This window comes from Phyllobacterium sp. 1468 (genome assembly GCF_031455525.1).
Classification (GTDB): domain Bacteria; phylum Pseudomonadota; class Alphaproteobacteria; order Rhizobiales; family Rhizobiaceae; genus Phyllobacterium.
Genome location: NZ_JAVDSX010000001.1, coordinates 457217 through 513706 on the forward strand (window position 1 = coordinate 457217; position 56490 = coordinate 513706).

At 57.5% G+C, this 56490-nt stretch carries 56 protein-coding genes and 1 pseudogene (2 of these 57 only partly in view); 19 read left to right on the forward strand and 38 right to left on the reverse strand.

Annotated elements, in window-relative coordinates:
• The 3 genes from J2X72_RS02245 to J2X72_RS02255 form a co-directional block, all read right to left on the reverse strand.
• On the reverse strand, positions 1–152 hold the 5' portion of the coding sequence (locus J2X72_RS02245; protein WP_405044645.1) for an outer membrane lipoprotein carrier protein LolA. 523 nt of this gene lie to the left of the window's left edge; 152 of the gene's 675 nt are visible here — the first part of the coding sequence; the start codon lies at positions 150–152; its stop codon lies off the left edge, out of view.
• 184 nt (positions 153–336) lie between these two features.
• Positions 337–2958, reverse strand: coding sequence for a DNA translocase FtsK (locus J2X72_RS02250; RefSeq protein WP_310068004.1), 2622 nt, complete (start codon positions 2956–2958; stop codon positions 337–339).
• Between the two features lie 150 nt (positions 2959–3108).
• Positions 3109–3675 (reverse strand): helix-turn-helix domain-containing protein, encoded by a 567-nt coding sequence (locus J2X72_RS02255; protein WP_310068006.1) that lies wholly within the window; start codon positions 3673–3675, stop codon positions 3109–3111.
• 104 nt (positions 3676–3779) lie between these two features.
• Here J2X72_RS02255 and J2X72_RS02260 point away from each other — a divergent pair, with 104 nt between their 5' ends.
• The gene (locus J2X72_RS02260) at positions 3780–4580 is read left to right on the forward strand and encodes an SDR family oxidoreductase (protein ID WP_310068008.1); all 801 of its coding nucleotides are present in this window, start codon (positions 3780–3782) and stop codon (positions 4578–4580) included.
• Positions 4581–4659: 79 nt separating this feature from the next.
• Here J2X72_RS02260 and J2X72_RS02265 read toward each other — a convergent pair whose 3' ends face one another.
• From J2X72_RS02265 to tesB, 3 genes are all read right to left on the reverse strand, one after another.
• Entirely contained in the window at positions 4660–6084 is a 1425-nt protein-coding gene (locus J2X72_RS02265) for an ammonium transporter (protein WP_209998960.1), read from the reverse strand.
• Between the two features lie 26 nt (positions 6085–6110).
• Positions 6111–6449, reverse strand: a complete 339-nt coding sequence (locus tag J2X72_RS02270) for a P-II family nitrogen regulator (protein ID WP_100000921.1) — start codon at positions 6447–6449, stop codon at positions 6111–6113.
• A 256-nt stretch (positions 6450–6705) separates the two neighbouring features.
• The gene (tesB, locus tag J2X72_RS02275) at positions 6706–7575 is read right to left on the reverse strand and encodes an acyl-CoA thioesterase II (protein ID WP_209998959.1); all 870 of its coding nucleotides are present in this window, start codon (positions 7573–7575) and stop codon (positions 6706–6708) included.
• 90 nt (positions 7576–7665) lie between these two features.
• Here tesB and J2X72_RS02280 point away from each other — a divergent pair, with 90 nt between their 5' ends.
• The gene (locus J2X72_RS02280; RefSeq protein ID WP_310068020.1) at positions 7666–8904 is read left to right on the forward strand and encodes a ubiquinone biosynthesis hydroxylase; all 1239 of its coding nucleotides are present in this window, start codon (positions 7666–7668) and stop codon (positions 8902–8904) included.
• Between the two features lie 18 nt (positions 8905–8922).
• On the opposite strand, the gene J2X72_RS02285 is transcribed toward J2X72_RS02280, so the two are convergent.
• The 3 genes from J2X72_RS02285 to J2X72_RS02295 all read right to left on the reverse strand — a co-directional run bounded on the left by J2X72_RS02285 (position 8923) and on the right by J2X72_RS02295 (position 11185).
• The gene (locus tag J2X72_RS02285) at positions 8923–9342 is read right to left on the reverse strand and encodes a hypothetical protein (RefSeq protein WP_310068021.1); all 420 of its coding nucleotides are present in this window, start codon (positions 9340–9342) and stop codon (positions 8923–8925) included.
• Positions 9339–10031: a hypothetical protein gene (locus J2X72_RS02290; protein ID WP_310068023.1), complete on the reverse strand. Its 693-nt coding sequence runs from the start codon at positions 10029–10031 to the stop codon at positions 9339–9341. The genes J2X72_RS02285 and J2X72_RS02290 overlap by 4 nt, the downstream gene beginning before the upstream one ends.
• A 119-nt stretch (positions 10032–10150) precedes the next feature.
• Entirely contained in the window at positions 10151–11185 is a 1035-nt protein-coding gene (locus tag J2X72_RS02295; protein WP_310069255.1) for an aldo/keto reductase, read from the reverse strand.
• Between the two features lie 247 nt (positions 11186–11432).
• On the opposite strand from J2X72_RS02295, the gene J2X72_RS02300 reads away from it, so the two are divergent.
• The gene (locus J2X72_RS02300) at positions 11433–11861 is read left to right on the forward strand and encodes an OsmC family protein (protein WP_209998957.1); all 429 of its coding nucleotides are present in this window, start codon (positions 11433–11435) and stop codon (positions 11859–11861) included.
• A 225-nt stretch (positions 11862–12086) separates the two neighbouring features.
• On the opposite strand, the gene J2X72_RS02305 is transcribed toward J2X72_RS02300, so the two are convergent.
• The 5 genes from J2X72_RS02305 to J2X72_RS02325 all read right to left on the reverse strand — a co-directional run bounded on the left by J2X72_RS02305 (position 12087) and on the right by J2X72_RS02325 (position 16397).
• Positions 12087–12866, reverse strand: coding sequence for a succinate dehydrogenase iron-sulfur subunit (locus tag J2X72_RS02305; RefSeq protein ID WP_310068027.1), 780 nt, complete (start codon positions 12864–12866; stop codon positions 12087–12089).
• 74 nt (positions 12867–12940) lie between these two features.
• The gene (gene sdhA / locus J2X72_RS02310; protein WP_310068029.1) at positions 12941–14761 is read right to left on the reverse strand and encodes a succinate dehydrogenase flavoprotein subunit; all 1821 of its coding nucleotides are present in this window, start codon (positions 14759–14761) and stop codon (positions 12941–12943) included.
• An 8-nt stretch (positions 14762–14769) separates the two neighbouring features.
• Entirely contained in the window at positions 14770–15153 is a 384-nt protein-coding gene (sdhD, locus tag J2X72_RS02315) for a succinate dehydrogenase, hydrophobic membrane anchor protein (protein WP_209998955.1), read from the reverse strand.
• A gap of 10 nt (positions 15154–15163) precedes the next feature.
• Entirely contained in the window at positions 15164–15562 is a 399-nt protein-coding gene (gene sdhC / locus J2X72_RS02320; RefSeq protein WP_209998954.1) for a succinate dehydrogenase, cytochrome b556 subunit, read from the reverse strand.
• 361 nt (positions 15563–15923) lie between these two features.
• Entirely contained in the window at positions 15924–16397 is a 474-nt protein-coding gene (locus J2X72_RS02325) for a GNAT family N-acetyltransferase (protein WP_114429624.1), read from the reverse strand.
• 182 nt (positions 16398–16579) lie between these two features.
• Between J2X72_RS02325 and J2X72_RS02330 the strand changes: the two genes are divergently transcribed.
• The 5 genes from J2X72_RS02330 to queF all read left to right on the forward strand — a co-directional run bounded on the left by J2X72_RS02330 (position 16580) and on the right by queF (position 19375).
• Positions 16580–16984 carry a hypothetical protein gene (locus tag J2X72_RS02330; protein WP_310068031.1) on the forward strand — a complete coding sequence of 135 codons (405 nt, stop codon included), beginning with the start codon at positions 16580–16582 and terminating at the stop codon, positions 16982–16984.
• An 82-nt stretch (positions 16985–17066) separates the two neighbouring features.
• Positions 17067–17777 carry a 7-cyano-7-deazaguanine synthase QueC gene (gene queC, locus J2X72_RS02335; protein ID WP_209998950.1) on the forward strand — a complete coding sequence of 237 codons (711 nt, stop codon included), beginning with the start codon at positions 17067–17069 and terminating at the stop codon, positions 17775–17777.
• Positions 17774–18427: a 7-carboxy-7-deazaguanine synthase gene (gene queE / locus J2X72_RS02340; protein WP_310068034.1), complete on the forward strand. Its 654-nt coding sequence runs from the start codon at positions 17774–17776 to the stop codon at positions 18425–18427. Before queC ends, queE begins: the two co-directional genes overlap by 4 nt.
• Before the next feature lie 106 nt (positions 18428–18533).
• Positions 18534–18920 carry a 6-carboxytetrahydropterin synthase gene (locus J2X72_RS02345; protein ID WP_310068037.1) on the forward strand — a complete coding sequence of 129 codons (387 nt, stop codon included), beginning with the start codon at positions 18534–18536 and terminating at the stop codon, positions 18918–18920.
• Positions 18921–18943: 23 nt separating this feature from the next.
• Entirely contained in the window at positions 18944–19375 is a 432-nt protein-coding gene (queF, locus tag J2X72_RS02350; RefSeq protein ID WP_405044646.1) for a preQ(1) synthase, read from the forward strand.
• A gap of 95 nt (positions 19376–19470) precedes the next feature.
• Here the strand turns inward: queF and leuC are convergent, their stop codons facing one another.
• The 6 genes from leuC to rimM all read right to left on the reverse strand — a co-directional run bounded on the left by leuC (position 19471) and on the right by rimM (position 24728).
• Positions 19471–20880: a 3-isopropylmalate dehydratase large subunit gene (gene leuC, locus J2X72_RS02355; RefSeq protein ID WP_209998945.1), complete on the reverse strand. Its 1410-nt coding sequence runs from the start codon at positions 20878–20880 to the stop codon at positions 19471–19473.
• Positions 20881–20997: 117 nt separating this feature from the next.
• On the reverse strand, positions 20998–21741 hold the full coding sequence (locus J2X72_RS02360) for an amino acid ABC transporter permease (protein ID WP_310069258.1): 744 nt from the start codon (positions 21739–21741) through the stop codon (positions 20998–21000).
• An 80-nt stretch (positions 21742–21821) separates the two neighbouring features.
• Complete coding sequence (locus J2X72_RS02365; protein ID WP_310068042.1) at positions 21822–22616, reverse strand: basic amino acid ABC transporter substrate-binding protein; 795 nt, start codon at positions 22614–22616, stop codon at positions 21822–21824.
• Positions 22617–22788: 172 nt separating this feature from the next.
• Positions 22789–23241, reverse strand: coding sequence for a 50S ribosomal protein L19 (gene rplS / locus J2X72_RS02370; RefSeq protein WP_112525226.1), 453 nt, complete (start codon positions 23239–23241; stop codon positions 22789–22791).
• Positions 23242–23439: 198 nt separating this feature from the next.
• The gene (gene trmD / locus J2X72_RS02375) at positions 23440–24150 is read right to left on the reverse strand and encodes a tRNA (guanosine(37)-N1)-methyltransferase TrmD (RefSeq protein ID WP_209998941.1); all 711 of its coding nucleotides are present in this window, start codon (positions 24148–24150) and stop codon (positions 23440–23442) included.
• The gene (rimM, locus tag J2X72_RS02380) at positions 24147–24728 is read right to left on the reverse strand and encodes a ribosome maturation factor RimM (RefSeq protein ID WP_209998939.1); all 582 of its coding nucleotides are present in this window, start codon (positions 24726–24728) and stop codon (positions 24147–24149) included. The genes trmD and rimM overlap by 4 nt, the downstream gene beginning before the upstream one ends.
• A gap of 137 nt (positions 24729–24865) precedes the next feature.
• On the opposite strand from rimM, the gene J2X72_RS02385 reads away from it, so the two are divergent.
• From J2X72_RS02385 to J2X72_RS02395, 3 genes are all read left to right on the forward strand, one after another.
• Complete coding sequence (locus J2X72_RS02385) at positions 24866–25822, forward strand: tyrosine recombinase XerC (RefSeq protein ID WP_310068048.1); 957 nt, start codon at positions 24866–24868, stop codon at positions 25820–25822.
• A 63-nt stretch (positions 25823–25885) separates the two neighbouring features.
• Positions 25886–26953, forward strand: a complete 1068-nt coding sequence (locus J2X72_RS02390) for a TraB/GumN family protein (protein WP_310068050.1) — start codon at positions 25886–25888, stop codon at positions 26951–26953.
• Between the two features lie 274 nt (positions 26954–27227).
• Positions 27228–27560 (forward strand): hypothetical protein, encoded by a 333-nt coding sequence (locus tag J2X72_RS02395; protein WP_310068052.1) that lies wholly within the window; start codon positions 27228–27230, stop codon positions 27558–27560.
• Positions 27561–27624: 64 nt separating this feature from the next.
• Here the strand turns inward: J2X72_RS02395 and lpdA are convergent, their stop codons facing one another.
• The 9 genes from lpdA to J2X72_RS02440 all read right to left on the reverse strand — a co-directional run bounded on the left by lpdA (position 27625) and on the right by J2X72_RS02440 (position 39342).
• Complete coding sequence (lpdA, locus tag J2X72_RS02400) at positions 27625–29067, reverse strand: dihydrolipoyl dehydrogenase (RefSeq protein WP_310069261.1); 1443 nt, start codon at positions 29065–29067, stop codon at positions 27625–27627.
• The gene (locus J2X72_RS02405) at positions 29067–29594 is read right to left on the reverse strand and encodes a hypothetical protein (protein WP_209998927.1); all 528 of its coding nucleotides are present in this window, start codon (positions 29592–29594) and stop codon (positions 29067–29069) included. Before J2X72_RS02405 ends, lpdA begins: the two co-directional genes overlap by 1 nt.
• Positions 29595–29677: 83 nt before the next feature.
• Positions 29678–30973: a 2-oxoglutarate dehydrogenase complex dihydrolipoyllysine-residue succinyltransferase gene (odhB, locus tag J2X72_RS02410; RefSeq protein WP_310068055.1), complete on the reverse strand. Its 1296-nt coding sequence runs from the start codon at positions 30971–30973 to the stop codon at positions 29678–29680.
• Positions 30974–31008: 35 nt separating this feature from the next.
• Positions 31009–34029 carry a 2-oxoglutarate dehydrogenase E1 component gene (locus J2X72_RS02415; RefSeq protein ID WP_310068058.1) on the reverse strand — a complete coding sequence of 1007 codons (3021 nt, stop codon included), beginning with the start codon at positions 34027–34029 and terminating at the stop codon, positions 31009–31011.
• An 89-nt stretch (positions 34030–34118) separates the two neighbouring features.
• Positions 34119–35033 (reverse strand): succinate--CoA ligase subunit alpha, encoded by a 915-nt coding sequence (gene sucD / locus J2X72_RS02420; RefSeq protein ID WP_310068060.1) that lies wholly within the window; start codon positions 35031–35033, stop codon positions 34119–34121.
• A 3-nt stretch (positions 35034–35036) separates the two neighbouring features.
• Positions 35037–36233 carry an ADP-forming succinate--CoA ligase subunit beta gene (gene sucC / locus J2X72_RS02425; protein ID WP_310068061.1) on the reverse strand — a complete coding sequence of 399 codons (1197 nt, stop codon included), beginning with the start codon at positions 36231–36233 and terminating at the stop codon, positions 35037–35039.
• Between the two features lie 69 nt (positions 36234–36302).
• The gene (mdh, locus tag J2X72_RS02430) at positions 36303–37265 is read right to left on the reverse strand and encodes a malate dehydrogenase (RefSeq protein ID WP_112525031.1); all 963 of its coding nucleotides are present in this window, start codon (positions 37263–37265) and stop codon (positions 36303–36305) included.
• A 288-nt stretch (positions 37266–37553) separates the two neighbouring features.
• Positions 37554–38753 (reverse strand): cell division protein ZapE, encoded by a 1200-nt coding sequence (gene zapE / locus J2X72_RS02435; protein WP_310068065.1) that lies wholly within the window; start codon positions 38751–38753, stop codon positions 37554–37556.
• Positions 38754–38805: 52 nt separating this feature from the next.
• On the reverse strand, positions 38806–39342 hold the full coding sequence (locus J2X72_RS02440; RefSeq protein WP_209998917.1) for an AprI/Inh family metalloprotease inhibitor: 537 nt from the start codon (positions 39340–39342) through the stop codon (positions 38806–38808).
• A gap of 417 nt (positions 39343–39759) precedes the next feature.
• Between J2X72_RS02440 and dapF the strand changes: the two genes are divergently transcribed.
• The 5 genes from dapF (at position 39760) to J2X72_RS02465 (ending at position 44607) form a co-directional block, all read left to right on the forward strand.
• A complete protein-coding gene (gene dapF, locus J2X72_RS02445) occupies positions 39760–40653 on the forward strand; it encodes a diaminopimelate epimerase (protein WP_310068067.1) in 894 nt (297 codons plus the stop codon).
• Positions 40653–41936, forward strand: a complete 1284-nt coding sequence (mtaB, locus tag J2X72_RS02450; RefSeq protein WP_310068069.1) for a tRNA (N(6)-L-threonylcarbamoyladenosine(37)-C(2))-methylthiotransferase MtaB — start codon at positions 40653–40655, stop codon at positions 41934–41936. The genes dapF and mtaB overlap by 1 nt, the downstream gene beginning before the upstream one ends.
• Positions 41937–41959: 23 nt before the next feature.
• Positions 41960–43381, forward strand: a complete 1422-nt coding sequence (gene ftsY / locus J2X72_RS02455) for a signal recognition particle-docking protein FtsY (RefSeq protein ID WP_310068072.1) — start codon at positions 41960–41962, stop codon at positions 43379–43381.
• On the forward strand, positions 43381–44061 hold the full coding sequence (locus J2X72_RS02460; protein WP_310068074.1) for a septation protein A: 681 nt from the start codon (positions 43381–43383) through the stop codon (positions 44059–44061). The genes ftsY and J2X72_RS02460 overlap by 1 nt, the downstream gene beginning before the upstream one ends.
• A 120-nt stretch (positions 44062–44181) precedes the next feature.
• The gene (locus J2X72_RS02465; protein ID WP_310068075.1) at positions 44182–44607 is read left to right on the forward strand and encodes a hypothetical protein; all 426 of its coding nucleotides are present in this window, start codon (positions 44182–44184) and stop codon (positions 44605–44607) included.
• A gap of 7 nt (positions 44608–44614) precedes the next feature.
• On the opposite strand, the gene J2X72_RS02470 is transcribed toward J2X72_RS02465, so the two are convergent.
• The 5 genes from J2X72_RS02470 to ccmA are packed head-to-tail and all read right to left on the reverse strand — an operon-like array spanning position 44615 to position 47469.
• Positions 44615–45214: a DsbE family thiol:disulfide interchange protein gene (locus J2X72_RS02470; protein ID WP_310068077.1), complete on the reverse strand. Its 600-nt coding sequence runs from the start codon at positions 45212–45214 to the stop codon at positions 44615–44617.
• Positions 45211–45384 carry a heme exporter protein CcmD gene (gene ccmD, locus J2X72_RS02475; RefSeq protein WP_209998911.1) on the reverse strand — a complete coding sequence of 58 codons (174 nt, stop codon included), beginning with the start codon at positions 45382–45384 and terminating at the stop codon, positions 45211–45213. The genes J2X72_RS02470 and ccmD overlap by 4 nt, the downstream gene beginning before the upstream one ends.
• Positions 45381–46151, reverse strand: a complete 771-nt coding sequence (locus J2X72_RS02480; protein WP_310068079.1) for a heme ABC transporter permease — start codon at positions 46149–46151, stop codon at positions 45381–45383. Before J2X72_RS02480 ends, ccmD begins: the two co-directional genes overlap by 4 nt.
• Positions 46152–46195: 44 nt before the next feature.
• Positions 46196–46861 carry a heme exporter protein CcmB gene (ccmB, locus tag J2X72_RS02485; RefSeq protein WP_310068081.1) on the reverse strand — a complete coding sequence of 222 codons (666 nt, stop codon included), beginning with the start codon at positions 46859–46861 and terminating at the stop codon, positions 46196–46198.
• Entirely contained in the window at positions 46861–47469 is a 609-nt protein-coding gene (ccmA, locus tag J2X72_RS02490; protein ID WP_310068082.1) for a heme ABC exporter ATP-binding protein CcmA, read from the reverse strand. Before ccmA ends, ccmB begins: the two co-directional genes overlap by 1 nt.
• Positions 47470–47758: 289 nt before the next feature.
• Here ccmA and acnA point away from each other — a divergent pair, with 289 nt between their 5' ends.
• The 3 genes and pseudogenes from acnA to J2X72_RS02505 form a co-directional block, all read left to right on the forward strand.
• A complete protein-coding gene (gene acnA, locus J2X72_RS02495; RefSeq protein WP_310068083.1) occupies positions 47759–50446 on the forward strand; it encodes an aconitate hydratase AcnA in 2688 nt (895 codons plus the stop codon).
• Positions 50447–50615: 169 nt separating this feature from the next.
• The gene (locus J2X72_RS02500; protein WP_310068085.1) at positions 50616–51389 is read left to right on the forward strand and encodes a DUF1223 domain-containing protein; all 774 of its coding nucleotides are present in this window, start codon (positions 50616–50618) and stop codon (positions 51387–51389) included.
• 483 nt (positions 51390–51872) lie between these two features.
• Positions 51873–52160: pseudogene (locus J2X72_RS02505) on the forward strand (DUF2794 domain-containing protein); the annotation flags it as partial.
• A gap of 65 nt (positions 52161–52225) precedes the next feature.
• On the opposite strand, the gene J2X72_RS02510 reads toward J2X72_RS02505, so the two are convergent.
• The 4 genes from J2X72_RS02510 to J2X72_RS02525 form a co-directional block, all read right to left on the reverse strand.
• Positions 52226–52774, reverse strand: a complete 549-nt coding sequence (locus J2X72_RS02510; RefSeq protein WP_310068088.1) for an N-acetyltransferase family protein — start codon at positions 52772–52774, stop codon at positions 52226–52228.
• 156 nt (positions 52775–52930) lie between these two features.
• Positions 52931–53707 (reverse strand): Bax inhibitor-1/YccA family protein, encoded by a 777-nt coding sequence (locus J2X72_RS02515; protein WP_112524999.1) that lies wholly within the window; start codon positions 53705–53707, stop codon positions 52931–52933.
• A gap of 190 nt (positions 53708–53897) precedes the next feature.
• Complete coding sequence (locus J2X72_RS02520; RefSeq protein WP_310068091.1) at positions 53898–56465, reverse strand: ABC transporter permease; 2568 nt, start codon at positions 56463–56465, stop codon at positions 53898–53900.
• A protein-coding gene (locus J2X72_RS02525) for an ABC transporter ATP-binding protein (protein WP_310068093.1) crosses the window boundary here: on the reverse strand, positions 56462–56490 show its end. It continues 676 nt past the right edge of the window; the window shows 29 of its 705 coding nt (coding positions 677–705); the start codon falls outside the window, past its right edge; its stop codon occupies positions 56462–56464. The genes J2X72_RS02520 and J2X72_RS02525 overlap by 4 nt, the downstream gene beginning before the upstream one ends.

Here is a 56490-nt window from a genome sequence, read left to right on the forward strand (position 1 = left end):
CTGATACCGGCGGGTGCGGCTTGCGCCAGGGCCGGTGTCGGCAGTACTATATTCGCAGCGCCGAACAGGAGACCCATGCCGACGATAGAAGCAACCGCAGAGCTCTTTGCCAGTGAGCCAAGGGCGCAAAACGGTGCTTTTGTCAGTATCATCATCATATCTCCTGTCGTCTCTCTTCGTACGAAGCCAGTTGGGCTGCACTATGGCCAATAAACGGCAGGATATCGTTTCTTGTTCCCTTGCGCCGTTACGTAACCTGAGCTTCAACCGTTATGTAATGCGCCGCTGCCTATTGTTCCATAACGGCCTACAAAATCGTTACGTTACTAGTCGCGCCTAGAACTCGTCGTCCTCTGTCGGCACAAGAATCTCGCGTTTGCCGGCGTGATTGGCAGGGCCGACAAGCCCTTCCTGTTCCATGCGCTCAATAATCGAAGCGGCGCGGTTATAACCAATGCCGAGCCGGCGCTGGATATAGCTCGTTGACGCCTTCTTGTCGCGAAGCACAACGGCAACAGCCTGATCATAGGGATCGTCCGAATCTTCGAGATTGGACGTTCCGGCTGGGCCGCCACCTTCGTCTTCGTCATCTTCCTCAGTAATCGAATCGAGATATTCCGGAACGCCCTGCAGTTTCAGATGCTGGACGATCTTCTCCACTTCATCGTCGCCGACAAAGGGTCCGTGCACGCGCTGGATGCGGCCGCCGCCGGCCATATAGAGCATGTCGCCCATGCCGAGCAGCTGCTCGCCGCCCTGCTCGCCAAGGATCGTTCGCGAATCGATCTTCGATGTAACCTGGAACGAAATACGTGTGGGAAAATTCGCCTTGATCGTGCCGGTGATGACATCGACCGACGGACGCTGTGTCGCCATGATCACGTGGATACCGGCGGCGCGCGCCATCTGCGCCAGCCGCTGCACCGCACCTTCAATATCCTTGCCGGCGACCATCATCAGGTCGGCCATTTCGTCGATGATGACGACGATATAGGGCATCGGCTTCAGGTCGAGCTCTTCAGTCTCGTAGACAGCTTCGCCCGTCGCGCGATCGAAGCCGGTCTGCACCGTTCGGGCAATACGTTCACCCTTCTTGTGGGCCTGCTCGACCCGCTGATTGAAGCCGTCAATATTGCGAACGCCGACTTTCGACATCTTGCGGTAGCGGTCTTCCATCTCCTTGACCGTCCACTTCAGCGCGACGACGGCCTTTTTGGGATCGGTGACGACGGGCGTCAACAGATGCGGAATGCCATCATAGATCGAAAGTTCCAGCATCTTCGGGTCGATCATGATCAGGCGGCACTGCTCCGGCGTCATCCGGTAAAGCAAGGACAGAATCATCGTATTGATTGCAACGGACTTACCCGAGCCCGTGGTTCCGGCGACCAGTAGATGGGGCATTTTCGCAAGGTCGGCGATAACCGCCTCGCCATTGATGGTCTTTCCAAGTGCAAGCGCCAGCTTGGTCTTTGTCTGTTCGAAGTCACGGCTTGCCAGAAGTTCGCGCAGATAGACCATCTCGCGGGTCTGGTTGGGAAGCTCGATACCGATCGCATTGCGGCCAGGCACCACGGCGACACGCGCGGCGATGGCGCTCATGGAGCGGGCGATATCATCGGCGAGGGTGATGACCCGCGACGATTTGATACCCGGCGCCGGCTCCAGTTCATAAAGCGTCACCACCGGACCCGGACGCACATGGATGATTTCGCCCCGCACCCCGAAATCCTCAAGCACGCCTTCCAATAGCCGCGCGTTCTGTTCCAAAGCCTCCTTGGAAAGACCCGGATTGCGCACGACGTTCTTCGGTTCGCTCAGGAAATGCAGCGACGGCATCTCGTACTCGTCGGATGCGATCAACGACGCCTGCGCTTCGCGCTGAACACGCGCGCCGGCCCGCGGCGCAGGTGCCGGTGTATCAATGCGTGCGGCAACCGGCCTGTTCGGAATCGCCGTCGGTCTTGCCGGAGCTGATTGCAGCGCCCAATCGTCGACGTCCTCTTCATCGCTGAAGGCGACCGGATCGAAGCGGCCGTCGAACTCGTCATTGCCGATATCGATAGCAGGCGCCTCGATTTGTGGTGCTTCGTCGTAGAAGCCGGGCTCGCGTCGTCCCTGGGACTGTCCGTTTTTCTGACGCGAAACCGCCATGTCGGGGAAATCGCCGTCATGACGCGTGCCGATACTGCGCGCACTATTGTAGAGCCCGGCGCTACGACCTGAAACCCGGCGGAACAGAGCTTTCGTGCTCAGGAACCAATGGGTCAAGGCGCCGAGAGCGAGCAGGCCACCACCTTCGCGATCATCGTCATCCTCGTCGTCGTAATCATCATCTTCGGCCACGTGGCGCGTGGATTTTTTGGTAACCACCGGCTCGCTGTCGCGGTAGGTGATGCCACTGGCAAAGCCGAAGATCCAAAGGGTTGGGATGGCCAGAATGGCAACCATGATCATGGCCAAACCGCCACGGGGGAAAGTGCCGATAAAAATACCGGGTATCTTGAGGACCATATCACCAAAGACACCGCCGAGACCGATGGGCATCGGCCAGCTTTCAGGTATGGCAAAGCAGCCGGCTATCGCCGCGGCCAGAAGCGAGGCGCAAAGCCAGGCAACGGCCCGGCGCGGCATACGGTCGACACCGCGCCCGGTGAGAAAGAGCCCGCCCCAGAAAAGCGCCGGCATCAGTGCCACGACCATGGAAAGACCAAAGAACTGCATGCCGAGGTCGGCAAAGACAGCACCGGGATAACCGAGCGCGTTGCGAGTGGGATTCGACGTCGCATGACTGAAGCTTGGATCGAGCACGTTCCACGTAGCGAGGCTGCCGATAGCAAAAGCCACGAAGCCGATAAGTCCCAGCCCCCACAGAATATGAATCTGCCTGCGAAACAGGCTGGATAATCCCGTTCGCTGATCATCAATGGCATAGGAGGAAGGGTATCCTTGACGCATGAAATCCGGCCCCGCGTGAACGCATACAGAGCAGCTGGGAGCAGCCGCCAATCCAAGAGTTGATTCTGACGTTACGGTGCGGATGGTTAAGGGGCCATTAACCATGGAAGGTAAGCCGAGGATTTGGTGAGAACGACCTGCGAAAAACCTTCAATCCTGCGAGGAATTCGGGCTGGGCCGTGACGTAATCCACTCCCGCGTCTGCGCCAGCAGTTCATCAGACAGGTGGGGGTCATCGCTCATCCGGGCCAAGATGACTGCACCCACCATCGCCGCCCAGCTCCCGATGGCAGCCCGCCGTTTGTCTTCCGCGATTGCCCCAGGGGCTGAGCGGCTCAAGCGCTCGATATGTTCTCGCAAGCCTGCCGTCATCGCTGCGCGCGCCTCTGGCGATTGATGGACGGTTTGGCCGGCCAGTCCCGCCGTTGGACATCCGCCTGCGATATCGTCGCGGTGTCCTTCTGAGAGGTAGGTCGTCGCATACCGCGTCAGATCGAGATCCTCTGGTATCCCGGCTGAAACAATGTGGGCCAGGGTCTGAACGATCAGGTCATCTTTTGAATTGAAATGCCCGTAAAAAGCACCGTGGGTGAGAGACGCCGCCTTCATGACATCCGCCACTGTCACCGCCTCGAACCCTTTGGCTCTGAAAAGCCTGCCGGCTGCCTCCAGGATCCTTCGCCGGTTTTCGGCCACTTGCTCGCGGCTGATTTTCATTTTTGTCCTCGATTTCGTCTCTTGACATTAATCATGATAGCGATCATGAATAGCCTAAACATGATGATGATCATGATTACTATTCGAAACCCAAGGAAAAATCAATGAACGCCAAATCCACCGTCCTTATTACTGGAGCCTCCACTGGCATAGGTGCTGTTTATGCCGACCGTTTTGCCAAGCGAGGGCATGACCTCGTCTTGGTAGCGCGAGATCTGGCTCGATTGGAAACGCTCAGCAAGCGCCTGGGCCGTGAAACCGGAGTCAATGTCGATATCCTCCAGGCGGACCTCACCGACGAGGCCGAGCTCGCTCGGGTGGAGTCGCGGGTGCGTGACGACACACGCATTGGCATACTGATCAACAACGCAGGCGCCAGCGCGGCCGGCGGCTTCGCCGATCAGACGCCGGACGATGTGGCCAAGCTCATAAGCCTCAACACGACTGCGCTGACCCGGCTGATCAGTGCTGTTACGCCCCGTTTCATCGAAGCTGGGGCAGGGTCGATCATCAATATCGCCTCGGTTGTCGGATTGGCGCCTGAATTTGGTCTAACCGTCTACGGAGCGACAAAAGCCTTTGTGCTGTTCCTCAGCCAGGGACTCCAGCTCGAACTTGGTCCAAAGGGAGTGTATGTCCAGGTGGTACTGCCAGCGGCGACACGGACAGAAATCTGGGAGCGTTCGGGTCGGGATGTGAATACACTTCCGGCTGTGATGGAAGTGGACGAACTGGTCGACGCGGCGCTGGTGGGTTTCGATCGTCGCGAGTCCGTGACTATCCCGCCGCTTCCGGATGCCGATCAATGGAAGGCTTTCGACACAGCTCGACAGTCAATGATTCCAAATTACGCGCAGGTCCATGCTGCCGATCGCTATCAGCCTGAAAAAGCGCTCGCAAGTTAAGGCAGCGGCCAGGACTCCATGTTCAATAGAAAAGGGCCCGGAAAACCGGGCCCTTTTGCTGCTTTTCAAGATGGTTCTATCAGCTGTGATAGGCAGCTTCACCGTGCGAGGTGAGGTCGAGACCTTCACGCTCTGATTCGGGCGATGCACGCAGGCCGACGATCAGATCGACGATCTTGTAAAGGATCGCGCTGCCGATACCTGACCAGAGCAGTGTCACGAGAACACCTTTGAACTGCGCCCAGACCTGGGTCGCGGTACCTGCATAGCTGGCGGCGAAATCGGCCGTCGAATAATCGACGATACCAGCCCCACCGAGTGCCGGATTGACGAGGATGCCAGTGCCCAGAGCACCGATGATGCCACCGACGCAATGGATACCGAAGACATCGAGGCTGTCATCATAGTCGAACGTGTTCTTCACCACTGCCACGAAGAAGTAGCAGACGACGGTGACAACCGCGCCGAGCACGATGGCGCCCATCGGGCCGACGAAACCGGCAGCCGGGGTAACGGCAACCAGACCGGCAACCGCACCCGATACGGCACCGAGCATCGAAGCCTTACCACGCAGGACGGATTCGAGGATGATCCACATCACCGCCGCAGCAGCTGTCGCCACGAAGGTGTTGATCATGGCAAGGCCCGCATAGGCGTTGGCCTCGAGGTTTGAACCGGCATTGAAGCCGAACCAGCCAACCCACAGCAATGACGCGCCGATCATGGTCATCGTCATCGAGTGCGGTGCCATGATGTCTTTCTTGTAGCCGATACGCTTGCCGATCATCAGAGCGCCGACGAGACCGGCAATGCCCGCATTGATGTGAACGACGGTACCACCGGCAAAGTCGATTGCGCCGAAGCCGAAGATCAGGCCCGATGGATCGGAATAGGCACTTGGGCCGCCCCAGAACCAGACCATGTGAGCGATCGGGAAGTAGACGAAGGTAACCCAGAGGATGACGAACAGGATGACCGCCGAGAATTTCACGCGTTCAGCGAACGCACCGACGATAAGCGCTGGTGTGATGCAGGCAAAGGTCATCTGGAAGACGACATAGACCAGCTCGGGGATGGCGACGCCCTTCGTGAAGGTCTCCGACATCGTCGTCACGTCGACGCCGTGCAAGAACGCCTTGGACAGGCCCCCGACGAACGAATTGCCGGGTGTGAACGCCAGGCTGTAGCCGTAGAACACCCAGATCAGCATCACCACAGCGGTGATGGTGAAGACCTGCATGAGAACCGAGAGCATGTTCTTCGAGCGGACAAGGCCGCCATAGAAAAGCGCGAGGCCGGGGATGGTCATCAACAGCACAAGCACTGTCGATATCATCATCCAGGTTGTGTCGCCCTTGTCGACCGTGAAGGCTGGCGCTGCGGCGGCGGGAGCTGCTGGCGCGGCCTCCTGAGCGAATGCCGCCAGCGTACCTATAGCGACCAGCGCCAGCGACCCGAGAAGGGTGCTGCGCGCCGCAGATGTCAGACTGGTTGGAATTTTCATTATTGTCTCCTTGAACCCCAAATAAATCACAGCGCGTCGGTGTCGGTTTCGCCCGTGCGGATACGGACGGCCTGCTCGATGCTGAGAACGAAGATCTTTCCGTCACCGATCTGACCGGTCTTGGCAGCCGTGGTGATGGCTTCAACGGCGGTGTCGACGAGCTCGGATGCGACTGCGACCTCCACCTTCAGCTTCGGAAGAAAGCTGACGGCGTATTCCGCCCCGCGATAAATTTCGGTGTGCCCTTTCTGGCGGCCATAACCTTTCACCTCGGTGACGGTCAGGCCCTGGATGCCGACAGCGGTGAGTGCTTCGCGCACTTCGTCCAGCTTGAACGGCTTGATGATGGCCATCACAATTTTCATTGAATATACCCCTGCGCTTGCGCGGCACCTTTCAGGTGGAATTACTCGAAAGGCTTCACATCCGCGTTGAACCCATCGCCTAAAGCCGCTTGTGGCAATCGGTGACTGCTACGGAGTATTCAAGTTCTGTGCCAGACTCGAAATATAACGGCAAGTTATTGATTATAAATGGATATTTTTAACAATCGATGGGTTGCCCGCGCGAGCCCGAGCAACATGCCTAAAATTTAGGCAAACTCACGGGGCCTTGAAAAGGTCACGCTTCGGAATGCACACGAATTAGGCCTTCCTGTGCCGTCGAGGCAATCAATGCGCCATCGCGGCTATAGATTGCACCACGATTGAAGCCGCGCGCACCGGAAGTGCTGGGGCTATCTGCCGTATAAAGCAGCCAGTCGTCGAAACGGCAGGGCCGATGGAACCACATGGCGTGGTCGAGGCTGGCGACCTGCAGGTCGCGATCGAAAATGGATCTTCCATGCGCATAAAGCGAGGTATCGAGCAGCGTCATATCCGAAAGATAAGCGAGCACCGCCGCCTGCACGGCGCGGTCATCGGGCACGGGACCCGTGGTCTTGATCCAGACGTTCTGCTCGGGCGGCAGCTTCTCGCGCGAGAAATAGTGGGCGAGTGACAAGGGCTTCATCTCAATGGGCCGGTCTTGCTCCCAATACTTGCGGATAGCGGCAGGCGCATTCTGCAAATATTGCTCTTTCAGGTCGCGGTCGCTGATGAGATTTTCCGGTTCGATGACGTCGAGCGGTTTAGGCTTCTGATGTTCGAGCCCCTGCTCCTCGATCTGGAACGAAGCTTCGAGCGAAAAGATCGCGTGGCCATGCTGGATGCCGACGACGCGCCGCGTCGTGAAGCTCGAACCATCGCGAATACGATCGACCTCGTAAATGATCGGCACCTTCGGATCGCCGGCGCGCATGAAATAGCCATGCAGCGAATGCACATGACGCAAGGGATCGACGGTGCGCTGCGCCGCGACCAATGCCTGGCCGATCACCTGGCCGCCGAAGACGCGCTGCCAGCCAGATTGCGGACTGCGACCTCGAAACAGGTTGTGTTCAAGCATCTCAAGGTCGAGTATGGACAAAAGCTCATTCATGGCGTCAGACATGATCGAAGTCTCCCGTTCGCGCGTCCAACGCTTGCAACAGGAACAGGAGCACAAGTCAAGCGCCGCATAATTGCAACCCGGAGGCAAATCATGATTGAACGAAGCTCCCCGCAACAAAGCAGCGATATCGCCATCGCCGGCGCAGGCTATGTCGGCCTCGCGACAGCGGTCGCGCTGAAATCATCGGCGCCGCACCTTGCCGTCACGGTTATCGACGCGGCGCCCGCCGGCGTGTGGCGCAACGATACGCGTGCCTCGGCGATCGCCGCCGCCGCAAGCCGCATGCTGGACCGCCTCGGATGCTGGGAGGCGATCCTGCCGGAAGCGCAACCCATCACCGAGATGATCGTCACCGATTCGCGCACGTCCGATCCCGTACGGCCCGTTTTCCTGACCTTCAACGGCGAAGTCGAGCCGGGCGAGCCGTTCGCGCATATGGTGGAGAACCGCGTCCTCAACGCATCGCTGCGCAAGAAGGCAGAAGAGCTTGGCGTGAGCTTCGTCGAAGGGGCGCCGGTGAACGGCTTCGAACATGGCGAGGCACATCTGACGGTCCGTTATTCTGACGACAAGAGCTTGCGTACCCGGCTGCTGATCGCGGCCGACGGTGTCAAATCCCGCCTGCGCGAGATGGCGGGCATCAAGGTTGTGAACTGGGAATATGGTCAGTCGGGTATCGTTTGCACCGTCGCGCACGAGCGTCCGCATCATGGCCGGGCCGAGGAACATTTCTTGCCGGCGGGACCCTTTGCAGTGCTGCCACTCAAAGGCAACCGTTCATCGCTCGTCTGGACAGAACGGACCGCCGATGCCGAACGCCTGATCAACGAGGATGATTTCGTCTTTGAAGCCGAGCTCGAACAACGCTTTGGCTTGAAACTCGGCGAAGTACACGTGGAGGGCGCGCGTAAAGCCTTTCCGCTCGGTCTCACCCTTGCACGGGATTTCGTCAAGCCGCGCTTCGCGCTGGTGGGCGATGCAGCGCATGGTATCCACCCGATCGCCGGGCAAGGCCTCAATCTCGGCTTCAAGGATGCGGCGGCGCTGGCGGAAACCATCGTCGACGCCGATCGGCTCGGGCTCGACATCGGTTCGATAGCGGTGCTCGAACGCTATCAGACCTGGCGCCGCTTCGACACGGTGCAGATGGGCGTTACCACGGACGTTTTGAACCGGCTGTTTTCGAACGACAACGTACCTGTCAGGGCGTTGCGCGACTTCGGTCTCGGTCTCGTCGAACGGATGCCCCGGCTCAAGGGATTCTTCATCCGCCAGGCTGCGGGACTATCGACGACAGCGCCGAAACTGCTACAGGGCCAGCCGATCTAGAACGATCTTCTCCTACACCTAAACAGGGAATTGTCTAAGTTTCGTCATTCTGCCAATAGGAATTTCGTGCATCGACGGAGCAGCCAGAAGACTCGTAATCTTGAGAATTTCCGGCCAACGCCAGACTACGGTAGCGGCGACTTGATTAAGCGCGGTTTTTTGATAGCCGGGCGCTAAGATAAAGCCGTGCAAACCAGCCGAACGCAAGGCCGCACGCTCAGCTGGATTCTTGAGCATCCTCGCATCACCAGAGATGAATATCCATTTCTCCGGTGCTTTACGAAGATGTTCAATCCAGTCCAAATCGGCAGAGTGGCGACCTCTTGGAAGGCCTGGAACGTCTTTCAGATGGAAGGCGGCGTCGCCGTAGTGTCTAACGAACCCATGAAGTGTCGATGCCAAAATTGGAGACGTACAGTTGTCGAACAGCACGTTCACGCTGCAGCCCGTTGCTCCATTGAGTTTTCAAACTCAATCGACCGGCGAATTGAAGCCTCACTCACTTCATAGGCTAAAGCTGCACCTACGATGCCTTCTTGGATTCCAGCAGTGGCCAACACGGCAGTAGGGACACTTGAAGCCGCGTCGATCGGCTGACCAAACGAACGCAAGGGATCCACGACTACGTTTAGCCTGCGGCCACCAGGCCACCACAATAGTGGATTGCCGTCAGGACCAAACTCGACTGTCTTGAGGATCGGTTCGATGATACCCTTGAATTCATACTGCTGTCGGAAGAGGTTTAATAAACGCTCCCGCTGCTGCCCATTTTCGTCGGTTTCAATTATGTGAAGAAAGATTTCCCGACCATCTGTGCGAAACCTATCCGTCGACAAAGGGTGATCTTGTCCTATGATTTCACGGGCGGCAGCGATTGTGGCGCGAACTCTGATCGAAGAAACGCCGGCGCGAATGAATGCGTCGGCGACCCTTACTTCCATGAGATCACGAAAGCCGAGAAAGACACGCTCATCGCCTAAACTAACTTCAGGCGTCCACAAGGGTTCGTATATCTTGCCTTGGATGTTGTGGCCGTGAAGCCACCGCGATATTTTGGACGGGCGGACGTGCAAAAGCCTACCTGCTTCAGCAGGTGTGTAGACTCCGACGCCGATCAAATCGCTCATTCAAGCATTTCTCCTTGCCATATAGATTCAGCTTGTGTGTTCAGTGTCAATACGACCCTTCGATAATCCAGCTCCTCCGCGAATGGATAGCAAATCGGCGTATCTCTGCATCGCCTGCTCTAGAGCGGTCGCGGATATTTGCGGTAGATCGCGTTTATCTCCTTGAGGAGTTCCGGCGGCAGCGTGATTTGGCTCGCCCAGATATCTGTCTTCAGCTGTTCCATTGTTGTTGCGCCGATAATGACCGAGGTCATGAACGGTCGTGTCAGCGCGAAAGCAATCGCCATCTGCGCCACATCGAGATTGTGCTTGCGGGCAAGCTCGATATAAGCGCGAACCGCAGGCGCAGAGTGTTCATTGTTGCGCCACAGACCGCCTGGCTGAATCGAGCCGCGTGTGCCCGCGGGCATTTTCCCATCGAGGTATTTGCCGGTCAGTACGCCGGAAGCCAGCGACGAATAGGCGAGAAGGCCGACATCCTCGTGGTGGCTGAGTTCGGCAAGATCGAGATCGAAGACCCGCTGGAGCAAACTGTACTCGTTCTGCACCGAGGCAACGCGGGGCAGATCATGGCGCTCGGAGAGCTTGAGCCATTGACCGATGCCCCAAGCCGTTTCGTTGGAAAGGCCGATGTGGCGTATCTTGCCTTCCCTGACCATGTCGCCAAGCCCCTGCAGGGTCTCTTCGATCTGCCCCACGACCCGCGACTTGTCCTGGTTTTGCGGCGCATACTGCCATGCGGTACCGAAATGATAATGACCGCGGGCGGCATAGTGGACCTGGTAGAGATCGATGTAATCGGTCTGCAGACGCTTCAAACTGCCTTCCACCGCCTCCCGCACGGTCTGGCGATCAGGTGGAGTTCCATTGCGGATCCAGCTATTGCCGCCGCCGGAAATCTTCGACGCCAATACGAACTTGTCGCGCTTGCCGGTCTTCTTGAACCACGTGCCGATATAACTTTCGGTTTTGCCGTAGGTGTCCGCGCTCGACGGAATTGCATAGACTTCCGCCGTATCCATGAAATTGATACCCGCGTCCAACGCATAGTCGATCTGGCTGTGTGCATCGCCTTCGGTGTTCTGTACGCCCCAGGTCATGGTGCCGAGGCAAATTTCAGTGACGTCGATATCGGTCCTGCCGAGTTTCTTCAGTTTCACGGGATGATTCCAGTTCTGGCGATGAGAATTGAACAGTCGGGACGAAGCCTGGGTGGCCGTCTCACATGAGAATTGTTTTTTAGCCCGATGACGGCCTTTCATCAATAAGGGATTGTCGTCTGTGACCAGAGGTTGCGCAAATTCGCGACATGCATCTGTCTCGGAACTGCATTATGCTCGACACGTTATGCTTTTATCGAAGACCAGCCGGCTCGATATTTCAACCACGAGGGAGACGAAAATGGACAGACAAGCAACGGCAATCTGGAAAGGTGCGCTGAAGGATGGTCAAGGCACGCTCGACACCCAAAGCGGCGCTCTGAAAGGTCTTCCCTATAATTTCAAGGCCCGTTTCGAGGATGAAAGCGGTACTTCCGGTACCAATCCCGAAGAACTGCTGGGTGCGGCCCATGCGGGCTGCTTTGCCATGCAGCTTTCACACTTCCTCGCGGAGAACGGCACCCCGGCGGAAAGGCTCGAGGCCAAGGCGGTCGTGACGCTTGACCCGGCCAAGGGCGCCATCACCAAGAGCGCACTGACCTTGGTCGGCAACGTACCGGGAATTGACGCTGCGACTTTCAGCGAGCTTGCCAACAAGGCCAAGGCCAACTGCCCGGTGTCAAAGGCGCTCGGCGCGATCGAAGTGACACTGGATGCGAAGTTGGCCTAATGTAAAGGTCAGTTCTTGAATCAAACGGGCGCTTGCGGCGCCCGTTTTTTATTCTAATTGCATCGCTCCTGTGCGTGGTTCGACAGGCTCACCATGAGGAAAGCGAGTGGATTGCAGAGAATCCCGTTCTGGATTGCTGGCCATGATCATGGCCACTTGCAGCACAACAACTTCCCTCATGGTGAGCATGTCGAACCACGCATAACGCCATTGCAGGTAGTCGAATCAAACCCGCCGCTCCACCATCATCTTCTTGATTTCAGCGATTGCCTTGGCGGGGTTAAGACCCTTCGGGCATGCCTGCGCGCAGTTCATGATCGTGTGGCAGCGATAGAGCCGGAACGGATCTTCCAGATTGTCCAGACGCTCCCCCGTTGCTTCGTCGCGGCTGTCGATCAGCCAGCGATAGGCTTGCAGCAGCACCGCCGGGCCGAGATAGCGATCGCCGTTCCACCAGTAGCTCGGGCAAGAGGTCGAGCAGCAGGCGCAGAGGATGCACTCGTAAAGGCCGTCAAGCTTGGCACGGTCTTCGTGGCTCTGCAGCCATTCCTTGGCCGGCTCCGGTGAGACCGTCTTCAGCCACGGCTCGATAGACCGATGCTGGGCGTAGAAATTGGAGAGGTCCGGCACCAGATCCTTCACGACCGGCAGATGCGGCAGCGGATAGATCTTCACAGCGCCCTTGATCTCATCCGTGCCCTTGGTGCAAGCGAGCGTATTGGTGCCGTCGATGTTCATGGCACAGGAGCCGCAGATGCCCTCACGGCATGACCGGCGCAATGTCAGTGTCGGATCGATCTTGTTCTTGATCCACAACAGACCGTCGAGAACCATCGGCCCGCAATCATCGAGATCCACATAATAGGTATCGATGCGCGGGTTCTCGCCATCATCCGGCGACCAGCGGTAAATCCGGTACTCGCGCAGATTGTTTGCGCCCTGCGGACGATCCCATGTCTTGCCGGGACGCATCTGCGAGTTCTTGGGAAGTGCAAGTTCAACCATATTATTCTGGTCTCTCTATTTGTTCTTTCGCAATCCCGGACGTAGAACCGGTACCACTTTTCCTGGGATCGCTCTTAGTACACACGCGCTTTCGGCGCGATCTTGGCGAGGTTGATGCCGCCGTCCTCTTCCTTGAGAAGCGGCTCGAGATGAACAGGACGATAACCCAGCGTGACCTTGCCATCCGGCGCCAGCCAGGCAAGGCTGTGCTTGCGCCAGTTGACGTCGTCGCGGTTGGGGAAATCCTCATGCGCATGCGCCCCGCGGCTTTCCTTCCGCGCCTCGGCGGCAACGACCGTGGTGATGGCATTGGCCATGAGGTTTTCAAGTTCGAGCGTTTCCACCAGATCGGAATTCCAGATCATCGAGCGATCCGTAACTTTCACATCCGGCAGTTCGCTCCAGATCTGCTCCATGCGGCTTACGCCGGACTTTAGCGATTCCGACGTACGGAACACTGCCGCGTCTTCCTGCATCGTCTTTTGCATCTTTTCGCGCAACGCAGCGGTCGGAATGCCGCCATTGGCATGGCGCAGGCGGTCGAAGCGGTCCATGATCTTCGCGACCGAAGCCTCATTGATGTCGGGGATCTTCGCGTTGCGGTCGATTACCTGTCCGGCGCGGATCGCAGCGGCGCGACCGAACACCACGAGGTCGATCAGCGAGTTGGAGCCGAGACGATTGGCGCCATGCACCGACGCGCAACCCGCCTCGCCCACAGCCATCAGACCGGGCTGGATGCGGTCCGGATCTTCCTCGGTTGGATTGAGCGCTTCACCCCAATAATTGGTCGGAATGCCGCCCATATTGTAGTGAACCGTCGGAATGACCGGGATCGGCTCCTTGGTGAGATCGACGCCTGCAAAAATCTTCGCCGATTCCGAAATGCCCGGCAGCCGCTCGTGCAGGACGGCCGGATCGAGGTGATCCAGATGCAGGAAGATGTGATCCTTGTTCTTGCCGACGCCGCGTCCCTCGCGGATCTCCAGGGTCATGCAGCGTGAAACCACGTCGCGGGACGCCAGATCCTTGGCGGAAGGCGCATAACGTTCCATGAAGCGCTCGCCTTCGGCGTTGACGAGGTAACCGCCCTCGCCGCGTGCGCCTTCCGTGATGAGACAGCCAGCGCCATAAATGCCGGTCGGGTGGAACTGGACGAACTCCATGTCCTGCAAAGGCAAACCCGTACGCGCAACCATGCCGCCGCCATCGCCGGTGCAGGTATGCGCCGACGTTGCGGAGAAATAGGATCGGCCATAGCCACCCGTAGCCATAACCACCATCTTGGCGGCAAAGCGGTGGATCGTGCCGTCGTCGAGGTTCCAGGCGACAACGCCGGTGATGGTACCCTCCTCATCCTGGATGAGATCGAGCGCGAAATATTCGATGAAGAACTGTGCATTGTGGCGCAGGCTTTGGCCATACAGCGTGTGCAGTATGGCGTGCCCGGTACGATCGGCCGCGGCGCAGGTGCGCTGCACGGGCGGCCCGTCGCCGTAGTTCATCATGTGACCCCCGAAGGGGCGCTGGTAGATCTTGCCCTCTTCGGTGCGGGAGAACGGCACGCCGTAATGTTCGAGCTCGTAGACGGCAGCCGGCGCTTCGCGCACCAGATATTCCATGGCGTCCGTATCGCCGAGCCAGTCCGAACCCTTGACCGTGTCATACATGTGCCACTGCCAGGAATCGGCACCCATATTGCTCAGCGAGGCAGCGATGCCGCCCTGCGCCGCAACGGTATGCGAGCGAGTGGGGAAAACTTTGGTGATGCAGGCTGTCTTCAGGCCTTGCTCCGCCATGCCGAGCGTGGCGCGCAGGCCCGCGCCACCCGCGCCGACGACGACCACGTCGAATTTATGATCGACGAACTTATAGGCTTTATCTGTTGGTGCCATAATAGAGTTTAAACTCCAAAGCTCAGCTTGAGGATCGCAAAGATGCAGACAATGCCGACGCCAAGGGCGAAGAAGGTATTGAGCATCAAAAGCACGACCTTCGTGCCTTCGCCGTGTACATAATCTTCAATGATGACCTGCATGCCGAGGCGCATATGATAGAGGCCGGAGACGAGCACCATCACCAGCACAATGGCAGTCAGCGGGTGGGACAGGGCAGCCTTTGTCTCGATATAGCCTGCGCCATGCAGGGACAGGATCAGCCCGATGAAAAACAGGACCAGCGGAATATTCGACATCGCAGTCAGGCGCTGACGCCAGAAATGTTCGGTGCCTTCTTTCGCAGAACCAAGACCGCGAACTTTTTTCAGCGGCGTGCGCATATCGCTCATATCCGCCTCCTCAAGCTATCGTGAATGCGGCGATCCAGACCAGGATCGTCAATGCGACGGAAAGAACGAGCGAACCCCAGGCCATCTTCGTGGTGGTGTCCTTCTCGAGGCCGCGGCCGGTATCCCAGATCAAATGGCGTATGCCGCCGATCATGTGATGGATGAGCGCCCAGGTGTAACCGAGAAGAACCAGAAGACCGATCCACGAACCATAGACCATGTTGACGATGTCGAACTGCCGCTCGCTCGTCGCCGTTGCGATCAGCCACCAGGCGACCAGCAGGGTTCCGACATAGAGCGCCGAGCCGGTGATGCGGTGGACGATCGACATGACCATGGTTGGAATTGGTTTGTAGATTTGCAAATGCGGCGACAGCGGCCGGTTTGCATGTAGATTTGTCTTGCTCATAGCGTCCCCGAGGGTAGCGCCGCATCTGGTTAGACGGGCAGGGCCGAAAGGCTGGATAAAGGCAATTTAAAGGGGTTTTAATCCGGTTTTTGCACTGCGTCAAAGCCCCATTCCGCACCCTCATGCGGCGAATTGGCTTGAATAGCAAGTCAATAAGGTTTTTGCTTAAAATTCAATCGTTTAAAGCGGTAAAAACGCCTGTTTGACGGGTCAAATCTGGCACGCGTGCCGTGCAAAAATAATTCGCCCGAGTCTCGAATTGCGAGGCTAAAGACGAGCTTTATACGATAGTCGTACGCGACAGCACGGGTCGTTCTCAGGATATTTCCGTGTGCAGCAGCAATCCGGAGTTGCCCCAGTGTTACTGATTGCCGAAGCGGATGATGAAACTGGTCCAGTCGGCGGGCGCCGCGACCTGTTCGTAGAGCTTGCGGCCATCTTCCGGCACGCGCGGCGCATTGAGCGAAAGCTTGGTCCAGCCGCGTTCTTCCGCCTTGTCGGCGAGCACGTCGATCAGAGCCTTGGCAATACCCTTGCCGCGATGATCATGGTGCACATAGATATGATCGACCTGACCGGCGCGCATGCCGGACACGGGCTCCGGCAGATCGTAGAAAATGACGAACCCGACAAGAACGCCATCGAGCCGGGCGCCCGCGATTTCCGCCGTGCGATCGCGCAACAGGTTCTCGGCGTAATAATCGTCCGGGCGGCGCGGTGCGCCCCGCTTCAAAGCCTGGGCATAACTGGCAAGGAGAGGCGCGAACTCATGGGCATGGCTGAGATGCAGCAAGGAAATGTCGATGGCGTGCTCGTCCGCGCTTTTCTTGGTCATGGTCGCATCCGTCCCTTTGTGACTGCCAGGTGTCTAATACATCGGAGGATTGGTTGATTGCAGCCAGCGCGTCAACCTGCGCCGGGGATGAAAATCGATTTGATTAGGTTTTGAGCGGATGACAATTGTTAATAAAAGGTTAATCTGGCCGTAGAACAGTTCGATCGTTAGGGGAATGTGTCATGCTGGCTAAGAAAACTGGCTTCTTGAAATGGCCTCTGCTCGCTTGCTCGATCGGTTTGGCCGCCCCGGCTTTTGCGGAAAACAGGATCAATGCCAGCAACTCCTATGGGGATGAGTACGGCAACATCGTCTATTACGAATCGGGTGGGTCCAAGATCATCTTCGTCGGCGGCGCGGCGGCGAAATCGGATGTGATCGGCAACCAGATCCGGCGCGAGGTTCCCGTCTACCGGCGCGGCGGAAAGCAACCGGCGATCATCTCTCCACCAGCCGACCCGATGGTGATCGGTGTAATTCCGCCGCCCAACACAAGCTGTGACAGCCCGATCATGGTCAAGGGTCTCGGCTACCAGTACGGCATAGACCGTAATTCGACGATCATCCTTGCCCATCCCGGCTGCTGAACAACGATCGACCGCTGCGATTTGATTTGCCTCGCCAGCGAGCGCCCTGTAAAGGGTGCCGCTTTCAAAGAGGTAAAAGACCATGGCTCGCAGCTCCGACGGCGCACTCGTCCTGTTTTCCGGCGGACAGGATTCGGCGACCTGCCTCGCCTGGGCGCTTTCGCGCTTCGACCGCGTCGAGACAGTCGGATTTGACTACGGTCAGCGCCACCGGATCGAGCTCGAGGTGCGGGGGCAGTTCCGCAGTGCCCTTGCAGCAAAATTTCCGCAATGGGCGGCGCGGCTCGGCGACGACCATATGCTCGACGCAAGCATCGTCGGCCAGCTTGGATCGACAGCCATGACCCAGGATATCGCGATCGAGATGGCGGAGAACGGCTTGCCGAATACGTTTGTGCCCGGCCGCAATCTGCTGTTCTTCACGCTCGCCGGTGCGCTGGCCTACCGGCGCGGCCTGCGTGTGCTCGTTGGCGGCATGTGCGAGACCGACTACTCCGGCTATCCCGACTGCCGCGACGATACGTTGAAAGCCCAACAGGTTGTTCTGTCGCTGGGGCTGGACCGCCGTCTCACGATTGAAACGCCCCTGATGTGGCTCGACAAGGCCGAAACTTTTGCGCTGGCTCGAGATCTGGGCGGCGAACCTTTGCTGGATCTGATCGTCGAGCACACCCATACCTGCTATCTCGGCGATCGTTCGCAGCGGCATGAGTGGGGCTATGGCTGTAACAGCTGTCCGGCGTGCGAATTGCGTGCGAACGGGTGGCGGAAGTTCAAGGTGGAGGCTGCGTGACCTACGCCGTCAAGGAAATCTATCTGACACTGCAGGGCGAGGGCAATCATACGGGCCGCGCTGCCGTGTTCATGCGTTTTGCCGGCTGTAACCTGTGGTCCGGGCTCGAGCGCGATCGCGAAGAAGCGGTCTGCAAGTTCTGCGATACGGATTTCATCGGCGTGAATGGTCCGGGCGGCGGCAAGTTCAAGTCTGCCAACGCTCTGGCTGACGCGGTGGCAGCAGCCTGGCCCGAGGGCGGTGGCGGGAAGCCCTATGTCATATGCACCGGGGGCGAGCCGCTGCTGCAACTCGACACTCCACTGATCAAGGCCTTTCACGCGCGCGGTTTCGAAGTGGGTATCGAGACCAACGGCACCATCGCGGCGCCGGCGGAAATTGACTGGATATGCGTCTCGCCCAAGGCGGCCGCGCCGCTCGTTCAGACCAGCGGCAACGAGCTCAAACTGGTCTATCCGCAGAAGGAAGCCGAGACGCACCCTTCGCGGTTCGAACAGTACTCCTTCGAGCATTTCTATTTGCAGCCTCTTGACGTCATCGGCGATCCGGCGCAAACCGCCGCGCATGTGGCATCTGCAGCGGCCTATTGCCTCGCGCATCCGCTTTGGCGGCTGAGCACGCAGACACACAAGATACTGGGTTTGCCTTGAGGTGAACCCCCTTTTTACCGCATTTCCGGACGCGATACCTTCGGGTCACTTTGCTGGGATTGCTTTTGCGGGCGCCTGTATTGCGCCAATGCGAACGAGGACAACCATGAGAATCTTCAACGAATTTACGTTTGAAGCGGCACATCATTTGCCGCACGTCTTTCCCGACGGACACATCAATACGCGTCTGCACGGACACAGCTTTCGCGTTCGCGTGACGCTGGAAGGAAAGCCGGATACGAGGACCGGCCTGATCTCCGATCTTGGCGCGGTAAAAAGCGCGTTCGACAGCGCGCATGAAAAACTCGATCACCGTTATCTCAATGAGATCGCAGGGCTCGAAACACCAACACTCGAAAATATTGCGATGTGGCTCTGGCGGCACTTTGCCTTGTCTCTGCCCGGTTTGGCGCAGGTCGGCGTTTATAGGGACACTTGCGGCGAGGGCTGCGAGTATCAGGGTGAGTTCGAGATGGAAAGGAAAGCAGCATGAGCCATTATGCAGAACAGGCGACGATGCTGGGCAAGGATGTCAAAATCCCGCAGCATCCGGATGAGGCGATCCTCGATGCCGTCCCAAACCCGCAGGCTGGAACACTTTTCCTGGCACGCTTCGCCTGCCCGGAATTCACCTCGCTCTGCCCCGTGACCGGCCAACCGGATTTCGGCCATCTCGTCATTGACTATGCGCCGGACCAGACGCTGGTGGAGTCCAAATCGCTGAAGCTGTTTCTCGGCAGTTTCCGCAATCACGGGGCTTTTCACGAAGACTGCACCGTCGGGATCGGCAAGCGTATTGTCGAAGCGGTCAAGCCGCTGTGGCTGCGCATCGGTGGCTATTGGTATCCACGCGGCGGTATTCCGATCGATGTGTTCTGGCAGACCGGTCCGGTACCGAATGGCTTGTGGCTACCAGACCAGGGTGTCCCGGCCTATAGGGGGCGGTAAAAGGGGACGTTAGTAGTTGGTAGTTAGCAGGAGCAGATGATGTTCGACCAGGAACGGACTCAAACTGTCTTGCCAACTACTACTAACGGCCAACCCTATTTCCACTCTCTTATATCGACAAAATGTCCGGCAATTGCCGCGGCTGCTGCCATGGCTGGCGACACGAGATGCGTGCGGCCTTTGAAACCCTGACGGCCTTCGAAATTGCGGTTCGACGTCGAGGCGCAACGCTCGCCGGGCTTCAGGCGATCATCGTTCATCGCAAGGCACATGGAGCAGCCCGGCTCACGCCAATCAAAACCAGCAGCCTTGAAAATCTTGTCGAGCCCCTCGGCTTCCGCCTGTTCCTTGACGAGTCCCGACCCGGGCACGATCATCGCGTCGACGGTCGCCGCAACGGTGCGGCCCTCGACGACCTTGGCGACAGCACGAAGATCTTCGATACGGCCATTGGTGCAAGAACCGATGAATACACGATCGAGCTTGATATCCGTGATCGGTGTACCGGGCTTCAGGCCCATATAGTCGAGCGCGCGCCACTTCGACGAGCGCTTGGTCTCATCCGGAATCTCGTCCGGATTCGGCACGGCACCGGTGACGGCAATGACGTCTTCCGGCGAAGAACCCCAGGAAACGATAGGCGGCAGATCGGCTGCATTCAGAACGACGACCTTGTCGAAATGCGCGCCCTCATCGCTCTGCAATGTCTTCCAATAGTCGAGTGCCATGTCCCAGGCTTCGCCTTTCGGAGCGCGGGGCTTGTCCTTGACGTAGGCGAAAGTCGTTTCGTCCGGAGCGATCAGACCTGCGCGGGCGCCACCCTCGATCGACATGTTGCAGATGGTCATGCGACCTTCCATCGACAGCGCGCGAATGGCTTCGCCTGCATATTCAATGACGTAGCCGGTGCCGCCCGCAGTACCGATTTCACCGATGATCGCAAGGATGATGTCCTTGGCGGTCACACCAGCCGGCAGCACGCCATCGACGCGCACGAGCATGTTCTTGGCTTTCGACTGGATCAGGGTCTGGGTTGCGAGAACGTGTTCGACTTCCGATGTGCCGATACCATGCGCCAAGGCGCCGAAAGCGCCATGGGTGGAGGTGTGGCTGTCACCGCAGACAATCGTCATGCCCGGCAGGGTAAAGCCCTGCTCCGGCCCGATGATGTGAACGATGCCCTGGCGGATATCCTTCTCTGAATAGTATTCAACGCCAAAATCCAGCGCATTCTTGGCAAGGGCTTCGACCTGGATACGGCTTTCATTGTTCTCGATACGTTTGGTTCGGTCCGGCGAGGTCGGTATGTTGTGATCGACGACGGCGAGTGTCTTTTCCGGATGGCGAACCTTGCGGCCAGTGAGTCGAAGACCTTCGAAAGCCTGCGGGCTGGTCACTTCATGGACAAGATGGCGATCGATATAGAGTAGGCATGTGCCGTCCTCCTGACTATCGACCAGATGGTCATCCCATATCTTGTCATAAAGTGTGCGTGGCGCAGACATTGCGATATCCTCAGACTTTCCAATTATTTCGTGGACATATGCACTCGAGGTCCAGTTACGTCAAGAAACAAGCGAAAAAAGTAATAATTCGGCGACAAAGCGCCGCTGTTTCCTGGATCAACGGCGATTCAAACGGCGTTCCAGCCAGCGCAGCCCGAGCGACAGGCTGATTGTCAGAACGAGATATATATAAGCGACCACCGAGTAGGTTTCAAAGAAGCGGAACGAACCTGAGGCGTAGACCTTGCCCATCTGCGTGACGTCGACGACGCCCAGCACGGAGACAAGCGAAGAATCCTTCACCATCGAGATAAAATCATTGCCGTATGGCGGCAGGATGGTGCGGATCGCCTGCGGCATGACGATCAGCCGGAACCGCTGAAGCCGCTTGAGACCCAACGCCTTCGCGGCTTCGATCTGCCCCTTGTCGACGGCTTGAATGCCCGCGCGGAAAATCTCGGCGAGAAAGGCCGCGTAGGCCAGCATCAACGCGATGATCGCGCGCCAGAGCAGCGAGAAATCGCGAACTTGCATTGGATCCAAAAGCCCCGCCGACTGCAGTGGCTGCGTCATGAAATTGCACAGCCAGATTGCAGCTGGAGCGCCGACAAAGGCGATATAGAACAGCAATACAAGCAAGGGGATACCGCGAACAATCTCGACATAAAATCGCGCGATCTGCCTGACAGCGACATGTTCGGAAAGGCTCATCACCGCAAGGAGAAGACCGAAGGCCGACGCGAGGAAGAAGGCCAGCAGGGAAACCCACACAGTGATCCAGATGCCTTGCGAGACCGTCGTGAAGACCTGTCCGTAAATTGGGCTGACGAGAATGGCAACGCCGAGTGCAACGGCAATCATTGCCGCTACAAGCAGCCACCACGGGAAATCATTCTTCCCCGAAGGTCCCCTGCTCTTCGTGTTGTCCGGCACTGTCGGGATTACTGCCCGAGTTTGTAGTCGAGAAACCACTTCTTGTTGAGCGCATCGAATGTGCCGTCGGCTTTCAGCACAGCAATGGCTGCATTGACGGGCGCGACCAGGTCCGAACCCTTCGGAAAGATGAAACCGAAATCCTCGGCGCCAAGCGGCCCGCCGATCAGTTTCAACGCACCAGCCGAGGCATCGACATAACCCTTGCCGGCCGTGCTGTCCGTAAGAACAAGATCGACATCTCCGGTTTTCAGCGCCTGGATGGTCGCGCCGAACGTCTCGAACAGTTTGATGCGCGGGTTCTGCTCGTTACCGTCCAACACATTGTAGACGGCGACATAGAAGTTGCTGGTGCCGGGCTGCGCACCGACGAGCGTATCCTTGGCGTCGGCGAAGCTTTTCGGATCGGTAAAGCGGCTCTCGTCGCCGCGCACCAGCATGAACTGTTCCGACCGCATATAGGGTTCCGAGAAATCCACCTTCTGCTTGCGCTCGTCATTGATGGTGATGCCGGTCATGCCGATCTGGTACTGATTGTCCGCCACGGCCTGGATCATCGCGTCCCAGCTGGTGTTGAGATATTCGACTTTGAAGTTGAGCCGTTTGGCGATCTCGTTCATCGCATCATACTCCCAGCCGACGGCTTTGCCCGTCTTCGGGTCGACGAATTGCAGGGGCGGATAGGCATTTTCCGTCACGACCGTGACTTTCCTGCCGCCAAGATCGGGCAGCTCCGCGGCGAAGGCAGAAAACGGCGTCAGCGTGAGCATCAGCCCCGCCAAAAGAACGGATCGCAAGTTCATCTCAAACCCCTGTCACGTGTTTGCGTCGGAAACAGATTTCACCTTGTCATTGGCGCGTCAATCCCCGCAAGCATCTCTGTTCCTCCTGCGTTCGCGCAGGCAGATGAATTTTGCGCGTCAAACAAAAAAGGCGGCCCGAAGACCGCCTTTTTCCAAATGATAGGGACCGCGCTTATTCAGCGGCAGGTGCCTTGGCAACAGTTGCTTCCGAGACCGTCTCGGCTGCACCAGTTGCAGGAACTGTTGTCTTGTTCTTGCGGTTGTCTTTCTTCTCGACGATACGAGCCGCCTTACCGGTGAGACCACGCAGATAGTACAGCTTGGCACGACGAACCTTACCGCGACGAACGATATCGACGCCTTCGACCAGCGGAGAAATAACCGGGAATACGCGCTCTACGCCTTCGCCATAGGAAATCTTGCGAACAGTGAAGTTCTCGTTGATGCCAGCGCCGTTGCGAGCGATGCAAACGCCTTCATAGGCCTGAACGCGGGTACGGGTACCCTCCGTCACGCGGACGTTTACACGAACGGTGTCGCCTGGGCGGAAATCCGGGAGCACGCGCTTGGCTTCGATTTTTGCTCTCTGTTCGAGATCGAGCTGACGAATAATATCGACGGTCATCGTCTTCATCCTTTGTTTTTCAAACAGTCAGAGCGCTCGACACTTGAAACGTAGCAACATGGCCACATTTCTATGCCTCCGACGAAGCAGGAGCGAATTCACCATTCATTGATTAATGGACCGGGTATTTCCCGAGTTGGCGGGCTGATACACCATAAATCCCGGTTTGTCACGTCCACAGGCGATTCTTTTTGCTTGCTATTTCTGCAATGACGCCCTGTGCGCCTGCCAAAGATCGGGCCGGCGCTCCTTCGTCAACCGTTCCGCTTCCGCACGCCGCCACTTATCGATAGCGCCATGGTTGCCGGAGAGGAGCACATCGGGAATGCGTCGCCCTTCCCATTCCTGCGGCTTGGTATAGTGCGGGTGTTCAAGCAGGCCGGTCTCGAAACTCTCCGTTTCACCGGACATGACATTGCCCATAACACCCGGCAGAAGCCTGATGATCGCATCGAGGACGACGATTGCGGCAGTCTCTCCGCCGGAAAGTATGTAGTCTCCGATTGAAATCTCTTCGAAATGCCGGGCCTCGATCAGCCGTTCGTCCACGCCCTCGAAACGTCCGCAGAGCATGATCGCGCCCGGCCCTGCAGCGAGTTCCCGCACGCGGGCCTGCGTCAGGGGTTTGCCACGCGGGCTCATGTAAAGTTTCGGACGTGCATCAGCCACATGATCGACTGCCCGGGCGAGTACATCCGCCTTCATGACCATGCCAGCGCCGCCGCCGGCGGGCGTGTCATCCACCATGCGATGCTTGTCGGTAGCGAAGTCGCGTATCTGCACCGTTTCCAGTGACCACGCCCTGTCCGCAAGCGCCTTTCCAGCGAGCGACACGCCAAGCGGGCCCGGAAACATTTCCGGATAAAGCGTGAGCACAGTGGCGCGAAATCCGCCTTCAACCGTGGTCATCGCTGCTTTTTCCCGCCATCCTCACCGCCGAGTTGCCGGCGCCGTTCCTCATCTTCGTTTTCGTCGGGAATGAGACCGGCGGCCGCGGGATCGATAATGATGTGACCGGCCTTGATATCCACTTGCGGCACCGCGAGCATCGTGAAAGGGATCAACATCGGGCGCTTTCCCGGTATGGTCAACTCAAGCAGATCGCCGCCGCCGAAATCGAACATCGCCGATACCTTGCCATGCTTGTTGCCTTCGGCGTCGATCGCCTCGAGCCCGATCAGATCCGAGTGGTAATATTCGTCCTCGTCCAGATCCTGCGGCAGCTGCGAGCGGTCTATGAACAACGTGGTGCCATTCAACGCCTCGGCCATGTTGCGATCGTTCACCCCGCGAAAGCGAACGACGACCACCGTTTTCGCCGGTCGGATATCAAGCACCTCGAACGGCCTGCCGGTCACGTCATAAAGCGGACCATAATCCGCCAGCGCCATTGGATCGCCAGTGAAAGTTTTCACCCTGAGCTCTCCGCGCGTGCCATGCGCCGCACCGATCACTGCCAACTGCACCGGATCGTTCAACTTCGCCATCGGTTTCTTCCAACTTTACGTATTCAGCCCCGAATTAGAGCATACGCCGGACAAAACCAAGCGCCAAAACCAAAGCGAAACGACTCTGTAAGAAGTCATGTGGCATTGTCCGGGCGAATAAGCTGAGGAGCGATGCCATGGGCGTCCAACCACAAACCGAGCCGTTTCTTGTGTCTGCCCGACCGGATCTGATCGATGCGCGAGAAAACTGGCTAAAATCGCTGAAGAACACGCGGCGGCTGGCAGCGAACACATTGGAAGCCTATGAACGCGACACACGCCAGTTCTTCCAGTTTCTTACGGGACACCTCGGCGAGCCTCCGGCACTGAAGGACGTGGCGACGCTGCGGATCGCCGATCTGCGTTCATTTCTGGCACGGCGGCGCAATGACGGCGCCGGTGCGCGTACGCTCGGCCGCGGACTTGCGGGCATACGCTCGTTCCTGCGCTTCCTCGAAAAGCACGGTATGGCCAACGCCGCCGCGTCCATTGCCATGCGGGCGCCGCGCCAGCCGAAATCCCTGCCCAAGCCGCTGACCATGGTGGATGCACGGCGTGTCGTCGAGAAGGGCGAACAGCTGAACGAAGCGCCGTGGATCGCAGCGCGCAATGCCGCGGTTCTGACCCTGCTTTACGGCTGCGGGTTGCGCATTTCCGAGGCACTCGGCCTCGATGGCGGCGCATTGAACGATCCGGATGCGCGCTCGATCCTGATTACCGGCAAGGGCGGCAAGACGCGCATGGTGCCATTGCTACCGGTCGTACACCGGGCCGTTGCCGAGTATCGCGCGCTCTGTCCCTACGATCTCGAAGAGGGCAAGCCGCTGTTTCGTGGCGCGCGCGGCGGCGAACTGCACTCCGCCATCATCCAGCGTGACATGCAGAAGATGCGCGGCGCGCTCGGCCTGCCGGAGACGGCGACACCGCACGCCTTGCGCCATTCCTTTGCCACGCATCTGCTGGGACGCGGCGGCGATCTGCGCACGATCCAGGAGTTGCTCGGCCATGCCAGCCTGTCGACGACGCAGGTCTATACGGGTGTCGACACGGAGCGATTGATGGAAATCTACGCCAAAGCGCATCCCCGCGCCTGAATACGGACAATTTACCGGCTGAGATTAACGCGTTCTCCGCGGGCTTACGGATAGATACCAGACATGAACAATACCGAAAATCTCACTTCGCTTGACCATATCGCGGATAGCCTGCTGCGGCTGTGCCTGGTATTCAGCTGGCTGCTGTTGGCTTCGCTCTTCGTAGCGGCTTTCAGCGTGACACGCGCCAGAGCTGAAGGGGTTTCGTGCGGCGGCCATGATCTGATCGCGGAAATGGCAACGACCAATCCGGCAAAACTCGATGCCTTGCGCAAGGAAGCCGCGGACACAGTAAACGGCAAGGGCTTGCTGTGGAAGATCGAGAAGGCCGGGACACGGCCATCCTATCTCTACGGCACGATGCATCTGACCGATCCGCGCGTTCTCACGCTTTCCGACGCGGCGGAGACCGCCTATCAGGGTGCCGATACCGTCGTGATTGAAACAGATGAGGTCCTCGACCCGAAGGCTCCAATGAAGGTGATGGCCGAAACGCCGGAACTGATGATGTTCATGGACGGCGACACGCTGGACAAGGTCATCCCCCACGACAAGCTTGAGACGGTGAAAACTGCGCTTTCTGACCGGGGTATCTCGCTCGCCGCCGTTAATCGCATGCAACCCTGGATGCTGACCAGCATGCTCGCCATGCCGGCATGCGAATTCGCCCGCAAAAAAGAAGGTGCGGCATTTCTCGATATCAAGCTGGCGCAAGACGCCAAGGCACAGGGCAAGCGGATTGCCGGGCTTGAGACTATAAAAGATCAACTCGGCGCCATGGCATCGCTGCCAACACAGTTTCACATCGACGGATTGATCGAGACGCTGACACTCGGACCGAAACTACCGGATGTCTTCGAAACGATGACCGTACTTTATACACAAGGCGAGATCGGCATGATCTTCCCTTTGATGCGCTCGGTATCTCCTGATGGCACCGAAAGCGGCCAGAATTATGCGGAATTCGAGGAAAAGATGGTCAATGCGCGCAACCGGACCATGGCGGAGCGTGCGGTGCCGATCATCGAGGAGGGAAATGCTTTCATAGCTGTCGGGGCACTGCACCTGCCCGGTGAGCAAGGTCTCGTTTCACTGCTTAAGAGCAGGGGTTATACAATCACTGCCGAGTGATGGAGCAAACTTTGTCTCTCCAGATCTGCCGGAGGTTGGTTCAAGGTCGAGGGTTTGGACGTGACCTGTTTAATTGTCTCGTCATCCGTGAAACAGAACCGGCTAGGAATAACAAAACTTCTTCCAGTTATACCAAGTATTGATGCCGTTAAACCGCCCTATATCGTTTAAGGGCAAAAACATCGCAAGCGCGTCATCTGACGATTGCGGAACTTTCGAGACTGATAATCGTTGTTCTCCTCGGAATGTACTGAAAAGTCATGGAGGACACGAAATGACATACGATCCGAACCTGCAACAGCGGCCGATGGAAAGCGATCCGAATAATCCGAGGTCGACCATCGCCAAGAGCGGTGGTGGCACTGGTTTCCTGGTTGCCGGGATTATCATTGCCGCCTTGGTGATCGGCGGATACTTCTTCTTTAACCGTAGCGACGTCGGTATGAGCCCGACCGCTCCGACACAGCCTGCCGCGACAGAGACAACGCCGGCACCGGCTACGCCTGAGCCGCCGGCAGCGACTGCTCCTCAACCGACAGCTCCGGCTCCTGCTGAACCTGCTCCGGCACCAGCTACGCCGGCACCGGCTCCTGCACCTGCCCAATAGTTGGCAAAAGCATTACAAAAAGGGCCCGGAAATCCGGGCTCTTTCGATAAAAGTTGTAACCTGATCACATGTGGATCGGCTTGAAGAAAGTCGCCAGAGCAGCTTCCCGCACCGCTTCCGACATGGTGGGGTGAGCGTGCGTCGTGCGCGCCAAATCCTCTGAAGAGCCACCAAATTCCATCAGAACAGTTGCCTCGTGGATCATTTCACCAGCGCCGTAACCAAGAATATGAACACCCAGCACCCGGTCGGTGGCCTTGTCCGCCAGAATTTTCACAAAACCATCGGTGTGCAGCATGGCGCGGGCACGGCCATTGGCCGTAAACGGAAATTTGCCAGCTTTGTATTCGATGCCGGCCGCCTTCAGCTCCTCCTCCGTCTTGCCGACAGAGGCCACTTCAGGCTGCGTATAGACCACGCTCGGAATCGCGTCATAGTTGACGTGACCCACCTGCCCCGCGAGGATCTCGGCAACGGCAATGCCCTCATCCTCCGCCTTGTGCGCCAGCATCGCCCCCTCGACGACGTCGCCAATCGCATAGATTCCCGGGACATTCGTTTGCCAATGATCATTGATAGCGACCCGTCCGCGATCATCGACCGCAACGCCGGCGTCCTTCAGGCCCACACCGTCCGTATATGGTTTGCGGCCCGTCGAGACGAGGACGACATCGGCGTCGATGGTTTGCGCCTCGCCGCCCTTGACCGGCTCGAACGTAACCTTCGCGCCTTTCCCGGATTTTTCTACACCGGTTACCTTGGCGCTCATCTTGAACTCGATGCCCTGCTTTTCCAGCATGCGCTGGAATTGACGCGAGACCTCGCCATCCATCGGTCCGAGAATCTTGTCCAGATACTCGACGACCGTGACCTTCGATCCGAGGCGAGCCCAGACCGAGCCAAGCTCAAGCCCGATCACACCGCCTCCAACCACGACGAGGCGCTCCGGCACTTTTTCGAGCTCCAGGGCGCCGGTCGACGATATGATGACTTTTTCGTCGAATTCGACATTGACCCCAGGAATGCCGGCGACATCCGACCCGGTGGCGATGACGATGTTCTTTGTTTCGATCTCCTGAACCGTGCCGTCTTCGGACGTCACGGAAACCTTGCCGGCCGCAAGAATCTTGCCCGTACCCATGAACGTGTCGATCTTGTTCTTCTTGAACAGGAACGCAACGCCGTTGACGTTGGCTTCGACCGTTGCATCCTTATGGGCCAGCATGGCAGGAAGATTGAGCTTTGGCGTGCCGACATCGACACCTAAAGTGGCATGGGAATGACCCGCCTCATGGAACACTTCCGAGGCATGCAGCAGTGCCTTTGACGGGATGCAACCGATATTGAGGCAAGTTCCGCCGAAAGTAGTGCGCTTCTCGATCACCGCGGTCTTGAGGCCAAGCTGCGCGGCCTTGATCGCGCATACGTAGCCACCCGGACCTGTTCCGATGACAACGACATCATATGCCATGATTGATTCCTTCTCTTGCGACGTTGCCCAACAAATTACTGTTCAGGCACGCATTCTTTAAAGCGGAAGACTTCCCAGGGAAAAGTCTCGATGGGTTTTTCAAGTTTGAAGTCAAAGCTGCTCATGGAGCTGGAAAAATCCGGCAGGAGCAGAGCCTGCGCAGCTGGTTCCTTGGCTTGCGGCAGGAGGTCGGCGTCGGCGCCCTCCTTCAAGGCATAAATGACGCCGCGCCAAACGGTACATGCCTGCAGCTCATCACCGGTAACATCGCCAGTGGGGCACTTGTACATGATGATGCCGCTGGGTCTTGCAATGCCCTCATTCCACATGACCACGCCATCGAGTTTCAGATCGCTGTCATTCATCTCGATGGAGAATTCATTCGATGTCATGACAGGCTTGTCTTCGGGCACATGCTTGAACCTCAGCGTAAAAGCATCATCCCTGTCGGTGTAGATTGCACGATCCTGCGTGCAGGCGGCAAAAGCAGGACCAGTAATGAGTGCCGAACCCAAGAGCGCAGCCAGAATAAGTGCAGAACGGGAATGAACGCTCGAATCCATCAATATTCTAACTCTCGGGTTGGGAAACGACGGCGCCGACCAACCTCCCCTTAAGGGAGCAAAGGCCAGCACCATCCTATTTATTAAAGATCAAGAACAAGGCGCTCCGGATCCTCCAGGCTCTCCTTGACCCGAACAAGGAAGGTCACCGCTTCCTTGCCATCGACGATGCGATGATCGTAGCTCAGCGCCAGATACATCATCGGACGAATGACAATCTGCCCGCCAACGACCACAGGGCGATCCTGGATCTTGTGCATGCCGAGAATACCCGACTGGGGAGCGTTGAGAATGGGGGAGGACATCAGGGAACCGTAAACGCCGCCATTGGAAATGGTGAACGTACCGCCCTGCATGTCAGCCATAGACAGCGCACCGTCGCGTGCAGCCTTGCCAAGGCGGCCGATTTCCTTTTCGATCTCGGCGATCGACATCTGGTCGGCATTGCGCACGACCGGAACGACAAGGCCCCGATCCGTGCCGACAGCAACCCCGACGTGAGCGAAGTTCTTGTAGATGATATCGTTGCCGTCGATTTCCGCATTGACCGAAGGTACTTCCTTCAATGCATGCGTTACGGCCTTGGTGAAAAAGCCCATGAAGCCGAGCTTCACGCCATGTTTCTTCTCGAAGATTTCCTTGTAGCGATTGCGCAGATCCATGACAGCCGACATGTCCACCTCATTATAGGTGGTCAGCATGGCGGCCGTGTTCTGTGCATCCTTCAACCGACGCGCAATAGTCTGACGCAGACGGGTCATCTTCACCCGCTCTTCGCGCGATGCGTCGTCAGCGGACGATGCGGGACGAGCCACAACGGGCTTGGGTGCTTCCGCTGCGGCGGGCTGGGCCGTGATCCCTTTGGCAACGGCATCAAGCACGTCACCCTTGAGCACCTGTCCGCGCTTGCCGGACCCGTCGACCTGAGAGAGGGCAACACCTTTCTCGGCAAGGATCTTGGCTGCAGCAGGGGAAGCCGGCATCTCGCTTGGCTTGCGTTCGGTGATGGCCGGCTCGCCCGCGACTTCGGCGGTCTTTGCCTCTGCTTCCTTGGTCGTAGCAGCAGCAGCGCTGCCCGAGGCCTGTGCGGCAGCTTCCGGCTTGGCCTCGGCCTTCCTTGCGGGAGCTGCTGCAGCACTATCACCCGAACCGATCATACCGAGCAAGGCACCGACTTCGACCGTATCGCCTTCCTTTGCGGTGATTTCAGCGAGCGAGCCGGCAGAAGATGCCGGTACCTCGATCGTCACCTTGTCGGTTTCGAGTTCGACCAAAGGTTCGTCAACGGCAATCGCATCGCCGACATTTTTGAACCATTTGCCAATTGTTGCTTCGGAAACGGATTCGCCCAGCGTTGGGACGCGGATTTCGGTGGCCATGTTCTCAGCTCTCGTTGATCTTGATCTGTTGGGGGTCAGGAACCCAAAGCATCTTCAAGGAATGCTTCAAGCTGTGCAAGGTGTTTGGACATCAGGCCCGTTGCAGTCGAGGCTGCAGCAGGACGTCCGGTGTAACGGACGCGCTGATGCTTGGCGTCGATATGCGCGAGGACCCATTCCAGGTAGGGATCGATAAATGCCCAGGCACCCATGTTCTTAGGCTCTTCCTGACACCACACCATTTCCGCATTGCGGAAGCGGGACAGTTCAGTGATCAGCGCCTTTGCCGGGAATGGGTAAAGCTGCTCGACACGCAGGAGATAGACATCGTCGATGCCGCGCTTTTCGCGCTCCTCGTAAAGGTCGTAGTAGACCTTGCCGGAGCACAACACGACGCGCCGGATCTTCGAGTCCTTCTGCAGCTTGATAGGCTGATCCTTGAGGAGTTGCGCATCATCCCACAGCAAGCGGTGGAACGATGAATCGCCCGTGAAATCCCCTATCGAGGAGACGGCACGCTTGTGACGCAGCAGGGATTTCGGCGTCATCAGGATAAGCGGCTTGCGGAAATCGCGTTTCATCTGACGGCGCAGGATATGGAAATAGTTAGCCGGCGTCGTGCAGTTCGCGACCTGCATATTATCTTCGGCGCAAAGCTGCAGATAGCGCTCGAGCCTGGCCGAGGAGTGTTCCGGCCCCTGACCTTCATAGCCATGCGGCAGAAGACAGACAAGACCTGACATGCGCAGCCACTTGCGCTCACCCGACGATATAAACTGGTCGAAGATGACCTGCGCGCCGTTCGCGAAGTCACCGAACTGCGCCTCCCACAAGGTCAGAGCTCGCGGATCCGACAGCGAATAACCATATTCGAAACCGAGCACGGCCTCTTCCGAAAGCATCGAATTGATGACTTCGTAGATAGCCTGGCCCTTCTGCAGATTGTTGAGCGGGATGTAACGCTTCTCGGTGTCCTGATCATAAAGCACCGAATGACGCTGGCTGAACGTGCCGCGCTCGACATCCTGGCCAGACAGGCGTACGGGATGACCTTCCGTGACCAGCGAACCGAATGCCAAAGCTTCCGCAGTCGCCCAATCGAAGCCTTCGCCGGTCTCGATCATCTTGGCGCGGTTGTCCTGGAAACGCTGAATGGTCCTGTGCACATTGAGCCCGGGCGGAACTTCGGCGAGCTTCCTGCCGATTTCCTTCAAGGTCTTCACCGGCAGGCCGGTCTTGCCGCGCCGCTGTTCATCGGCATTGTCCGCCGTCCGCAGACCGCTCCACGCACCGTCGAGCCAGTCGGCCTTGTTTGGTTTGTAATGCTGACCCGCCTCGAATTCCTGCTCGAGATTTTCCCGCCAGGCGGCCCGCATTTTTTCGAGGTCGGCGTCCGTGATGAGCCCTTCGTCGATCAGCTTCTGCGAATAGACCTGGACCGCAGTCTTCTGACTGCGGATCGTCTTGTACATGATCGGCTGCGTGAACGCAGGCTCATCGCCTTCATTGTGGCCGAACCGGCGATAGCAGAACATGTCGATGACGACTGGCTTATGGAACGTCATGCGGTATTCGGTGGCGATCTTCGCCACATAAACAACGGCTTCCGGATCGTCACCATTGACGTGGAAGATCGGCGCTTCAATCATTTTCGCCACATCAGAGGGGTAGGGCGAGGAACGTGAGAACCGCGGATTGGTGGTGAAACCGATCTGGTTGTTGATGATGAAATGGACAGTGCCGGCGACGCGATGGCCGCGCAGACCCGACAGGCCGAGACATTCGGCGACAACGCCCTGACCGGCGAACGCCGCATCGCCGTGCAGGAGCAGCGGCATGATCTTGGCACGTTCGGACAGGGGTACAATCTCATCGCGGTCGCGCCCGACAAGAAGATCCTGCTTGGCGCGCGCCTTGCCCATTACGACCGGATTGACGATCTCAAGGTGCGAGGGATTGGCGGTGAGCGACAGGTGGACCTTGTTGCCGTCGAACTCGCGATCCGACGACGCACCAAGGTGGTACTTCACGTCACCGGAACCTTCAACGTCATCCGGCGTATAGGAGCCGCCCTTGAACTCATGGAAAATCGCGCGGTGCGGTTTGCGCATGAACTGGCTGAGAACGTTGAGCCGGCCACGATGCGCCATACCGAGAACGATTTCCTTCAGGCCCATGGAGCCGCCGCGCTTGACGATCTGCTCGAGCGCAGGGATGAGCGACTCGGCACCATCGAGGCCAAAACGTTTGGTGCCCTTGTATTTGACGTCGATGAATTGCTCGAAACCCTCGGCCTCGATCAGCTTCGACAGGATGGCCTTCTTGCCTTCCGCCGTGAAAGCGACGCCCTTGTCCGGACCCTCGATGCGCTCCTGGATCCAGGCTTTTTCCACCGGATCAGAGATATGCATGAACTCGACACCGATCGTCGAACAATAAGTGCGCTGCAGGATGTCGAGCATCTGCGGTATCGTCGCATATTCCAGACCCAGCACATTGTCGATGAAGATCTTGCGGTCGTAGTCGGCCGGCGAGAAACCATAGGTCTCGGGCGACAGCTCGTTATAATCTTCCTTGACTTCGGCAAGGCCCAACGGGTCAAGTTTGGCGTGCAGATGACCCCGCATGCGATAGGCACGGATCATCATGATCGCGCGCACGGAATCGCGGGCAGCATGGATGATATCCGAATCTGACGCCGGTACCTGAAGGGCAACGGCAGCGCCATTGGTAGCTGCTGCGCCGTTGGCGCTCTTGGCCTTCAACTTGTCGGTGATGTGCTTTTCGACTTCGCCCCAATTGCCGTCGAGCGCTGAAACGAGTTCGCCATTGCTGGTAATCGGCCAGTTTGGCTTCTCCCAGGAAGCCCCCTTGGCATTGGCGATAACATCAGCCTTGCTGTCGTTGAGGTTGGCGAAGAATTCCTGCCATTCGGCATCCACCGATGCCGGATCCTGCTCGTAACGCGCGTGCAATTCCTCGATATAATTGGCATTGCCGCCATATAGAAATGAGGTGAGAGCGAAAAGATCGTTGGCCTGTTCTTGACGTGCCATGTTCGTGACCGGAGCCCTGCTCCGTCTCCTTTTCCTGGTGGATGACCGGGGCGACTACCGTCCCGATCCATTCTCGCTAAGTTAATGTCTCAGCCCTTGAGGACTTCGACCAATGTCTTGCCGAGCTGCGCTGGCGAAGGTGAAACGCGGATACCCGCGGCTTCCATCGCTGCGATCTTGTCTTCCGCGCCACCCTTGCCGCCGGAGATGACAGCGCCGGCATGACCCATCGTGCGTCCGGGAGGTGCCGTACGCCCGGCGATGAAACCAGCCATGGGCTTCTTGCGGCCACGCTTTGCTTCGTCGGCAATGAACTGCGCTGCATCTTCTTCGGCCGAGCCACCGATTTCACCGATCATGATGATCGACTTGGTCGCTTCGTCAGCAAGGAACATTTCGAGCACGTCGATGAACTCGGTACCCTTGACGGGATCGCCGCCGATACCGACCGCTGTCGTCTGGCCGAGGCCCTCGTTCGTCGTCTGAAACACTGCTTCATAGGTAAGTGTTCCGGAGCGCGATACAACACCCACGGAACCCTTCTTGAAGATGTTACCCGGCATAATGCCGATCTTGCATTCTTCCGGCGTCAATACGCCAGGGCAGTTCGGGCCGATCAGACGCGAGGTGGAACGATCGAGGCGCGCCTTGACCCGAACCATGTCCATCACGGGAATACCTTCGGTAATGCAGATGATCAGGGGAATCTCTGCCTCGATGGCTTCCAGGATTGCTTCCGCTGCGCCTGCAGGCGGAACGTAGATGACCGACGCGTTGGCGCCCGTACGGTCTTTACCCTCGGCAACCGTAGCAAAGATCGGCAGTTGCGCAGTCGAACCGGTCGGCAGATTGCCTTCCCAAGTCTCGCCGCCCTTTTTCGGATGAATGCCGCCGACCATCTGGGTACCATAATAGGCCAAAGCCTGTTCGGTGTGGAATGTGCCGGTTTTGCCGGTGAGGCCCTGAACAAGAACCTTGGTGTCTTTGTTGACCAGAATAGACATGCCTCAGTTCCCCTTCACAGCTGCGACGATTTTCTGCGCCGCATCGTCGAGATCGTCCGCAGAGACGACGTTAAGGCCGCTTTCATTGATGATTTTCTTGCCCAGTTCGGCATTGGTGCCTTCGAGGCGAACGACGAGCGGAACCTTGAGGCCGACTTCCTTGACCGCAGCGATCACCCCTTCGGCAATGATATCGCATTTCATGATACCGCCGAAGATGTTGATCAGAATGCCTTTGACCGCGGGATCGGCCGTGATGATCTTGAACGCAGCGGTAACCTTCTCCTTGCTGGCGCCGCCGCCAACATCGAGGAAGTTCGCTGGCTCAGCACCATACAGCTTGATGATGTCCATCGTTGCCATGGCAAGACCGGCGCCATTGACCATGCAGCCGATATTGCCGTCGAGTGCCACATAGGCGAGGTCGTATTTCGAAGCCTCGATTTCCTTGGCGTCCTCTTCTGTCGTATCCCGGAGTTCGACGACGTCGGGATGACGGAACAGGGCGTTGCCGTCGAACGACACCTTGGCATCGAGAACACGCAAGCGGCCGTCTTTCATGACGATCAGCGGGTTGACCTCGAGCAGGCTCATATCCTTCTCTGTGAAGGCCTTGTAGAGGATCGGGAAAAGCGTCTCGCCGTCGGCCTTGGCCTCCCCTGTGAGGCCGTATGCGGCATTGATCTTGGCGGTATCTTCCGCGGTCACGCCTTTTTCCGGATCAATCGAAACGGTGATGATCTTTTCCGGCGTGTCGTGCGCGACGCCTTCGATATCCATTCCGCCCTCTGTGGAAACAACGAAAGCCGGGCGGCCGGTAGCGCGATCGATCAGGATGGAGAGATAGAGCTCGCGCTCTATATCGGCGCCGTCTTCGATGTAAAGGCGGTTAACCTGCTTGCCGGCAGGACCGGTCTGCTTGGTGACCAGCGTGTTGCCCAGCATTTCCTTCGCGTTGGCAACAACCTCTTCTACCGATCTGGAAAGGCGTACCCCGCCCTTCGCATCGGGACCGAGTTCCTTGAACTTGCCCTTGCCACGCCCGCCAGCATGGATCTGACTCTTGACCACATAAAGCGGACCGGGCAGCGTTTTCGCCCACTCTTCCGCCTGTTCAACGGAGTAGACGGCGACGCCATTGGCGATGGGCGCACCAAATGAGTGCAACAGACGCTTGGCCTGATATTCATGAATATTCATATGATATTTCCTCTACGAATAATCCGCACACATAGGTGCGGATCGTTTCAGAATTGTTTCAGGCCCGAGTTATTTCAGGTTCGGAGCAATGTTGATGCAGGCCTCGCACAGGCCCGCGACAGAAGCGACCGAAGCCTCGAATTGTTTCTGTTCCGTCTTGTTGAGATCGATTTCGATGACCCGCTCGACACCACCAGCGCCGATGATGACGGGGACGCCGACATACATGTCCTTGACTCCATACTGGCCAGAAAGATGCGCCGCGACGGGAAGAACGCGCTTCTTGTCCTTGAGGAAGGCTTCGGCCATCTGAATCGCCGACGATGCCGGCGCGTAAAAAGCAGAGCCGGTTTTCAGGAGGCCAACGATTTCAGCGCCGCCATCGCGGGTACGCTGGATGATCTGATCGAGTTTCTCCTGGCTGGTCCAACCCATCTTGACCAGATCCGGAAGCGGGATACCCGCAACGGTGGAGTAGCGCGCAAGCGGTACCATCGAGTCGCCGTGACCGCCGAGAACGAAGGCGGTGACGTCCTCAACGGAGACTTTGAACTCATCGGCAAGGAAATAACGGAAACGTGCGCTGTCAAGAATACCCGCCATGCCGACAACCATGTTCTTCGGCAGGCCGGAGAACTTTTGCAATGCCCAGACCATGGCGTCCAGCGGATTGGTGATGCAGATAACGAAAGCGCCGGGGGCGTACTTCTTGATCCCCGCGCCAACTTGCTCCATGACCTTGAGGTTGATGCCGAGAAGATCATCGCGGCTCATGCCCGGCTTGCGCGGCACTCCGGCGGTGACGATCACTACATCGGCGCCTTCGATTGCCGAATAGTCATTGGCGCCGACCAGACTGGCGTCAAAATCGTCAACTGGCGACGACTGGGCGATGTCCAGTCCCTTGCCCTGCGGTATGCCTTCTGCGATGTCGAAAAGCACGATGTCGCCGAGCTCCTTGAGCCCGATCAAATGTGCAAGCGTTCCACCGATCATGCCTGAACCGATGAGGGCGATTTTATTACGTGCCATGCTGATTACTTCCTTGATCTGAAGTCGTGACGGACGCCAAAGGACACATCGCAATATTTGGGCAGCCCATGGGCAAACCTTCACCACATGTCTTTGCGCTGGGTCGTTCGAATATTCCTCTTTCCAAAATAACTCAACATAAAATTTTCACCCCAATAAATTCAATCGGTTAGATTTGATGGGATTTACGTAAACGTCAATTTAGGTCGCTCTACGGCAGCCAAACCTCGATATTTTTAACATAGGCAACATATCAAAATGATGAAAGAATGGCGAACTGCATCACGCTCAATTGATGGCATCCAATCCCTGCGGGTTACGTTCTCCGAGCGCGTCATCCTTGCCTGTTTCCGCCAGATAGTCTTCGCTCTGCATCTCGAACAACCGCGACGCTGTTCGGTCGAATTCGAAGGCCTCGGTGCCTGACTTTGCCACGTAAAGCTGGTCCGGCGAGGCGGCCGCAGAGATCACCACATGAACGTGATGATCGTAAAGAATATCGATCAGGATGATGAATCGCTTGGCTTCATTGCGTCTCGGCTGGTCGAGCACCGGCACTGCCTCGATGAAGATGGTCTGATAGCGCTTTATGATCGCGGTGTAATCTGCTGCCCCGAGCGGCTTCGAACAAAGATCGGCAAACGTAAAGCGCGCGACGTGTCGTGCGGCCTGCGGAATGATGACCGTACGGCCTTTGACCTTGACACTATCTTGCGCGATGGTCGCGCCTGCGGTTGCCGCGTGCCAGGCGGCATCCATCAATCGTTGCGTCTCATCGTTCAGCGGCGAAAGAAAAACCGGCATGCGGTTCAACTTCTCCAGGCGATAGTCCGTGCGGGCATCAAGGTTGATGACGTCGACGTGCGTTTTCAGAAGATCGACGAACGGCAGGAAAAGCTGGCGGTTTAAGCCGTCGCGATAGAGATTATCGGGCGCGACATTCGACGTAGCGACGAGCACCACGCCACGCTCGAAGAGCGCGCGAAACAGGCGCGACAGGATCATCGCATCAGCAATGTCAGTCACGGTGAATTCGTCGAAACACAGAACCCACGCCTGTTCGGCCAATGCATCGGCAACCGGCGGAATAGGATCTTCCTGTTTCGTCTCGCCTTTCTTCAGAGCCTGGCGGTGCGCATTGATGCGTTCATGCACATCCGCCATGAAGTCGATGAAATGCGCCCGACGTTTGCGTTTGACCGGCACCAATTGGTAGAACATGTCCATCAACATGGTTTTGCCGCGACCGACTTCGCCATGGATATACAGGCCCTTGACGACTTCATGCCGCGGCGCCTTTCGGCTGAACAGCCAGCCCAGCGCACTGGATTTTGTTGCAAGCCGCTTCGTCGCCACGTCGTGGATCAAACGATCAAATCGACTTGCAAGACGCTGTTGCGATGGATCGGCATCCAAATCTCCTGCGTGTACAAGCGCATCGTAGCGCTCGCGCACGGAGGGAAATATTTTCAAATTATCGTGCGACATGCGAAATGCAGTCTCCGGGTGCGCCCGTGGCGCACTCCCATTTCATAGCTAACTAACGTGACAGGCTGACGTTCTGCCCGCCCGAAGTCTGGCCGTCGAACTTCGATTGGCCGGAAGAATAGAGCTTTGCCACTGTACCGCCCGCTGCATCATAAAGCGTGAGCTGCTTGCCGCTCACGGCCCAAGAAGAGAGGTTGGCAAGTTCGCCCGGGCAGCGCAGCGGACCGGCACGGTAGCCTTGGCCGAACTTGGTCTGCGGCGTCGCAATCTTGCAGCTCTGGCCGCCCATCGAGGCATTCCAGACGCCGGCAACGCTGCTCGCCGTAAGATCGGGAGCATTTTCAGGTGGCAGCGCAGCGACCTGCGTATTGCCTTGCTGCGCTGGAGCTGCGTTACCCGTTGTCGGAGCCGTCGGAAACTGATTGGAGCCGCCGGGCGGCGGCAGCTGGCTCTGGCTCACCGAGCCTGAGGGTGCCGGCTGCAAGGGTGCAGGCGCGGTAGAGACAGGATCCATCCGCGAACTCTGGCATCCCGCCAGCGCCATGCCAACAACGGCGACGGCCAGCAAATTGACTTTCAAAGTCCCCATAACTTCAGTTCTCCATCTGCGCATTTGCACTCTGAATGCGATTCCATTCGGCGCTCGTTAACCATCAATACAATGGCGATACTGGCGAAATTTCAACCCGCACCCCAGAAAAACCGCTGTTTTTCTGACCGAACCGGGCACCAGGACCATCAAAAAATGGTCGAACTGACAATATCGCCACACCTTCCAAAGCTGCCCGCGATCAGCCAGGACCGGCGGCATTAACCAATTCAATCATTTCAAGGTGAATAAAGTCTTATGCATTGCAGCAAACCATGACTGGTTGCGCGCGTCGACGATGCGCATGCGCACGGAACGCCAGCAAGACAGAGTCGCGCAGGCACTGGCATTTCTTTCCCTTTTCCGCCATATAAGCCCTCTATCGACAGATGATGGCAGTTATAGGCTAGCGAAGGCATGGCGGCATACGCGCAATTTGCGAAGATGAACGGGCTTGGTAACGAAATTATCGTTGCCGATCTGCGTGGGCGTGCGGACCGGATTACGGCTGACGCGGCCATCGCGCTTGACCGGGATCCGGCGACCAAGTTTGACCAGATCATGGCGATTCATTCAGCCAGAACGGACGGCACGGAAGCCTATATTGAGATTATCAACTCCGACGGCAGCGAGGCGCAGGCCTGTGGCAATGGCATGCGCTGTGTGGTGCAGGCGCTGAGCTCTGAAACCGGCAAGCGTGAATTCACGTTCGAGACTGTCGCCGGAATCCTGACCGCGCATGAGCATCCAGACGGCCAGATCTCCGTCGACATGGGCAAGCCGCGCTTCGATTGGCAGGAAATTCCCCTCGCAGAACCGTTTCACGACACGCGCAGGATCGAATTGCAGATCGGGCCGATCGATGCGCCGGTCCTGCATTCGCCCTCGGTCGCCAATATGGGCAATCCGCACGCGATTTTTTGGGTTGACCAGGACGTATGGACATACGACCTGGAGCGGTTCGGGCCCCTCCTTGAAAACCATCCGATCTTTCCGGAGCGCGCCAATATCTCCATTGCGCACGTGACCAGCCGCAACGCCATTACCCTGCGTACGTGGGAACGCGGTGCCGGTTTGACCAAGGCTTGCGGTTCTGCTGCCTGCGCCGCTGGTGTTTCCGCCGCGCGTACCGGCCGTACCGAAAGGGTGGTAACGGTCACTGTTCCGGGCGGACCGCTGTTGATCGAATGGCTTGATAACGATCACGTGATGATGACCGGGCCCGCGGAATGGGAGTTTTCAGGATCTCTTGACCCGGCGACCGGAGCCTGGCACCGCGACGAAGCCAAATCTTCGCAGGGGGCGGCGTAATGGCTGTCGATGTCGTCACTTTCGGTTGCCGGCTCAATACCTACGAGTCGGAAGTGATGAAGCGCGAGGCCGATGCGGCGGGCCTCGGCTCGCTGGAGGACGGCGCAATCATCTTCAATACCTGTGCGGTCACCAGCGAAGCTGTGCGCCAGGCCCGGCAGGCGATCCGCAAGGCACGCCGGGATAATCCGCGGGCGCGCATTATCGTTACCGGCTGCGCCGCTCAAACAGGCGCGGATGAATTTGCCGCCATGGATGAAGTCGATCTGGTTCTCGGCAACGAGGAGAAGCTGAAATCCAACTCCTATCGTATGCTGCCGGATTTCGGCGTCAACCAGTTTGAAAAGGTGCGTGTCAACGACATCATGGAAGTGCGCGAGACCGCCTCGCACATGGTCGACGCCATTGAGGGACGTGCCCGTGCTTTTGTTCAGGTGCAGAATGGCTGCGATCACCGCTGCACATTTTGCATTATCCCCTACGGCCGGGGGAACTCCCGCTCGGTGCCGATGGGCGGGGTTGTCGAACAGGTCAAGCGGCTCGTCGGCAATGGCTACAACGAAGTGGTGCTGACCGGGGTCGACATGACCAGCTATGGACCGGATCTTCCGGGAAACTTGCGGCTGGGCAAGCTCGTGAAAACCGTACTCAGGGAAGTAACGGGCTTGCAGCGGCTGCGCCTTTCCTCCATCGACTCGATCGAAGCCGATGAAGACCTGATGGAAGCGCTGGCGACCGAAAAACGCCTGATGCCGCATCTGCATCTCTCGTTGCAGTCGGGCGACAACATGGTCCTGAAGCGTATGAAGCGGCGTCATCTGCGTGAAGATTCAATCGCGTTCTGCGAAAATGTCCGGAGGATACGCCCGGATATTGTTTTTGGTGCGGATATTATCGCCGGTTTCCCGACCGAGACGGACGAGATGTTCGAAAACTCAATCCGGATCGTCGAGGAATGTGGTTTGACGCATCTGCACGTTTTTCCCTTCAGCCCGCGTGAAGGAACGCCAGCTGCGCGCATGCCGCAGGTTAACCGCCAGAGCGTCAAGGCACGGGCGGCACGGCTGCGGGCCGCAGGCGCCATAGCCTACCGACGCCACTTGCAAGGTCTCGTTGGCACGACGCAGAAAATTCTCATCGAACGTGAAGGCCTTGGCCGGACGGAGGGTTTCACTCTCGTTGGTGTCGATGATGGAGTGCCGGGCCATATCATCGAGCGCATGATCAAGGGCCATGACAGCGACAAGCTGTTGGCTGATGATAGTAGCCGGCGTGCGGCATAATCTTAATTAGCAAAGCAGTTTTCATGGCTCTGGGTTTCATCAAGAAGATATTCTCCTTCGGCAAGAAGGAGGTCGAAGAGGTCCCGGTTGAGAAGCCCTCGGGCGAGCTCGACCAGCTACCCACGGCTGAGCAGCTCTATGAGGATACGACGGCACAAGAAGCCTTGAATGTGGCTGCAGAAACTATTCCTGCTGAAGCAGAACAAGGTGTTGAGGGACAGACGGTCTCCTTCAAAGAGACGGCGGCAGAACCTGAGTTACTTCAAGACATCGAACCCATCATTACCGAACAGACCACAATCGAATCGTCGCCAGTCGATGAACTCATCGAAGCCACGGATGAAATTGAGTCGCCAATGGGCGAGGTGGCGATCGAGCCGGTACCGATCCCCGCTCCCGAGGCGCCGGTCGCAGAGGTTGTAGAAGCACCCGAGCCCATAATCGCACCGAAGCCCTCGAAGGTGACGGTTAGCAAAACGGTCGAGGAGAAGCAGGCTGAACAACCCGCCATTGCAGAACCGGAAAGGCGCCTTTCCTGGTTCGAGCGCTTGCGCAAGGGGTTGTTCCGTTCCTCCCAGCAACTTGGCGATTCCATTGGCAGCATCTTCACCCGGCGCAAGCTCGACGAAGATACGTTGCAGGACCTGGAAGACGTGCTGATCCAGGCAGATCTCGGCATGGAAACCGCCATCCGCATCACCGGAGCCTTGAGTGCCACACGCTACGGCAAGGATATCAGCACGGAAGAAGTCCGCGCCATCATGGCAGCGGAAATCGAGAAAGTACTGGGCCCGGTGGCCAAGCCTTTGGAACTCGACCTTTCGCACAAACCGCATGTTATTCTCGTCGTGGGGGTCAACGGGACGGGCAAGACCACGACGATCGGCAAGCTTGCCGCTAAGCTTACGGTGGGCGGTCTTAACGTCATGCTCGCAGCGGGCGATACATTCAGAGCGGCCGCCATCGAACAGTTGCACATCTGGGGCAAACGCACCGGCGCACCGGTCGTTTCCTCCAAGCTTGGCGCCGATGCGGCGGGCCTAGCCTTCGATGCGTGGAAACAGGCCAAGGAAGCCGGCAGCGACGTTCTGATCATCGACACGGCTGGCCGTCTGCAGAACCGGGCGGAACTGATGGACGAACTCGCGAAGATCGTTCGTGTGCTCGGTAAGAACGATCCGGAAGCGCCGCATACGGTATTGCAAACGCTTGATGCGACGACGGGACAGAATGCTCTCAACCAGGTCGAAATTTTCAAGAACGTCGCAGGCGTCAATGGTCTCGTGATGACCAAGCTTGACGGCACGGCACGTGGCGGCATTCTTGTCGCCATCTCTGCAAAACACAAATTGCCGGTCTATTTCATTGGCGTCGGCGAGCAGGTCGAAGACCTCGAACCTTTCGCCGCAAGCGATTTTGCCAAAGCCATTGCAGGAGTTGCATGATGGAACAGCCCATATTTGAACGTGATCCATCTGATCCGGCAGCCAGAACCAATCCGGCGCGCAAGGAGATCAATCCACTGCTCAAGCTGGTTCTGGAGCTCGGCCCGCTCATGGTGTTCTTCTTCGCGAACGCTCGCGGCGAATGGTTGATCGAGCGCTTTCCCGCACTCTCCAATATTGGCGAGCCGATTTTCATTGCCACCGCCCTTTTTATGGCGGCAACGGCGATTGCACTTGCCGCTTCCTGGATTCTGGTGCGCAGTCTGCCGATCATGCCCCTGATCTCCGGCATCGTCGTGCTGATCTTCGGCGCGCTGACGCTTTGGCTCCACAACGAAACCTTCATCAAGATGAAGCCGACCATCGTCAATGCATTGTTCGGGGTGATCCTGCTCGGCGGACTTTATTTTGGCAAATCCCTCCTCGGCTATGTCTTTAACAGCGCCTTCAAGCTGAATGCCGAGGGCTGGCGCAAGCTGACCATGCGCTGGGGGATTTTCTTCATTTTCCTTGCGGTACTGAATGAAGTTGTGTGGCGTAGCTTCTCGACTGACTTCTGGGTGGCGTTCAAGGTTTGGGGCACCATGCCGATCACGCTGCTCTTCACCTTCGCGCAGATGCCGCTCGTGATGAAATATTCCATTGAACCGGCAACCGAGAAAGCGTCGAGCAAAGACTGATAATCCTGCCACAATCCGGCTGAAAAGGGTCATAATTTCCGCCTGATCACGACGAAATGCCGCCGCGATCTACGCTCAAGAATCACGTTAGCGGCAACGGATTCTCAGAAAGCGTGACCCATGAAGACGGCTCTCATCGTAATGACCCTGATGGGTTGCGACTGCGATGCGAAAATCTGCGAATACATAAAAACCGCAGATGCGGGCTGGACCAGTCTCGACCGATGCAGAGCCGACCAGGAGAACCAAATTCGCCAGAACACGAAGGTCGACTATCCGTTGATCACCGCGACATGTGCCGTGAGATCTGCTCCTGATTCAGAGGTCGCCGGTAGGTCTTTTACGGTTCCTGAGCCCGCTGCGGATCGGCCAATAGAAACGCTTGCACTTGGCACGCCTATCGCTGCGCCAGTCACGGTCGCAACGAAAACGACATTCGGCTATCGAATGATCACCGTTCCGCTTACCCACGCCTACGACAGCACGGCGACGGCCGCAACCAGGGCCGCGGGCTGGGTACGGCGCTATGCGATGCTGGAAAACTGAAAGGCGTTTAGTTCGCCTTTAGCGCTGCCTCAATGGCAGGCATAAGCTCGTTGCGGATCGAGTCTTCCGTCAAAGGACCGACATGCTTGTGGGCGACGATTCCGTCCTTGCCGACAAGGAAAGTTTCCGGCACGCCATAGACGCCCCACTCGATTGCGGCCCGGCCGTTCATGTCGGCTCCAATAGCGGCGTAGGGATTGCCGAGTTCGTCGAGGAAGCCGAGGACGTTCTCGTTTTTATCCTTGTAGTTCAGCCCGGTGAGCCGAAACCGCTTGTCTTCACCCAATTGCATAAGCAGCGGGTGTTCGACACGGCAGGGCACACACCAGGAACCAAAAACATTGACGAGCGTGACCTGTCCCTTGAACGCTGCCGGATCAAGCCCCGGAACCGGCTGTCCGTCCTTTTGTAAGCCGCTCACGGCAGGCAGCGCCACATTGGGAGCGGGTTTGCCAATCAGCGCAGAGGGAATGACCGATTCATCGCGGCCCGACGCAAGCTGGAATGCGAAAACAGCGGCCAAGGCGACAAACAGGATAAGCGGCAGGAAGACAAAGAACAGGCTGCGCTTTCGTGGAACCTTTTCGACTTGCTCCCGCCCCGTCACGATGCGTTATCCATCTTCGTCTCTGACCTGCGACGCACCCCGCGCGATTCCAGCTCCTGAAGCGCTTGGCGCTGGCTGCGTTGATCAATGAAAATCCATCCGATCAAGGCAGCAAGGACAATGATGGCAGCGCCATAGGAGGCAAGCACGAAACCGGTATGGCTCGTCATGACACTGCTCCCCCATCTGCGCTGCGGGCAGCAACGCGGCGCATGGCCGCGACGCGGCGGCGCCAGATTTCATTGCGCATCGCCATCAGGTGCAACGTAAAAAACAGAAGGGTGAAACCAATTGCCATGATCAGCAGTGGCTTAAGATAGGACGGGTCGAGGGTTGAGCCCCCCATACGCAGCACGGACGCGGGCTGATGCAGCGTGTTCCACCAGTCGACCGAAAACTTGATGATCGGAATATTGATGAAGCCGACAAGGGTAAGGATAGCCGTGGCCCTTGCCGATTTTGCCGGATCATCCATGGCGCGGGTAAGCGCGATGATTCCCAGATACATCAGAAACAGGACGAAAACGGAGGTGAGCCGGGCATCCCATACCCACCACGTGCCCCACATCGGCTTGCCCCAAAGTGAGCCGGTGATCAGCGCCAGAGCGGTGAAAACCGCGCCGATCGGCGCAGCGGCCTTGGCGGAAACATCGGCCAGCGGGTGGCGCCATACGAGTGTTCCGAGCGCCGCGATGCTCATGATCGTGTAACACATCATCGAGAGCCAGGCGAAAGGCACGTGGATGAACATGATCTTGACAGTCGAGCCTTGCTGGTAATCGTCGGGCGCGTTCATCGACATCCAGAAGCCGATGGCCAGCACGAGTATGGTAAGTCCGCCGAGCCACGGCAGAACGCCGCCCGCCAGGCCCAAAAACCGCGTAGGGTTGGCCAGATCAATCCATCGCCCCGTCTTGGATACTGCGTCACTCATCACATACTCTTAGCTTTCTGATGCCCGTTTCGCAATTCACCACGCCGTCAATCGGCAGAAGACTTCAATGCCGCTGCGGCGGCTATCGGTCCCAGCACCGCAAAGAACAGCGTAATCGCAGCAAGAATAAGGAAAGGTGCCAGAAACGGTGCCGGATCTTCAACTGCGCCATAGGACGCAGACACGCCGAAAATCAGCACCGGTATCGTCAGAGGCAGGATGATGACAGAAACCAAAAGACCGCCGCGTGGCAACGAAACCGCCACCGCAGCGCCCACTGCACCGATGAGCGTTATCGCCGGCGTGCCAACCAGAAGGGTCAGGGCCGTCGCACCAATGGCGGTGGGTTCCATGTTCATGAAAAGCCCAAGCAAAGGTGAAGCGATGACCAGGGGCAAGACGCTGACTGTCCAATGCGCCAGACATTTAACGAGGATCGTAAGTGCAAGCATGTGCCGATCCGATGCCATGATCAAAAGATCGAGCGAGCCATCATCGCGATCCGCCTGAAATAGGCGGTCGAGGCCAAGCAGGGTCGCAAGCAGCGCCCCGATCCACAGCATGGCCGCACCGATACGGGCAAGCAGCTTCAGATCAGGGCCAACACCAAAGGGAACGACCGCAATCATCGCCAGAAAAAACAGGATGCCAACCAAGGCGCCGCCACCAGCGCGCAAGCCCATTTGAACGTCGCGAAGGAACAATGCGCCCATTACGCGGCGGCTCCCAAGGCCAATTCCTTCGATCCCTCGAGCCCCAGCGGCAAATGGGTCGCTGCAACTATGATTCCACCGCTTGCCAGGTGTCCGCGCATAAGTCCGGTGAACCGCGCGTCAGATGCTTTGTCCAACCCGGCGGTTGGCTCATCCAGAAGCCATACCGGCCGGTCGCTGACAAGAAGCCGGGCAATGCTCACACGGCGTTTTTGTCCCGTCGAAAGATAGCCAAAAGGCAGGTGACCGATTTCACCAAGGCCGACATGTTCGAGCGCTTCGGCAATCGAATACTGACCGTCTCCGTTGAACGATTGCCAGAAATGCAGGTTTTCATAGACGCTGAGAACCGGCTTCATGGCATTGAGGTGGCCAAGATAATGAGCGGCCGCGGCGATCCCCTCAAACGCGGCCGGCGCGCCCTCGAGCCGAAGCATTCCTCCCGCCTGTACGAGAAGACCTGCGATAATTCGAAGCAGGGTCGATTTACCTGAACCATTGGGCCCGGTCACCATAAGCGCTTCACCGGAGGAAACAGCAAAATGAAGACCGGAAAACAACAGTTCTCCCCCCCGTTCACCACCCAGATTCTCGGCGATTAACCGCATGAACGATCCGCTTTTTGGTACCTGTGAAACGCCACGCGATTATTTCGACGCAGCACACAATTTAGACTAATTCCGGTCTGGCACAGATCAGCGAAAAACTCTATATAGCTCACAACCATGCCAGCGGTCGGCATGGAAACCATTTTGGCCGATCTCGATACGGGTTGCGTTTTTAACCTGTTGCGGGACGGACAGCGGAAATGACTGCACCCGCACCTTAGCGCGTCCTTGAAACGCGGCAAAGGCGTTCGTCCCGGGTTTAGGCCTCAGCATAAGGACGAACGCAATAATGTCTCAGATTGACAGCTTCAAATGCCGGAAGACCCTCACCGTGGGGGACAAGGAATATGTCTACTATAGTTTGACCGAAGCCGAAAAGAACGGCTTGGAAGGCATCTCCCAGCTTCCATTCTCAATGAAAGTTCTTCTCGAAAACCTGCTTCGTTTTGAAGACAACCGCTCGGTTTTCAAGAAAGACATCGAGGCCGTCGCGGCATGGCTCGTCGACCGCGGCAGCGCGGGTGCTGAAATAGCGTATCGTCCAGCCCGCGTCCTGATGCAGGATTTCACCGGGGTTCCAGCAGTCGTGGATCTTGCAGCGATGCGCGATGCGATGGTCAACCTCGGTGGCGATCCGGAAAAGATCAACCCGCTCGTTCCGGTTGATCTCGTCATCGATCACTCCGTTATCGTCGATGAGTTCGGCAATCCCCAGGCCTTCAAGCGCAATGTGGATCTCGAATACGAGCGCAATGGGGAGCGCTATCGCTTCCTGAAGTGGGGTCAGCAGGCATTCAAGAACTTCCGCGTCGTTCCGCCCGGTACCGGCATCTGCCATCAGGTCAATCTCGAATATCTCGCGCAGGGCGTCTGGACCAAGGAAGAGGATGGCACGACCGTCGCATATCCCGATACCTGTGTCGGCACCGACTCCCACACGACCATGGTGAATGGCCTCGGTGTACTCGGCTGGGGCGTTGGCGGTATCGAGGCCGAGGCATCCATGCTTGGCCAGCCCGTTTCGATGCTTCTGCCGGAAGTCATCGGCTTCCGCCTGACCGGCAAGGTCAAGGAAGGCGTGACGGCAACCGACCTCGTTCTCACTGTCGTGCAGATGCTGCGCAAGAAGGGTGTCGTCGGCAAATTCGTCGAGTTTTTCGGACCCGGCCTGGAAAGCATGACGCTTGCGGACCGTGCAACCATCGGCAATATGGGGCCCGAATACGGCGCGACCTGCGGCTTTTTCCCGATCGACCGGGAAACCATCAATTACATGCACATTTCCGGACGCGACGAAGACCGTCTCGCGCTTGTCGAGGCCTATTCGAAGGCGCAAGGCATGTGGCGCGAGCCAGACTCTGCCGATCCGGTCTTTACTGACACGCTGGAGCTAGATCTCGGAACCGTCGTGCCGTCCATGGCTGGACCGAAGCGCCCGGAAGGCCGTATCGCGCTTGAAGGCATAGCATCCGGCTTTCATGAATCGCTGCAGAAGGAATACAAGAAGACCACGCAGCTCGACGCCCGCTACCCTGTCGAAGGCGAGGCCTACGATATTGGTCACGGCGATGTCGCCATTGCTGCTATCACATCCTGCACCAATACCTCGAACCCGAGCGTGTTGATTGCAGCAGGTCTTCTTGCCCGCAATGCCGTCGCCAAGGGCCTGAAGTCGAAGCCCTGGGTCAAGACATCGCTCGCTCCGGGCTCGCAGGTCGTTGCCGCTTATCTTGAAAACGCCGGGCTGCAGACGTCGCTCGATGCGCTCGGCTTCAACCTCGTCGGCTTCGGTTGCACGACGTGTATCGGCAATTCCGGTCCGCTGTTGACGCCGATTTCCAAGACCATCAACGATAAGGGTTTGATCGCGGCGTCGGTACTTTCCGGCAATCGCAACTTCGAAGGCCGTGTATCGCCCGACGTTCAGGCAAACTATCTGGCTTCACCGCCTCTCGTCGTGGCCTATGCGATCGCCGGTACAGTGAAACTCGACCTGACCACCGAACCTCTTGGTGAAGATCAGAACGGTAACCCGGTTTTCCTCAAGGATATCTGGCCGTCGTCACACGAGATCCAGGAATTCATCACCAGGAACGTTACCCGCAAATTGTTTTCTGCCAAATATGCAGACGTGTTCAAGGGTGACGAAAACTGGCAGGCGGTGAAGGTTCCAGCGGGTCAGACTTATGCCTGGGACGACCAGTCGACCTATGTGCAGAACCCGCCCTACTTTGTTGGCATGGGCAAGACACCGGGCAAGGTCAACGATATCAAGGGCGCGCGCATTCTTGGTCTTTTCGGCGACAAGATCACCACCGACCATATTTCTCCGGCCGGTTCGATCAAGGCGGCCTCTCCCGCCGGACAGTATCTGACCGAGCATGGCGTCGCTCCGCTGGACTTCAACCAGTACGGCACGCGCCGCGGCAACCATGAAGTGATGATGCGCGGCACCTTTGCCAATATCCGCATCCGCAATCATATGCTCGGCGAAAACGGCCGCGAAGGTGGATATACGATCCATTACCCGACCAAGGAAGAGATGCCGATCTACGACGCTGCCATGCAATATCGGAGCGAGAATGTTCCTCTGGTGATCTTTGCGGGTGTCGAATATGGCAATGGCTCGTCGCGCGACTGGGCAGCCAAGGGCACAAGCCTGCTCGGCGTTAGAGCCGTGATTGCCCAGTCCTTCGAGCGTATCCACCGCTCGAACCTCGTCGGCATGGGCATAGTGCCATTCGTTCTCGAAGAAGGCACGAGCTGGCAATCGCTGGAGCTCAAGGGTGACGAGATCGTCTCGATTGAAGGTCTGGCCACGATCCAGCCACGACAGAAGACATTTGCCACGGTGACTTACGCCGATGGCAGGGTCAAACAGGTGCCGTTGATCTGCCGCATCGATACGATCGACGAACTCGAATATTTGAAGAACGGCGGTATTCTGCAGTACGTTCTCCGTGATCTTGCGGCCTGATTGGTCAAAAAAATATAGAACAGATGGTCGCCGGGAACCCGGCGACCTTTCGATCAATAGAAAGACGAAACGTGATCGAATTCACCTCAAAGTGACTTCCTGTTGAAACGATCGGCTCCTATCAATCTTCTGACAATTGAATAAGAAACTCGGGAAGAAAATAACTACCTTGTCCCTGCGCACCCTATCCAGACGCATTGTCATCGGCGCACCGTTCGTAGCGGCAGTAGCGTATGTGCTGCCTGTCTGTGCGGGGGAATCTGGCGGGAAACCAGAGGGCGTTGTCGAGCTTTATACCTCTCAGGGCTGCGGGTCATGCCCCCCAGCGGATGCGGTACTGAAGTCGCTTGCTGCGGAAGGAAAGGTTGTCGCGCTGGCCTTCCACGTGGATTATTGGGACTACCGCGGTTGGACGGACAGCCTTGCTGTGCCCGAGAATACCGACCGTCAGAATGGCTATCGTACCGCTCTGGGATTGAACGGTATTTATACGCCGCAGGTGATCCTCAATGGGCGTGAGCATATGAACGGTCAGGATGGCCAGAAGATTCGCAGGCGTATTGCAGAAACGCGCAACACGCCGACTGGGCTCACCGTCCCTGTATCCATCGAAAAGACCGCACGGGACCGGCTGTTGATCGACATAGGTTCAGGCCCGTCCGCGACCAACCCGGTTCGGGTTCTGCTGGCCTATTTCAATCGGGAGAGCATCATCGCCATACCCGATGGCGAGAATGTCGGACGCAAGGTCAGTTACGCCAATAGTGTGCGCGCGATGGAGACGGTGGGCATGTGGGATGGAGCGGCGCAGAAGATTGAAATCCCACTCAGCGAGATCGCCAGCAAGAAAGCGTCCGGCTGCGCGGTGCTGCTGCAAGAGATGCTGGGTGAGGGCAAGCCAGGCCCCATTATTGGCGCCTCGATTATGGCCGCGAAACCCTAGGCTACTAGATACGACATGTCTGGCACATAGAAAAACAGGCCGGATGAATCCGGCCTGAGTATTGGGGCATGTTGCTTAGGGAGACTTATCGGCTCAATCCGGGCAACCCGTTGGGCGGGGGGCTTGGGGTATCGAGCTGCTTCGAGAACGAACCGGCCTCGACAACATGCAGTTGATGTTGGGTGTCGAATCCGGCGGGAATGCGAACAGATGATGGCGAGAATGTGTCGGGCTATCACCATTGAATTCATCGCGTATTGCTTTGTGAGAAAGCCCCTAAAACAGTTCGTAAGCCAACGATATTGAATGCCCTCATCACTCCGGACTTGTAAATTGATGCGGATCAGGCCACCTTTATGTCATCCACGTGACACAACAGTTTTCAAAGGCGGTTGATTGATGGACAGCAATGCAGGTGGCGACGAATCGCAACAGCAGGCTAAACTTATCTCCCTTACCCCTAAAAACGATTTGCCCGTAACCTTCAACCGGCGCGAACTCGATCAGATCCTACGAATATATGGTTTCATGGTATCTGCCGGCGAGTGGCGGGACTATGCCATCGATCATTTGATGGACAGGGCAGTCTTCTCGATTTTCCGGCGAACCAGTGAAGTACCGATGTTCCGGATAGAGAAAAACCCCAGGTTCGCGCGCAAGCAAGGGGCCTATAGCGTCATTGCCGCCAGCGGCCTCATTCTCAAGCGCGGCCAGGAACTCGATCGGGTACTCAGGATCTTTGACAAGAGCCTGAGTGTCGTACGGAGTTAGAGCAAGTTTTGTTTGTTCATGGCCAGTTCTGTTTCTCGCATGGCCGGGTGAATTTGCTCTAGCGCTTAAGCTTTCAGGGGGGGCTTGCCCGGCAAGGTTTCCGAGCCGCCGTTCATGTCCAGCTGCATGAGTACAGTATCGAGCCAACGGCCATGCTTGAAGCCCGATGCCCTGATCGTTCCCGAATGTGTGAAGCCAGAGCTCAAATGCAAGCGAACGGACGCTGATGCATCGTGACCGTCTCCGATGACTGCGATGAACTGGCGGAAGCCGAGATTGGTACAATCCTTGATCAGCTGTTGTAGCAGGACCTTGCCCAGCCCCTTCCCCTTTGCCTCCGGTGCAATGTAAATCGAATCCTCGACTGACCACCAATAAGCCGGGCGTGTCCGGAAGTAACTGGCGTAGGCATAACCGATCACTGCCTCATCGACTTCCGCTACGACGTAAGGAAATCCGTCCGCGGTGATTGCGTGGAACCGGCGTGTCATCTCTTCCATATCCGGAGGATCGATTTCGTAAGTCGCCGTTCCATGCAAGACCGCATCGCGATAGATTTCCGTTATGGCTGGAAGGTCGGCGGGACGAGCTGAGCGGATCTGAATCTGAGACATGGCATTTCGCAATGAATGATGGCGTTGCACGCTTCATGCACTTCTTTGCTTGGAATTTGAAGGGGCGCGTTGCGAAAATTGTCACCGCATTTCCGGCCGGAAAACGAAAAGGGCAGCGTTTCCGCTGCCCTTACCTTCAATTCAAGTTCGCAAGCGTTAGTTGCGGTTACCGAGGAACTGCAGAAGGAACATGAACATGTTGATGAAGTCGAGATAAAGTCGGAGTGCACCCATGATTGCCTTGCGGCCATAAGTGTCCGAGCTGTCACCTTCGTAGTACATTTCCTTGATATTCTGCGTGTCATAGGCGGTCAGTCCGGCGAAGACCAGAACACCGATCGCGGAGATAGCGAACTGCAAGGCGCTCGACTGCAGGAAGATATTGATCAGCGACGCAAGGATGATGCCGATCAGACCCATAAACAGGAATGAGCCCATCGCAGTCAGGTCACGCTTCGTCGTGTATCCGTAGAGCGACAGGGCGCCGAAGGATGCCGCGGTGATGAAGAACGTCTGAACGATGCTTCCGGACGTAAACACCAGGAAGATCGAGGACAGCGAGATACCAACCAGCGCGGCATAGACCCAGAACGTCGTCTGGGCGGCGGCAACGCTCATCTTCTCTATACGGAAACTCAAAAAGAACACTGCGGCAAGCGGTGCGAGCATCACGACCCAGCGCAAGGGCGAGCCGTAGATTGCAACGCCAAGATTTGTCAGCATTTTGCCGTTCGGCAACTGCGCCGCTGCAAGAGACGCATCATTGGTGGTTGCGAGATAAACAACTGCAAGGGCGGCAAAACCGGTCACTGCAAGACCGATACCCATAAGGTTATACACCTTGAGCATGTAGCTGCGCAGACCTTGATCGATCCCCGCGTCCACACGCACTCCGGCCGATGTACGGGCCTGGATGTTGCGATAATCAGCCATGGTTTTCCTCATTTGCTTCGTCCCGTCGGGTGTCGGGGGAATCCCGGGCGCCGCTGGCGGGACCCCAGCATGCCTTGCTAAGAATTATGGTGATTTAAACGCGTTATAACAAGACCTGATTTGCTCAAGATCGTGTGTTGCAGTCCTAAATTGCGCTAAATCCGTGCAATATTACAGCGTTTTAATGATTTCAAAGGTTTCGCAAGATCGGCGCCGCCTTCTGGCCAAGTATTCGCCATGTGCCAGCCAGCCCGAAACCGATAGTCAGGACCAGAGCGATAATTACGGTCATCATCGCCACTTCCGGCTGGAAGGAGGCTGGTAAAGTCATGACCCGCACAATCACATACCAAGCAGCCACACCACCGGCGAGTAACGCAAAAAGAGCGGTCGACAGGCCGAGCAGCATATATTCAAGCGTAAAGGCCTTTATCAGCGTGCGCCTGGTCGCTCCAAGCGTTTTGAGCACGACTGCGTCATGAACCCTAGCGCGATTTCCTGCTGCCAAAGCACCGCCGAGCACCAGAATCGATGCGACAAGTGCCACTGACGCTGCCGCGCGAATAGCAACGGCCAATTGTCCGACCAGCTCATTTGCGATGGTGATCGCATCCTTGACCCGAACGGTGGTGACCGCCGGAAAGGCGCGGGTCACATCGCGCATGACGGTGGCTTCTTGCTGGGGGGTGGCTGCGGGGTCGGTCAGGGTCGCCAGCCATGCGTGCGGCGCGCCGGTAAAGGTGTTGGGGGAAAACACCATCACGAAGTTGATGGCAAGGGATTCCCATTGGAGTTGGCGAAAATTGGCGATCCGCGCGGTAATGTTGCGACCAAGAACATTGACAGTCACGGTGTCACCAATCTTCAAGCCAAGATTGCCAGCCTCTTCGGCAGAAAAGGAGACGAGCGGTTCGCCGGAATAGTCAGCTGGCCACCACGCACCTTGTGTCAGCGTCGAGTTTTCCGGCACGGCCTTGGCGTAGGTGATACCGCGGTCGCCGCGCAGTACCCATGCGCCCTCGGGTGGAATGGTCAATTTGGTGATATCGGTTCCATTGAACGCGACGATACGCCCGCGCAGCATCGGTGCGCTGACGATCTTGCCATTCGGCGCAGCATTTTGCAGGAGAGTCGTGAACTGATCGACCTGTTTGCTCTGAATATCGACAAAGAAGAAGTTCGGCGCACGCTCGGGCAGGTTACCCGCGAGTTGCTGACGCAAACTACCGTCGATAAGTGCAAGCGCGACGAGAAGGGTTAGTCCCAGCCCAAGAGAAAGAACTACGGAGGGAGTGAGGGCGCCAGGCCGGTGAATATTCCCAAAAGCAAGTCGCAACGCCGTCGATCGCACGCGCGGCGCACGCCGCGCCAGCCATTGAACCAGAGCCGAAACAGCGCGCAAGACAACGAATGAGAATGCAACCGCGCCAACAAAAACTATGGCGATTCGCCTGTCATAGGCAAAAAACACTGCCAGCAAACAAAGGATGCCGATGAGGATGACGGCGGCCACCACATAGATCGGCTTAGGCCAGCCGCGCTGCTCGAACCCCTGTTCGCGGAAGAGTGCCGTCGCTGGAACATCTCTGGCGCGCCCTAAGGGCAATATGGCGAATGCAAGCGTTGTCAAAAGACCGAATAGTGCGGCCCAGAGCAATGCGCCGGGATAGAAACCACCCTTCGATGCGATAGGCAGAACGCTCTGTAAGGCGTAGCCAGCAGCATAAGGAATGAGAGCCGCAACGACCAGGCCGATGAGAATACCGGCCAGCGCTATGATGACGATCTGTATCAGATAGACCGCGATCACAAACCAGCCTGGCGCTCCCAATGACTTGAACGTGGCGATGACACCGCGCTTTGCGTCGAGATATGATCTCACAGCATTGGCTACGCCAACTCCGCCAACAATCAGCGAGGTCAGACCGACCAAGGTCAGGAATTGCGAAAACCGTTCGATATTGGCGCTGAGCGAAGGCGCTGCATTGTCGCGGCCACGTATTGTCCAGCCAGCTTGTGGAAATTGTTTCTGCGCTTCCTCGCGTATGGCTGTGATTGCAGCGTTCGTCGCCCCGGCCGGTAGTGCGATCTTATAGCTATGATCGACAAGGCTCCCCGGCTGGATAAGCCCGGCGGCCCCGAGCCCTTCAAGTGACACCATGAAGCGAGGTGCGAAGCCAAAGCCGTCGGATAGCAGATCCGGTTCGTTGCTGATGACGGAGCGCAACTCGAACGTCGCAGTTCCAAGGAGAACCCGGTCACCGAGCTTCAGATTGAGCCGGTCCAAAAATATCTGGGCCACGGCGGCTCCAAAGGCACCGTCCTTTTCCGCAAACAGCGCCTCATGGTCAAGTACGGGCGTCGTCTGCAACGCTCCATAGAGCGGATACGCGTTGTCCACTGCCTTCACTTCCACCAGCGATTGATCAGACCCGTCGACGAGCCTTGCCATTGAGCGCATGTTGGCGCTGACAGCTACGCGGCCCTTGCTGTCGAGAAAGGCCCGCTCGCCAGGGCTGACTTCGCGCTGGTTGAGCTGAAAACGGATGTCGCCACCGAGGATGCTCTGGCCTTGCGTGGAGATACCCGCCGTAACAGAGTTGGCAACCGAGTTGACACCGCCAATGGCCGCCACACCAAGTGCAATGCAGGCCAGAAAGATATAGAACCCTGACAGACCACCGCGCATTTCGCGCAGAGCAAAACGTAAAGCCAGTTTCAGGGATGGTGAAGCGCGGACCGGAGATATTTCACTCATGCGCTTTTCGCCAACACCGCGGCAT

Bases quoted from the DNA above. Each gene is read 5' to 3' on its own strand.
- queF (WP_405044646.1), top strand. From the start codon at position 18,944: ATGCTGGGCAAGGATGTCAAAATCCCGCAGCATCCGGATGAGGCGATC.
- odhB (WP_310068055.1), bottom strand. From the start codon at position 30,973: ATGGCCACCGAAATCCGCGTCCCAACGCTGGGCGAATCCGTTTCCGAA.
- J2X72_RS02395 (WP_310068052.1), top strand. From the start codon at position 27,228: ATGACATACGATCCGAACCTGCAACAGCGGCCGATGGAAAGCGATCCG.
- J2X72_RS02290 (WP_310068023.1), bottom strand. From the start codon at position 10,031: ATGAGCGATTTGATCGGCGTCGGAGTCTACACACCTGCTGAAGCAGGT.
- J2X72_RS02330 (WP_310068031.1), top strand. From the start codon at position 16,580: ATGCTGGCTAAGAAAACTGGCTTCTTGAAATGGCCTCTGCTCGCTTGC.
- J2X72_RS02260 (WP_310068008.1), top strand. From the start codon at position 3,780: ATGAACGCCAAATCCACCGTCCTTATTACTGGAGCCTCCACTGGCATA.
- rplS (WP_112525226.1), bottom strand. From the start codon at position 23,241: ATGACCGTCGATATTATTCGTCAGCTCGATCTCGAACAGAGAGCAAAA.
- J2X72_RS02280 (WP_310068020.1), top strand. From the start codon at position 7,666: ATGATTGAACGAAGCTCCCCGCAACAAAGCAGCGATATCGCCATCGCC.
- J2X72_RS02440 (WP_209998917.1), bottom strand. From the start codon at position 39,342: ATGGGGACTTTGAAAGTCAATTTGCTGGCCGTCGCCGTTGTTGGCATG.
- mtaB (WP_310068069.1), top strand. From the start codon at position 40,653: ATGGCTGTCGATGTCGTCACTTTCGGTTGCCGGCTCAATACCTACGAG.
- ftsY (WP_310068072.1), top strand. From the start codon at position 41,960: ATGGCTCTGGGTTTCATCAAGAAGATATTCTCCTTCGGCAAGAAGGAG.
- J2X72_RS02365 (WP_310068042.1), bottom strand. From the start codon at position 22,616: ATGAACTTGCGATCCGTTCTTTTGGCGGGGCTGATGCTCACGCTGACG.
- J2X72_RS02390 (WP_310068050.1), top strand. From the start codon at position 25,886: ATGAACAATACCGAAAATCTCACTTCGCTTGACCATATCGCGGATAGC.
- sdhD (WP_209998955.1), bottom strand. From the start codon at position 15,153: ATGAGCGATATGCGCACGCCGCTGAAAAAAGTTCGCGGTCTTGGTTCT.
- ccmB (WP_310068081.1), bottom strand. From the start codon at position 46,861: ATGGGCGCATTGTTCCTTCGCGACGTTCAAATGGGCTTGCGCGCTGGT.
- tesB (WP_209998959.1), bottom strand. From the start codon at position 7,575: ATGTCTGACGCCATGAATGAGCTTTTGTCCATACTCGACCTTGAGATG.
- mdh (WP_112525031.1), bottom strand. From the start codon at position 37,265: ATGGCACGTAATAAAATCGCCCTCATCGGTTCAGGCATGATCGGTGGA.
- acnA (WP_310068083.1), top strand. From the start codon at position 47,759: ATGTCTCAGATTGACAGCTTCAAATGCCGGAAGACCCTCACCGTGGGG.
- J2X72_RS02250 (WP_310068004.1), bottom strand. From the start codon at position 2,958: ATGCGTCAAGGATACCCTTCCTCCTATGCCATTGATGATCAGCGAACG.
- J2X72_RS02255 (WP_310068006.1), bottom strand. From the start codon at position 3,675: ATGAAAATCAGCCGCGAGCAAGTGGCCGAAAACCGGCGAAGGATCCTG.
- sdhA (WP_310068029.1), bottom strand. From the start codon at position 14,761: ATGGCACCAACAGATAAAGCCTATAAGTTCGTCGATCATAAATTCGAC.
- J2X72_RS02300 (WP_209998957.1), top strand. From the start codon at position 11,433: ATGGACAGACAAGCAACGGCAATCTGGAAAGGTGCGCTGAAGGATGGT.
- sdhC (WP_209998954.1), bottom strand. From the start codon at position 15,562: ATGAGCAAGACAAATCTACATGCAAACCGGCCGCTGTCGCCGCATTTG.
- zapE (WP_310068065.1), bottom strand. From the start codon at position 38,753: ATGTCGCACGATAATTTGAAAATATTTCCCTCCGTGCGCGAGCGCTAC.
- J2X72_RS02515 (WP_112524999.1), bottom strand. From the start codon at position 53,707: ATGGCTGATTATCGCAACATCCAGGCCCGTACATCGGCCGGAGTGCGT.
- J2X72_RS02265 (WP_209998960.1), bottom strand. From the start codon at position 6,084: ATGAAAATTCCAACCAGTCTGACATCTGCGGCGCGCAGCACCCTTCTC.
- sucC (WP_310068061.1), bottom strand. From the start codon at position 36,233: ATGAATATTCATGAATATCAGGCCAAGCGTCTGTTGCACTCATTTGGT.
- J2X72_RS02325 (WP_114429624.1), bottom strand. From the start codon at position 16,397: ATGACCAAGAAAAGCGCGGACGAGCACGCCATCGACATTTCCTTGCTG.
- J2X72_RS02465 (WP_310068075.1), top strand. From the start codon at position 44,182: ATGAAGACGGCTCTCATCGTAATGACCCTGATGGGTTGCGACTGCGAT.
- dapF (WP_310068067.1), top strand. From the start codon at position 39,760: ATGGCGGCATACGCGCAATTTGCGAAGATGAACGGGCTTGGTAACGAA.
- J2X72_RS02520 (WP_310068091.1), bottom strand. From the start codon at position 56,465: ATGAGTGAAATATCTCCGGTCCGCGCTTCACCATCCCTGAAACTGGCT.
- J2X72_RS02405 (WP_209998927.1), bottom strand. From the start codon at position 29,594: ATGGATTCGAGCGTTCATTCCCGTTCTGCACTTATTCTGGCTGCGCTC.
- trmD (WP_209998941.1), bottom strand. From the start codon at position 24,150: ATGACCACGGTTGAAGGCGGATTTCGCGCCACTGTGCTCACGCTTTAT.
- J2X72_RS02270 (WP_100000921.1), bottom strand. From the start codon at position 6,449: ATGAAAATTGTGATGGCCATCATCAAGCCGTTCAAGCTGGACGAAGTG.
- leuC (WP_209998945.1), bottom strand. From the start codon at position 20,880: ATGTCTGCGCCACGCACACTTTATGACAAGATATGGGATGACCATCTG.
- sucD (WP_310068060.1), bottom strand. From the start codon at position 35,033: ATGTCTATTCTGGTCAACAAAGACACCAAGGTTCTTGTTCAGGGCCTC.
- J2X72_RS02360 (WP_310069258.1), bottom strand. From the start codon at position 21,741: ATGATTGCCGTTGCACTCGGCGTTGCCATTCTCGTCAGCCCAATTTAC.
- queC (WP_209998950.1), top strand. From the start codon at position 17,067: ATGGCTCGCAGCTCCGACGGCGCACTCGTCCTGTTTTCCGGCGGACAG.
- ccmA (WP_310068082.1), bottom strand. From the start codon at position 47,469: ATGCGGTTAATCGCCGAGAATCTGGGTGGTGAACGGGGGGGAGAACTG.
- J2X72_RS02345 (WP_310068037.1), top strand. From the start codon at position 18,534: ATGAGAATCTTCAACGAATTTACGTTTGAAGCGGCACATCATTTGCCG.
- J2X72_RS02305 (WP_310068027.1), bottom strand. From the start codon at position 12,866: ATGGTTGAACTTGCACTTCCCAAGAACTCGCAGATGCGTCCCGGCAAG.
- J2X72_RS02460 (WP_310068074.1), top strand. From the start codon at position 43,381: ATGGAACAGCCCATATTTGAACGTGATCCATCTGATCCGGCAGCCAGA.
- J2X72_RS02415 (WP_310068058.1), bottom strand. From the start codon at position 34,029: ATGGCACGTCAAGAACAGGCCAACGATCTTTTCGCTCTCACCTCATTT.
- J2X72_RS02385 (WP_310068048.1), top strand. From the start codon at position 24,866: ATGGGCGTCCAACCACAAACCGAGCCGTTTCTTGTGTCTGCCCGACCG.
- rimM (WP_209998939.1), bottom strand. From the start codon at position 24,728: ATGGCGAAGTTGAACGATCCGGTGCAGTTGGCAGTGATCGGTGCGGCG.
- ccmD (WP_209998911.1), bottom strand. From the start codon at position 45,384: ATGACGAGCCATACCGGTTTCGTGCTTGCCTCCTATGGCGCTGCCATC.
- J2X72_RS02510 (WP_310068088.1), bottom strand. From the start codon at position 52,774: ATGTCTCAGATTCAGATCCGCTCAGCTCGTCCCGCCGACCTTCCAGCC.